At 34.5% G+C, this 57671-nt stretch carries 45 protein-coding genes (2 of these 45 only partly in view); 21 read left to right on the forward strand and 24 right to left on the reverse strand.

What is annotated here, in order from left to right:
• The 8 genes from rhaT to AC1Q7L_RS19185 form a co-directional block, all read right to left on the reverse strand.
• Window positions 1–1010, reverse strand: partial view of an L-rhamnose/proton symporter RhaT gene (gene rhaT, locus AC1Q7L_RS19150; protein ID WP_492307317.1) — the 5' portion only. 79 nt of this gene lie to the left of the window's left edge; the window shows 1010 of its 1089 coding nt (coding positions 1–1010); its start codon is at window positions 1008–1010; its stop codon lies off the left edge, out of view.
• A 333-nt stretch (window positions 1011–1343) separates the two neighbouring features.
• A complete protein-coding gene (locus tag AC1Q7L_RS19155) occupies window positions 1344–2504 on the reverse strand; it encodes a glycoside hydrolase family 88/105 protein (RefSeq protein WP_492307316.1) in 1161 nt (386 codons plus the stop codon).
• Between the two features lie 111 nt (window positions 2505–2615).
• On the reverse strand, window positions 2616–4490 hold the full coding sequence (locus tag AC1Q7L_RS19160) for a rhamnogalacturonan lyase (protein ID WP_492307315.1): 1875 nt from the start codon (window positions 4488–4490) through the stop codon (window positions 2616–2618).
• A gap of 257 nt (window positions 4491–4747) precedes the next feature.
• Complete coding sequence (locus AC1Q7L_RS19165) at window positions 4748–5554, reverse strand: DUF4350 domain-containing protein (protein ID WP_492307314.1); 807 nt, start codon at window positions 5552–5554, stop codon at window positions 4748–4750.
• Window positions 5555–5566: 12 nt separating this feature from the next.
• Window positions 5567–8344, reverse strand: coding sequence for a glycosyl hydrolase (locus AC1Q7L_RS19170; RefSeq protein WP_492307313.1), 2778 nt, complete (start codon window positions 8342–8344; stop codon window positions 5567–5569).
• Between the two features lie 183 nt (window positions 8345–8527).
• On the reverse strand, window positions 8528–9847 hold the full coding sequence (locus AC1Q7L_RS19175; RefSeq protein WP_492307312.1) for a rhamnogalacturonan acetylesterase: 1320 nt from the start codon (window positions 9845–9847) through the stop codon (window positions 8528–8530).
• 3 nt (window positions 9848–9850) lie between these two features.
• The gene (locus AC1Q7L_RS19180) at window positions 9851–12706 is read right to left on the reverse strand and encodes a glycoside hydrolase family 2 protein (RefSeq protein WP_492307311.1); all 2856 of its coding nucleotides are present in this window, start codon (window positions 12704–12706) and stop codon (window positions 9851–9853) included.
• Window positions 12706–14085: a rhamnogalacturonidase gene (locus tag AC1Q7L_RS19185; RefSeq protein WP_492307310.1), complete on the reverse strand. Its 1380-nt coding sequence runs from the start codon at window positions 14083–14085 to the stop codon at window positions 12706–12708. Before AC1Q7L_RS19185 ends, AC1Q7L_RS19180 begins: the two co-directional genes overlap by 1 nt.
• Before the next feature lie 560 nt (window positions 14086–14645).
• Between AC1Q7L_RS19185 and AC1Q7L_RS19190 the strand changes: the two genes are divergently transcribed.
• The 7 genes from AC1Q7L_RS19190 (at window position 14646) to AC1Q7L_RS19220 (ending at window position 20869) form a co-directional block, all read left to right on the forward strand.
• A complete protein-coding gene (locus AC1Q7L_RS19190) occupies window positions 14646–15590 on the forward strand; it encodes a 3',5'-cyclic-nucleotide phosphodiesterase (protein ID WP_492307309.1) in 945 nt (314 codons plus the stop codon).
• Window positions 15591–15800: 210 nt separating this feature from the next.
• A complete protein-coding gene (locus tag AC1Q7L_RS19195; protein WP_492307308.1) occupies window positions 15801–16889 on the forward strand; it encodes an NADH:flavin oxidoreductase in 1089 nt (362 codons plus the stop codon).
• A 406-nt stretch (window positions 16890–17295) separates the two neighbouring features.
• Entirely contained in the window at window positions 17296–17661 is a 366-nt protein-coding gene (locus AC1Q7L_RS19200; RefSeq protein ID WP_492307307.1) for a DsrE family protein, read from the forward strand.
• 89 nt (window positions 17662–17750) lie between these two features.
• Window positions 17751–18632, forward strand: coding sequence for a helix-turn-helix domain-containing protein (locus AC1Q7L_RS19205; protein ID WP_492307306.1), 882 nt, complete (start codon window positions 17751–17753; stop codon window positions 18630–18632).
• Between the two features lie 14 nt (window positions 18633–18646).
• Entirely contained in the window at window positions 18647–19114 is a 468-nt protein-coding gene (locus tag AC1Q7L_RS19210) for a nucleoside deaminase (RefSeq protein ID WP_492307305.1), read from the forward strand.
• A 68-nt stretch (window positions 19115–19182) separates the two neighbouring features.
• Complete coding sequence (locus AC1Q7L_RS19215) at window positions 19183–19815, forward strand: phospholipase D-like domain-containing protein (RefSeq protein WP_492307304.1); 633 nt, start codon at window positions 19183–19185, stop codon at window positions 19813–19815.
• 355 nt (window positions 19816–20170) lie between these two features.
• Window positions 20171–20869 carry a DUF1826 domain-containing protein gene (locus AC1Q7L_RS19220; protein ID WP_492307303.1) on the forward strand — a complete coding sequence of 233 codons (699 nt, stop codon included), beginning with the start codon at window positions 20171–20173 and terminating at the stop codon, window positions 20867–20869.
• Window positions 20870–21016: 147 nt separating this feature from the next.
• Here AC1Q7L_RS19220 and AC1Q7L_RS19225 read toward each other — a convergent pair whose 3' ends face one another.
• The 6 genes from AC1Q7L_RS19225 to AC1Q7L_RS19250 all read right to left on the reverse strand — a co-directional run bounded on the left by AC1Q7L_RS19225 (window position 21017) and on the right by AC1Q7L_RS19250 (window position 28047).
• Window positions 21017–21631 (reverse strand): chromophore lyase CpcT/CpeT, encoded by a 615-nt coding sequence (locus AC1Q7L_RS19225; protein ID WP_492307302.1) that lies wholly within the window; start codon window positions 21629–21631, stop codon window positions 21017–21019.
• 376 nt (window positions 21632–22007) lie between these two features.
• The gene (gene mnmE / locus AC1Q7L_RS19230) at window positions 22008–23393 is read right to left on the reverse strand and encodes a tRNA uridine-5-carboxymethylaminomethyl(34) synthesis GTPase MnmE (RefSeq protein WP_492307301.1); all 1386 of its coding nucleotides are present in this window, start codon (window positions 23391–23393) and stop codon (window positions 22008–22010) included.
• Window positions 23394–23740: 347 nt separating this feature from the next.
• Window positions 23741–24319, reverse strand: a complete 579-nt coding sequence (locus AC1Q7L_RS19235; protein WP_492307300.1) for an NAD(P)H-dependent oxidoreductase — start codon at window positions 24317–24319, stop codon at window positions 23741–23743.
• A complete protein-coding gene (locus tag AC1Q7L_RS19240) occupies window positions 24316–25341 on the reverse strand; it encodes a saccharopine dehydrogenase family protein (protein WP_492307299.1) in 1026 nt (341 codons plus the stop codon). The genes AC1Q7L_RS19235 and AC1Q7L_RS19240 overlap by 4 nt, the downstream gene beginning before the upstream one ends.
• A gap of 54 nt (window positions 25342–25395) precedes the next feature.
• Window positions 25396–25962 (reverse strand): Crp/Fnr family transcriptional regulator, encoded by a 567-nt coding sequence (locus AC1Q7L_RS19245; protein ID WP_492307298.1) that lies wholly within the window; start codon window positions 25960–25962, stop codon window positions 25396–25398.
• A gap of 315 nt (window positions 25963–26277) precedes the next feature.
• Window positions 26278–28047 (reverse strand): aminopeptidase P family protein, encoded by a 1770-nt coding sequence (locus AC1Q7L_RS19250; protein WP_492307297.1) that lies wholly within the window; start codon window positions 28045–28047, stop codon window positions 26278–26280.
• A gap of 510 nt (window positions 28048–28557) precedes the next feature.
• Between AC1Q7L_RS19250 and AC1Q7L_RS19255 the strand changes: the two genes are divergently transcribed.
• Genes AC1Q7L_RS19255 through AC1Q7L_RS19265 form a run of 3 tightly spaced genes read left to right on the forward strand, consistent with a single transcriptional unit; the run spans window position 28558 to window position 30306 of the window.
• The gene (locus AC1Q7L_RS19255; RefSeq protein WP_492307296.1) at window positions 28558–28995 is read left to right on the forward strand and encodes a DUF6526 family protein; all 438 of its coding nucleotides are present in this window, start codon (window positions 28558–28560) and stop codon (window positions 28993–28995) included.
• A 28-nt stretch (window positions 28996–29023) separates the two neighbouring features.
• Window positions 29024–29191, forward strand: coding sequence for a phosphatidate cytidylyltransferase (locus AC1Q7L_RS19260; RefSeq protein WP_082891177.1), 168 nt, complete (start codon window positions 29024–29026; stop codon window positions 29189–29191).
• A gap of 11 nt (window positions 29192–29202) precedes the next feature.
• Window positions 29203–30306: a DNA topoisomerase IB gene (locus AC1Q7L_RS19265; protein ID WP_492307295.1), complete on the forward strand. Its 1104-nt coding sequence runs from the start codon at window positions 29203–29205 to the stop codon at window positions 30304–30306.
• 208 nt (window positions 30307–30514) lie between these two features.
• On the opposite strand, the gene AC1Q7L_RS19270 is transcribed toward AC1Q7L_RS19265, so the two are convergent.
• Window positions 30515–31018 carry a hypothetical protein gene (locus AC1Q7L_RS19270; protein ID WP_492307294.1) on the reverse strand — a complete coding sequence of 168 codons (504 nt, stop codon included), beginning with the start codon at window positions 31016–31018 and terminating at the stop codon, window positions 30515–30517.
• 137 nt (window positions 31019–31155) lie between these two features.
• Here AC1Q7L_RS19270 and pruA point away from each other — a divergent pair, with 137 nt between their 5' ends.
• The 3 genes from pruA to AC1Q7L_RS19285 all read left to right on the forward strand — a co-directional run bounded on the left by pruA (window position 31156) and on the right by AC1Q7L_RS19285 (window position 33697).
• Window positions 31156–32781, forward strand: a complete 1626-nt coding sequence (gene pruA, locus AC1Q7L_RS19275) for an L-glutamate gamma-semialdehyde dehydrogenase (RefSeq protein ID WP_492307293.1) — start codon at window positions 31156–31158, stop codon at window positions 32779–32781.
• A gap of 249 nt (window positions 32782–33030) precedes the next feature.
• Window positions 33031–33249, forward strand: coding sequence for a cytochrome C551 (locus tag AC1Q7L_RS19280; protein ID WP_410692592.1), 219 nt, complete (start codon window positions 33031–33033; stop codon window positions 33247–33249).
• 244 nt (window positions 33250–33493) lie between these two features.
• The gene (locus tag AC1Q7L_RS19285; RefSeq protein ID WP_492307292.1) at window positions 33494–33697 is read left to right on the forward strand and encodes a hypothetical protein; all 204 of its coding nucleotides are present in this window, start codon (window positions 33494–33496) and stop codon (window positions 33695–33697) included.
• Window positions 33698–33799: 102 nt separating this feature from the next.
• Here AC1Q7L_RS19285 and AC1Q7L_RS19290 read toward each other — a convergent pair whose 3' ends face one another.
• Window positions 33800–34696, reverse strand: coding sequence for a phage tail-like protein (locus tag AC1Q7L_RS19290; protein WP_492307291.1), 897 nt, complete (start codon window positions 34694–34696; stop codon window positions 33800–33802).
• 270 nt (window positions 34697–34966) lie between these two features.
• On the reverse strand, window positions 34967–36547 hold the full coding sequence (locus tag AC1Q7L_RS19295) for a tetratricopeptide repeat protein (protein WP_492329395.1): 1581 nt from the start codon (window positions 36545–36547) through the stop codon (window positions 34967–34969).
• Window positions 36548–36859: 312 nt separating this feature from the next.
• On the opposite strand from AC1Q7L_RS19295, the gene AC1Q7L_RS19300 reads away from it, so the two are divergent.
• Window positions 36860–38020, forward strand: a complete 1161-nt coding sequence (locus AC1Q7L_RS19300) for a thioredoxin family protein (protein WP_492307289.1) — start codon at window positions 36860–36862, stop codon at window positions 38018–38020.
• Window positions 38021–38094: 74 nt separating this feature from the next.
• Here AC1Q7L_RS19300 and AC1Q7L_RS19305 read toward each other — a convergent pair whose 3' ends face one another.
• The 5 genes from AC1Q7L_RS19305 to AC1Q7L_RS19325 form a co-directional block, all read right to left on the reverse strand.
• The gene (locus AC1Q7L_RS19305) at window positions 38095–38811 is read right to left on the reverse strand and encodes a hypothetical protein (RefSeq protein ID WP_492307288.1); all 717 of its coding nucleotides are present in this window, start codon (window positions 38809–38811) and stop codon (window positions 38095–38097) included.
• A gap of 343 nt (window positions 38812–39154) precedes the next feature.
• Window positions 39155–43606, reverse strand: a complete 4452-nt coding sequence (locus AC1Q7L_RS19310; RefSeq protein WP_492307287.1) for a tail fiber domain-containing protein — start codon at window positions 43604–43606, stop codon at window positions 39155–39157.
• A 611-nt stretch (window positions 43607–44217) separates the two neighbouring features.
• Window positions 44218–45756, reverse strand: coding sequence for a phage tail-like protein (locus AC1Q7L_RS19315; protein ID WP_492307286.1), 1539 nt, complete (start codon window positions 45754–45756; stop codon window positions 44218–44220).
• 738 nt (window positions 45757–46494) lie between these two features.
• A complete protein-coding gene (locus tag AC1Q7L_RS19320; protein ID WP_492307285.1) occupies window positions 46495–48636 on the reverse strand; it encodes a phage tail-like protein in 2142 nt (713 codons plus the stop codon).
• A gap of 576 nt (window positions 48637–49212) precedes the next feature.
• Entirely contained in the window at window positions 49213–50235 is a 1023-nt protein-coding gene (locus AC1Q7L_RS19325) for a 3-oxoacyl-ACP synthase III family protein (RefSeq protein ID WP_410692582.1), read from the reverse strand.
• A gap of 73 nt (window positions 50236–50308) precedes the next feature.
• Between AC1Q7L_RS19325 and AC1Q7L_RS19330 the strand changes: the two genes are divergently transcribed.
• The 5 genes from AC1Q7L_RS19330 to AC1Q7L_RS19350 all read left to right on the forward strand — a co-directional run bounded on the left by AC1Q7L_RS19330 (window position 50309) and on the right by AC1Q7L_RS19350 (window position 55721).
• Window positions 50309–51208, forward strand: coding sequence for a magnesium transporter CorA family protein (locus tag AC1Q7L_RS19330; RefSeq protein WP_410692581.1), 900 nt, complete (start codon window positions 50309–50311; stop codon window positions 51206–51208).
• A gap of 415 nt (window positions 51209–51623) precedes the next feature.
• Window positions 51624–53210 carry a patatin-like phospholipase family protein gene (locus AC1Q7L_RS19335; RefSeq protein ID WP_492307284.1) on the forward strand — a complete coding sequence of 529 codons (1587 nt, stop codon included), beginning with the start codon at window positions 51624–51626 and terminating at the stop codon, window positions 53208–53210.
• Between the two features lie 43 nt (window positions 53211–53253).
• A complete protein-coding gene (locus AC1Q7L_RS19340; RefSeq protein WP_492307283.1) occupies window positions 53254–54723 on the forward strand; it encodes an FAD-binding protein in 1470 nt (489 codons plus the stop codon).
• Window positions 54724–54732: 9 nt separating this feature from the next.
• Window positions 54733–55233, forward strand: a complete 501-nt coding sequence (locus AC1Q7L_RS19345; RefSeq protein WP_492307282.1) for a DUF2199 domain-containing protein — start codon at window positions 54733–54735, stop codon at window positions 55231–55233.
• 2 nt (window positions 55234–55235) lie between these two features.
• Entirely contained in the window at window positions 55236–55721 is a 486-nt protein-coding gene (locus tag AC1Q7L_RS19350) for a hypothetical protein (protein ID WP_492307281.1), read from the forward strand.
• 76 nt (window positions 55722–55797) lie between these two features.
• On the opposite strand, the gene AC1Q7L_RS19355 is transcribed toward AC1Q7L_RS19350, so the two are convergent.
• Window positions 55798–56328: an NAD(P)H-dependent oxidoreductase gene (locus AC1Q7L_RS19355; protein WP_492307280.1), complete on the reverse strand. Its 531-nt coding sequence runs from the start codon at window positions 56326–56328 to the stop codon at window positions 55798–55800.
• A 91-nt stretch (window positions 56329–56419) separates the two neighbouring features.
• Here AC1Q7L_RS19355 and AC1Q7L_RS19360 point away from each other — a divergent pair, with 91 nt between their 5' ends.
• Window positions 56420–56788: a winged helix-turn-helix transcriptional regulator gene (locus tag AC1Q7L_RS19360; protein WP_492307279.1), complete on the forward strand. Its 369-nt coding sequence runs from the start codon at window positions 56420–56422 to the stop codon at window positions 56786–56788.
• A gap of 106 nt (window positions 56789–56894) precedes the next feature.
• Window positions 56895–57404, forward strand: a complete 510-nt coding sequence (locus AC1Q7L_RS19365) for a hypothetical protein (RefSeq protein WP_492307278.1) — start codon at window positions 56895–56897, stop codon at window positions 57402–57404.
• 173 nt (window positions 57405–57577) lie between these two features.
• Here the strand turns inward: AC1Q7L_RS19365 and AC1Q7L_RS19370 are convergent, their stop codons facing one another.
• Window positions 57578–57671 carry the end of a DNA-3-methyladenine glycosylase I gene (locus AC1Q7L_RS19370; RefSeq protein ID WP_492307277.1) on the reverse strand. Its footprint extends 458 nt past the window's final position, so the window shows 94 of its 552 coding nt (coding positions 459–552); its start codon lies beyond the right edge, outside the window; it ends in the stop codon at window positions 57578–57580.

Here is a 57671-nt window from a genome sequence, read left to right on the forward strand (position 1 = left end):
GTTTTTTTAGAAACTCCTTTCCATTCTTTAATGATAACACCCCATAAATTGGCGATTAAAATGATAAATGCCATGTGTAAAATCCACGAACTGGCACCATTTCCCATCTTGCTTTCTCCCATTCCATAGAAGAAAAACTGTAAAAACCACATTGTTCCGGCAAGTGCGCAAAAAATTAAGTTTCGTAAAACCGGTACATCTTTTTTCACGTAATCTGTATAAGATTTATTTTTAATAGCTAAATATAAACAGCCTATCAGATTGACCGCCATTCCGCCCCAAAGGACAACGACATACGTTACATTGTTTTGAAAAAGGAATTCTCCCTGTCCCGGATTTGCATTTTTCCACAATTCATTGGCTACGTCTGCCATTGGTTTTCCTGCTTCCAGACCAAAATTAAAACAAGCACTTAAAACTCCTGATATGATGGAAACTATTAATCCTAAACCGAATTTATATTCCGTTTTTACTTGAGTACCATGAGGATCTAATGAATCTGTTTTCAATTCTTTTTCTTTCATCATCCCAGCTTTTCCGCTGATGACGATTCCGATGACACAGACAAAAAGACCTAACAAAACCATCTGTCCCCATTTATTGGAAATCAGCAAACCGATGCTGTCTTTTCCTGTTTGCGGAGAAAATTCATAATATATTGATGGAACTAACGAACCAAATACCATGCAAAGCCCCAAAATAATGCTGCTTCCAAGTGCAACTCCTAAATATCGAACGCCTAGACCATAAGTAAAACCACCAATTCCCCACAAGGCACCGAACAAAAACGTCAGTCCCAAGATTGAAGAGCTCTCATTCTGTATAATTTCCCAAAAATTAGGAATGGTAAGAAATGCTGCTAAAGGCGGAACAATGATCCACGAAACGACCCCTCCTATCAACCAATATGTTTCCCAGTTCCATCCTTTTACTTTTTTGTACGGTAAATAAAAACTTCCCGAAGAAAAGCCTCCTAAGAAATGGAAAAAAATCCCTAATAATGCATTCATAATTTATCTTATGGTTAGAATTTGAAAATTAAATATATGAAATCGATTGCGCATCTTGTAGTGTCATGCAATTCATAGTATATTCTCTTTTCGATAATAAAATTAAGGTTTTTTCTTAATTCTATTAATATTAATTAAATATTGAAGCTTTAAGGTTGTATATAATTTTTTAAGTTTTTGGCTAATTAGTCGAGCTAAAGCCCGACCATATGGATATTTAAAGTAATTTTTCTCCCACAGATTTGCACAGATGTTTACGTTATACCTTATTTAAATTGTCAAATTATGCGCATTCATCTGTGCAAATCTGTGAAATCTGTGGGAAATAAAAAGTTATTTCAATTTATAAACTTCACTGGCTGCAAGCAATAAACAGCCCAATCCATAATCTTCAAAATCAGGTTCTTTGCTTACAGAAAGTGGCTGACCATCTTTTGGTTCCTTTCCTGTTCCCTGCACCCAACCTAAAAATCCATTAGGCTGAACAGAATCTTTTGCAATCGCATTCCAAGCTTTGATAGCAACAGGCAAATACGTTTTTTTATCAATCAAACCGTTGTTGATTCCATATGCCATTCCATATACGAAAAGAGCGGTTCCTGTCATTTCTTTTCCTCCGAAATTGGTGGGATCATGCAAACTCGCGTTCCAAAATCCATCTTCTCTCTGAATTGGAAGCAATGCTGATAACAAATCTTTGTAATCCTGCAAATATTCCTGATAATGAGGATCAGATTTTGGAGTATCTTCCAATGTACGAGCCAAAGCAGCAACTACCCAACCATTTCCACGGCTCCAATAGCAGTCCTCCCCGTTTGGTTCTTTATAAGGCGGTACAAAGCTTTTATCTCTCCACCAAAGTTTGTCTTTTGGATTGTACAGACCATTTCCTCCGTGCTTGTATTTTGTGAAGGCATACATTTCGTAATTTTTATCGAAATACTTTTTCTCACCTGTCATTCTACCTAGTTTTGTGAAAATAGGCATTCCCATTTGAAGCGCATCAATCCACCACCAGTCGTCTACTTTATTAGTAGCCATCATACTGTCTATGGAAGCTTTTACCAATTTAATTCTCTCCAGATTTTTCTTACCATCGATTTCATAAAGATCCAAATACGTTTGTCCACAAGCTTGATTATCAGCGTTACGCGTATAAGTGTCGCGCATCATGTCCCAATTATGCTTTTCAGACCATGACATTGCGTAGTCGTAATATTCTTTTTTAGGATCTACTTTATATAATGCAATTAATCCTTCATAATAAACTGCACGCGTCCACAGATTGCTTGGCCAAACTTTTTTTCCTACAATTTCTTTTCCGGTATCTGGCCATTTGTCCATGAAATATTGGTTGGCTCTTTCTGCAGTTTCCAGAACTTCTTTTTTATTGGGAAGATCAATATTATTTGTTGCTGATTTTTGAACTGAACATGAGGATAAAGCTCCAAAAATTACTGCAAAAACAGCAGTTCTCATGAGTATCTTTTTCATAATTATTATCTTTTTATTTAGTTTAATTTAAATCTTATTTTAGACTTTGGCTAAAGCCAAATGGTTATTTTAAATTTTAAAAACGGGCTAAAGCCCATTCCTATTGATAATTTAATGCTTTACAGTAATTATATTTGGTTTCGGAATTTCTTTAACAGATTCATCCAAATAATAATCCGTGTGCGGGGGCTGATTGTAGCCTACATTTTGCCAAACGATACTCAAACGATATTGCGGATTGTGCATCAAAGTGTACAAACGGTGCTTCGTAGGAATTGTCGAACTGAAAATTCGAAGTTCCTGATTATCTGAGGTTCTGTAAATTACTTCTTCCCTCCAGTCTCCAAATAAATCTGCAACTAAAGAAGGATTTTTCTTAGTTCCGTTGTTTGATTCACACTGAAAATCTTTAGCATCAAATATCAAGTTTGATTTCTCATTTTTCCAGTCCCATTTTGACACGGAAGTTCCGTCTAAAATTTCACTTAAAAAATCTCCATCCCAGTAAATTCCCATATTAACTGACGGATTTTTTTCACTGATTTTATTTCCTTTGGCATCGTAAAGACCTTTAACTCCCGCTCCGGCAGCCCAACATTCAGAACCTTGGTAACGAGGATCTATATTTAATGAAAGACCTCTTCCCGGACCTTGGAATTTGCCTTGCTTACTGTAAATTAAAGAAGGTAATTTCCATAAAACCTTTCCCGTTTTTCCATCTCTGAAATGTGAGCCTGCATTGTCGAATCTTTCCTGAATATCAAAAATTTCCAATCCCGGATTTGAAGGATCTAAGTCACCAACGTGCAAAGCATCGCCGTGACCATAGCCTGTGCTGTTTAAGACTTTTCCATTGTCATCGACGGTCATTGCGCCATAGACAATCTCATCTTTTCCGTCGTTATCAACATCAGCAATGCTTAGGTTGTGGTTTCCCTGTCCACGAAATTTTTTATTTTCTTCTGAACTTTCGGTATCAAATAACCATCTCAGACTGAGTTTTTTATCTTTATAATCCCAAACTGCAATCGCAGTTCTTGTGTAATACCCTCTCGACATTACAACACTCGGATGTTTACCGTCTAAATAAGCTACTGCTCCCAAAAATCGGTCTATACGATTTCCTTTTGCATCGCCCCAGGTTTCGGTCATTTGTTCATCAGTTGGATTCAAACTCCCTGCAAATCTTGGAACCTGATAATTGACGGTATTAATTTCTTCTCCTGTTTCGCCATTAAAAACTGTCAGATATTCAGGACCTGAAAGGATAAATCCGTTTTCATTGACGTAATTTTTTGTGGCATCTCCAATAACTTTTCCTTTACTGTCCTTTGATCCATCTGCGGTTTTCATTACGATTTCCGCTTTACCATCCTGATCTAGATCGTACACCAGAAATTGTGTATAATGAGCGCCTTCTCGTATGTTTTTCCCTAAATTGATTTCCCATAAGAACGTTCCATTCATTTTGTAAGCCTGAATAATAGGTTCATCCGTAATCCCTTTCTGGCTGTTATCACGGGATTGTCCGGTTTGATGAAGGATGATTTCATATTCCCCATCACCGTCAAGATCTGCAACAGAAATATCATTTGGGGTATATCCGGCCGGAGTTTTTAAAGGGATAGAAAAATACGGTTTTTGAGAAGCTACATACTTCGCAGAATCATCATCTACCGTTTTATCCTCAGTGTTGGATTTCACGAAATAAGTATAATTCTTTGCTTTGTCTGCTGTTTTGTCTAAAAAATTAGTCTCATTGAGCAGCGGCTTTTCATTCAATTTTTTGGTTGAATTATTTTCAGTTCGATAGAGATCAAACTGAGTATTTTGGGCTTCTGTTCCCAACAAACGCCAGCTTACAAAAACACCTGATTCTGCAGGTATGGCTACGATTCCTCTTTTCAGGTATTCCATTTGTCTTTGTGCAAAAATTGCTTGCGAAAGAAAAATAGCGGATGTAATAAAGATATACTTGATTTTCATAATTCTACATTATTTTTAGTAAAATTTTTATGTTTTGGCTTCCTTCGACAAACTCAGGATAAAAAAGCCATTTATGTTGATTTATCCTTGTCAAGGTTTTGAACCTTGACAAGGATTTTCCCGTTGAATCTCTCGCAGCCCGACTTGAACGGAAATCCTTTTTGTGAAACGCAGTGTAACAAAAAGATTGGGAGTGGAAGGCGGATTAAGCTGCCCAAATATTCATCAGACAAATTCAATCGATTGCACAGATTTGATTATTTTTTGGAAACTTGTTCCAATAACCATTTTACCCATTCTTCTGTTCCTTGATAATTGGTAAAATCTGTCGGTAATTTTTTGCCGTCGATGTACTCATTATAACACCAAGGATCACCCAATGCGAAAACCGTCCCTTTTCCAAATTTAGCGACAGCTCCAATGTTTTTATTTTCTGCCGTCAAAATAGCTTTTGCAGGCGATTTTACATCGATCGAACTCACTTCTTTCATATATAGTTTCTGCTGAGAGAACACTTCATTTCCTGACGGAACGTTTACTGCACCTTGCTCAAATTCTCTTTTTTGAACGCGGTTATAGCTGTCATCATTGAAATGAATTCCGAATTCTCCGGCCAGTTTGTTAAAATGTTCAAATTCAGAATTGCCGTGATCATTGCTTAGCAAAACTAAAATGCCACCATCTTTAACCCATTTTACCAGATTTTTGATACTTGCCGGATCAATTAAATTTGCCTTTCCTCCATAAGCTTCTTTGTCAATATCCGCATCTACAATGATGTAGACATTGGCCGTTTTCAAATCTTTTTTTGAGGGAGCCGTTTTCAGAGTGCTGATTTCCGCACCTTGCTTTGTGAAGATTTCGCCTAACAAAGAAAATCCACCGTTTGTTTTATCTTCCCATGTATAATGCACGGATTTTAATTCTCCGGTTTCCTTGTCTTGCTGTTTTTCGTTATTGAAAAAATTATCCAACACGACTTTTGGTTTGTTTTGAGAATAGTAAAAACCAGCCAGCAAAAAACAGGTTCCTAATGCAATTTTTTTTAAAATAGTCTGCTTCATTATGTTTAAAATTTATTTCGAGTAAGTTAGTGGAATTATTTGAATTTTACCATCCAAACCAGAAGGCTGAACTTTCCAGTTGGATGCATCAAACGGTTTATAATTAATGTTTACAAAATTAATCTCATTATAATTTCGCCACGTAATTTTATTCTGATCCATATATCGAATTCTATTCGTCATTAAATTACAAACTTCTATTTGAATGGTATTTTTACCTTTTTTCAGGTATTTTCCAATGTTAATTTCAAAAGGAATACTCCAGACAATTCCCGCATCCTGACCGTTGACAATCACTTTTGCACTTTCGTACAATTTATCAAATTTTAAAAGATAATCGTCTGCATTTTTTTTCTTTACATTTAAAGTCGTGGTGTAAATTCCTGTTCCTGAAAAACTTTGCGTTGCAGGATCGTCAGAAAAATTCGTCCAAGGTTCCAGTTTTTTTAAATTTCTTGATTTTGGAAGTTCGGGACCGCCTTCTTTGAAACTCAATTGCCAAGTCTGATCTAAAATTATCGGAGCGTCTGTCTTCTCTGCATATTTCCATTTTGAGATGGATGAATCAACAGTTTCAGAATTTTTCAGAATTAAAGATTCTCCGGATTTCAACTGAATTCGAACAGAATTATTTTGCATTTCGGCAACTCCAAAATCTCCGTTTTCAGGATTCATTATCGTCGTTTGCTTTCCTGTATAATTAATAGGAACAAATTGATTGATTTGCTTTGAAGTATGATTGACAATGTAATAATATTTTCCGCCGTCAAACTGTCTTCTCACAAATTTCAATCCCGTGTCCGTTAATTTTTCTCTTTGAATTTTCAAATATTCTAATCCTTTTTCAACATCTGAACTTAAAACAATTTTACCTTTTCCAAAGCTTGCAATTTTTATATTTCCACCTTGATTTTGAAACGGAATTTGATTCCATAAAGATTTTAATTGATTTCTTCTTTTCTCCACTTCAAAGTTTCCGGGAATATCTTTTGGTTCGTTTTGAAAAATAATTGAAGCGCCATTTTGGGCTAATTTCAAAATATCATTTAACGTAGTTTCCGGTAAATATGTCAATTCCGGAATGATTAAAACCTGATAAGAAGATCCTTCTTTTGCAGTCTGAATTTTCTGATTTTCCGATTTTGATTCGTTAATCATTTTGTCTGAAATCATATCAAGTGAATAACCCATTTTGTTTAGTTTATTCAAATTCTCATACATCGGAGTTGGCTGCAACCACTTTTCAACGTTATGAACTTTAAAAGCAATATCTTTTCCTTTTGAACTTGCCCATTGGTCATAAATAGGCCAGTACATCAGCAATTCGTTATCAGATTTTCCACTTTGCAAAACACTTTGAGTACGTTCAACATAAGAATTCAATCCACTTAAATGTGGCCATAAACTATTTTCGGGAACAAAATTCGTCGAAGCATAAAATAACCACCCCGGAAAAGAAACATCAGCCGGCGTGTAAGTTGTCCCATGATAAAAAACATGATTGATTCCCGATAAGAAAACCTGCTCAACTTCTGGTTTTGCCTGTGACCAAGAGGTTTTGAAATGCTCCGTAAGCCACGTAAAAGTCTCGTTTGAAGTTAATTTTTTGCCTGTAACATTGGCTGCAGAAGAAGCAAATTTCAACATATTAAAATCAGGCATATCTGATTTTTGAATATCTGCGCTGTCTCTTCTCAAGCCAGGAATTTCAAAAATAGAACTTCCAAAAGTTTCAGATTCAGGAATATCGACTGCGGCGTATAAATCCAGCAAATTTCCGGGTGAGCCGTGCGCCTGATTGGTATTTTTTGAGTTTTTGGAATGCGCCCAGTTGGTGAAATTATCTGCAAAATTGTGTAAAATCAATTCGCTCAACGTTTGTCTGTAATCAGATTTAATTCTTGTCGTTACCTCGTTTTCATCATTATTAATCAAATATTTGATGTACGGACTTAGATCATATCCTCTCCTTTTTTTAAATTCATTTTTAAAATCAGGCGTCCAATCGGCATTATAAACTTCGTAACTGTCATTAAAAAAAGAACGCACGCCGTAATTGGAGTTTCCAAAAGCTTTATCGAAAGTTTTAAGATAATTTACCGTTGAAACAGGCGAAAAATGATCTAATGTATATCCTTCACCACCCGGAGCTGCTCGTTTTACTTTTTGTAAAGTTTTACCTGTAAAAACCGCATAGATCGTCCATTTTCCGGAATCGGGTTTCCAATTGAGAGAGCCGTCATTTGTGATTTTATCGTTTAAGACAACCGCTTCATTTTTTTCATTGTAAGCGGTTACAATATCGAGTTTTATTGTTTTTAAATTTTTAAGCTTTTCATCATTTAAAACAATTTTTTCTGAAAATTTTTCGCCTGATGAAATTGTATAAGTCTGAACAATCATTTTTGTGGCAGCATCCTCTTCACTTACCTGCGGCCCTCCGATTGGCCAGCCCGTTCCGACCGCCATATCAACGCCCATATTCAGACTTTTTGCTTTGTTTGTGGTGAACTGAAGCATTTTCATCCATTCAGGAGAGAGATAATTAATATATTGATTTTCAAATCCTTTCGCTCCGTAAATAGGAACGATTTCAACTCCTCCAAAACCTGCTTTATTAAGTGTTGTCAGTTGTTTATCCAATCCTTTTTCATCCACAGCATTTCCCATCCACCACCAACGCGTCCATGGTTTTGCGGTTTCGGTAGTTTTGGGCCACGGATTTTGTGCGGAAAGATTTCCGAAGGCAAAACAGATGACACTGAGTTTTATGATATTTTTAATATTCATTTTTGATTCCTATTTTTCAAATCGGGTTTTACCAGATGATGTTCATATTTTAACCGGTTGTGGATGGTATTATTGGTATTATCCCGATTTTTTTCATGATGTTATTCACATTTTACACCGGGTTTCACCCGGAGCTATTCATATTGAACCACTTCGTGGTTCGCCTGTTTAACCATTTATTTTTCAATTTCCATCAGGTTTTAAAGATTCCATAAAGATACTTTCAGGCCAATGAAATTTTTCGGCTGCATCAGGTTTATTTGGATCAAAACCTTTGTAATTTTTGGAAACAAATTTACTCAAAGGCAATTTTTGGTCTACAATACTTTTTACCACACATTCTGCCAATTCATAAGCTCCATATGTATTAAAATGAGTGTCATCTGCCAAAGCATTCGGTTGATTCGGATAAGAATTTGCGGGATAATAGACAAATGCTTTTTTAGAATTTTCAGGTCCCATCGCTTCGAATAGCGTTTTGCTCATGGCATTTAAATCGATTAAAAATACATTTTCTTCTTTTGCAATTTCACGCATCGCGGAAGGAAAATCATCCAAAGTATTGACAATTTTATTGTTTTCATCAAAAACATGACGATTCATTGAAGTCACCAAAACCGGAATCGCTCCCAGTTGTTTCGCTTTATTAATCCATTCTTTTAACCTTTTTCTGTAGCCGGATTTCGTGCTGTTCCCATACTTTTGGTCATTATGTCCAAACTGGATGAACAGATAATCTCCGGGTTTTATCTTATTCCAAATTTTATCAATTCGGTGGCGGTCTTCAAAGGCTTTCAACGTTTCCCCGCTTTCGGCATAATTGGCAATCACGACTTCTTTCGGAACAAAAAAATACGGCAACATCTGTCCCCAAGAAGCCCAAGGCTCGTACTGCGCATCCACAACCGTCGAGTCTCCTGTAATATAAATCGTTTTTGCTGTTTTGTTGGGTTGAATGATTAATGCACAAACTTTTGGAGCTTTATTATTAAATTCAATGGTCAACAAATTATCCCAATGCAGATATTTTGTTTCTCTCGGTTTTAATTTTACGATCCCGATCTGAGTTCCGTTTTGATTACGAATGATGCTGTCTTTAACATGAACGGTAATTGATTTTTCAATGATTTCCTTTTCTTTTGTTTTCACATCATCCAGCATCAGACGGCGATTTTCTACACGAACCGTCGTTTCAGAATTGCCTTTGCTGTCGCCTAACGCTAATTTTATATCATAATTTCCTTCAGGAATTACCACCGAAAAATAGAAAGGTTTGTCGCTGGTGATATAGTCTCCCGTCAATGCATTTCCTCCATTGTCAACGGATTTTAAATTGGAGATATCCATAAATCCATAGCCAATTTTCTTGTCAAATTTTGAGGTTGAAGTGATTGGAATAAATCCGTTTTCCGTTCTGTTTCCGCCAAAATCAAACTTGAAAGTTGTCTGTTGCGCGAACAAAAACGAGCTTAAAAAAACCATTAAAAATCCTATCTTTTTCATAATTTAATCCGTTAAAATGTTTTCTTTCGGCATTGTAAACTGTTTATTTTCATCACCTAAATCCGGCAAACCGAAATAAAAATAAAGCGTTCTTTTAAAAGTTCCGTTGAGATGATTCTGTTCGCTTTCCTTTCCTAAAGATTCAGTTTTATCGTTAATGTTAAATGCCAAAACAGTTCCCAAAGGCGGAATTGCATCTAAAAATGAAATATTTCCGCTTGGTAATTTCGGATAACCTTCGGCACCGTAAATTCCATAAAAATCAAAGAGTCTTACAAACATCTTTTCTTCTTTTGTTCCGATCGTAATTTTCCCTTCTGCAGTATCAAGCTGCAACCAGGAAATATCGTCATAATATCCTTTAAATTCAGGATAAATCCAAGGTGAAGAACCTGTTCTTGTTGAATTTTTCAAATTTTGCCAAACATTAAACGTCTGTCCCTGAGTACGGTTTTTCCAGACGTGATAAGGACCTTTTCCCAGCCATTTTGCATTGATGACATAATTTTCGGGATAATCAAAACTTACGCCTACAAACGGATAATCGCCTGAAAGTGCATATCCGTAATTTAACTCTAAAATTCCGTTAGGATTCAGCTTCCAAATTATTTTATTTCCGTTTTTATAGGATACTTCAATGATTTGATTTTTCCCTTCCGCAAAAGATTTTATGGATAATAATTCTGTTTTTCCATTCACGAAAACCGGTCCGTTTCGGAAGGTCATTTTCTTGCCTTTTTTATCTAAAATAACTGATTTTAATAATCCGTCTTTTTTACCGATTGAAAATTCTTTTTCTTCTGATTTTAAAATAAATAATGAATCATTTTCCACAACAGAAACAGGAAATTCTTTCGTTAAAGTTTTCTGAAACTGTTTTGAAATTTCATCATTAGACGAAATTTTCCAAGTCCATGTGTAAATCTCTTTTCCGAAAGGGTCGGTCGCTGTTAATGATAAAGCTTCACTTTCTTTCCAGTTTTGAGGAAGATTTAAATTGATATTTCCTTTTTCTGTCGGTTTAATATTCGGAGATTCTGCTTTTCCTTTTTGCAGAACATCAAATCCTGATTCTGAGGAATATGGTGTTTTAAATTTGATCAATTTCCATTCAAACTGACATTCATTTAAATTCGTGAAATGATATCGATTTTCCACAGGAATATTTCCGTTAAAATCGTTTGAAATCGTTTTAATATCAATTTTTACCGGACTGTAAATTTCGCGGATCGCATAAAAACTTCCTTCTTTTTCACGATGCGGACCCACAACTCCATCCGGAGCATTGATCGCATTTACATCAATCTGATTATTGAAATCGGTTCTCACCAAGCCCTCATCTGCAAACGCCCAAATAAAACCTCCGGCGCCTTTTTTTGAGTTCCAGTGAAGTTCCCAATAATCGGCTAAAGAAGTTCCGCCGCCGCCATCATCCTGCGCGTGCAAAAATTCGGTCGGCATATAAATATTTTCTCCTTCGAGGATTTTTTGTGTGCTGTAATAATCTTCGTAATGATTACAATCAATCCCGTTGAAAGCATTTCCCGGCTTGTGATGCGCGTGAATGACGGGGCGATTTGACACATCATATTTTGCAAATTCTGTATCCAAATCAAAATTATGTCCGCCTTCGTTTCCGTTGCTCCAAAAAATGATCGAGGGATGATTGGCATCTCTCGTAACCATTTCTTTCACGAGTTTTTTCCCAACTTCTGTGCTGTATTTTTTTTGCCAACCCGCCAATTCATCCAAAACATACAATCCTAACGAATCGCAAATTTTTAAAAATGATTTATTGGGCGGATAATGCGAACAGCGAACGGCATTCATATTCATTTCTTTGATGAGCTGAACGTCCATTAAATCGATGTTTTTGCTGACTGCTCGACCCGTTTCCGGCCACCAAACGTGACGGTTAATGCCTTTCATTTTAATCTTGGTTCCGTTGATGTAAATTCCGTCACCTTTTCGGATTTCAATGGTTCGGAAACCAAATTTTTCTTCGGTTTCGTAGATGTTTTTTTTATTTTTATTTAAAGTGAATTTTGCTTTGTATACATTCGGAGTTTCTGCCGTCCAAAGTTTGGGATTTTTAAAGGAAAACTGGATTTGTTTTAAAGTATCTCCTTTTTCAATTTTAATTTGAGATTCTCCAATCAAAATATTTTTAGCATCAAATAATTCTACTTTTAAATTATTGACTGAATTAATTCCTTTTAAATGAATATTGGAACGAAAAGTTCCGTCTGCTTTTGCATCAATTGATGTTGAAGAAATGTTTTCTTTTGGAGTTGCCTCGAGATAAACAGGTCTGAAAATCCCTCCTAAAATCCAATAATCTGCAAGACGTTCAGCATTGTTGACAGATTTGTCAGCGGACATTTTGGAAACTTTGACTTCGAGAATATTTTCTTTTCCAAAATTTACTTTGTCTGAAACATCATATTTAAATTCATAAAAAGCGCCTTGATGAATTGCTCCGGCAAGTTTTCCATTAATTTTCACTTCGGTGTCGGTCATTGAGCCTTCAAAAACGATGTTGATGGATTTTCCTTTCCATGAATTTGGAACCAAAAACTTGTGTTTGTATAAACCTACTTCATCATTAAATTTAAAATTTTTACCGTACGTCACATAATCTCTTCCATAATTGTACGAGCCAAATCCCTGCTGTTCCCACTGAGAAGGAACCTGAATTTTATCCCAATTTCCGGATTTCCGACCTCCATTTATCCAAAAATCCCATTCTTTCGTATGCTCAGAATCTGTCCCGCTCAGGAATTGAATTTCCTTACTTTGAGCATGCAGCAATTGGAAGCACAAACATAACAGAAAGAATATTTTGGAAGAATAATTCATTATTTTTTGCCTTCGTCGGAATCGTCTTTTTTATCGTATGATTGACCTAAAGAAGCTACTTTGGTAACATTTACATTCGTTTTCTTTACATTTTCAATAGCATTTAAATTCTGTTCTTCAGGTTTTAATGCTTTGATTTTCAGATTTTCCAACGTAAAATCTTTCAACTCGTACAGGTCTGATTTTTCAATATCGAAAGCTGTTTCACAACTGATGTCTATATTTTTTAAGACAATATTATTTGCTAATCTCCTTTTCGGCGCTTCTTCTCCTTTCAAATCAAAAAACTGGCTCCAGCCTTTTACAAATAAGAAAGTTTTTACGTTTCCTTTGATATTGTCAAGCGTAATGTATTCGTAATGTTGCGGCGTGTCCGGACGCATTTTCAAATGCAGCAATCTCGAAGCATCATTCACTGTCGAATTTCTGAAAATGATATTGTAATTGTGAATCGATTCGCTTCCGCAAGTCAATGCAGAATGGCAGAATCCGAAAGTGTTGTTTTCAATGATAATGTTTCTGTTTTCACCATTATTTGGGTCTTTATCTGCTTTTGGACCTTTTCCGCCTTTCAATGCAATGGCGTCGTCGTTTACTGATAAATAACAATTTTTAACTAAGAAATTAGAACACGCATCAATATCAATTGCATCTGTACTTGGTGCTTTTACAGGCTCTTTTGGAGCTAAAATTGTTAAATTTAATAACTTTACGAATTGACTTTTATAATAATGTGTACTCCAGAAAGGTGAATTTTTTACGGTAATATCTTCAATCTGAACGTTTTTAGAATTTGAAATGTAGATGATACGAGGTCGCATTTCATCCATATTGGTGCATTTAGGATTCCATTCACGTCTTTTCCAGAATGATTTCCAGAAGCGTAAACCATTTCCGTTCAGTGTTCCTTTTCCTGAAATCGTAAAACCGTCCAATCCGTCTGCATTTATTAATGCCGGAAAATATTTTACGGTTTGTCCTTCCATTCTTGTTGTCACGACCGGAAAATCGTTGATGTCATCACTTCCTTTTAAAACTGCTCCTTTTTCTAAATGTAGATGTGTTCCTTGTTTAAAAAAAATAGAGCTTATCAAAAATGTGCCTTTTGGAACAATAATAACTCCTCCTCCATTTTTAGCTGCATTATCAATGATCGCCTGAACCTGTTTTGTCTGGAGAATGGTGCTGTCATTTTTAACTCCAAAATCTGTAAGAATATATTTTTTTCCTAACTTATTAATATCTGTCGGTTTGTTATCTCTAAACCATTGCGGAATGTCCGTTCCATCCGGAAATTTATCCTGACTCTTCACCGCTGATGAAAAGAAAAAAAGTATGAACAGAGATAATAGGAATTTTGATATATTTTGAAATTTCATAATTATTTTCAGTAAATCCTGAATTATTTTAATTAAACTAATTAACAAAAATAAAAATATACATTTTAGGAACCTACAGCATCCTGCTCTTTCATGTGGAGAAGTTTTTGGTTGTTGGTTGCTCGTTGTTGGTTATTAGTTAATCGCAAAGGCGCAAAGTTTTCATATAAATTATTCTTTTTAAGGCGCAAGAATTTTATCTGCGATAAAATTTAGTTACAAGTTATATCCATATAATTTTTCATGCCGGAGGCATCTAAGCGTACTGTTAGAAAAAAGAATAGAAAGATTTGCGCCTAGACGCTTCCAGTATGACAAACTTTGTAGAGACTTCAATGTTGAAATAAAAGACTACAACCCTAGCCCCGATTGGCGCGACATCCTTTTTGGTTGCAGCCGGAGCGAAGCGGAGGCCGTAACCAAAAAGATACAGCAGAAAGCGGGAAATTGCTCCTTAAAAAAATTAATTACAATTAAACATAGTCAAAAAAGCTTCAAATAAATAGTGTAAATTTGCCCTGAATTACCATGAAAGTTCAGTTTTTTAAGTTTTAATTATAATGAAAAAAATAAAATTTTCTTTATTTGCGATCTTGTTATCCATTGCTTCTCAGGCACAAAATTTTGACCTTATTCCATTAGGCATTTATGGCGGAGAACAGGAAGATAATTTATCGGCTTATTTGGTAGGAACGCCCAATGACAAGTCGTTTCTTTGTCTTGATGCAGGAACAGTAAATGCCGGAATTCGAAAAGCCATTGAATTGAAAAGTTTGACCGGAACATCCGAAGCTGTTTTAAAAGATCAGATTAAAGGATATTTTATTTCTCACGGTCATCTGGATCATTTATCTGGGTTAATTATCAATTCTCCGGCTGATTCTAAAAAGGATATTTATGCTATTGCTCCAGTAATTCAAATTCTTCAAAATCATTATTTTATAAATGATACGTGGATTAATTTTGCTGATCAGGGGCAAAAACCAATACTCGGAAAGTATCATTATAATGAACTGCAAGAAGGAGTGGAAATTCCAGCCTCAAATACTTCTTTTTTCCTGAAATCTTACGAACTAAGTCATGTAAATCCTTATAAAAGCAGTGCTGTTTTAGTAAGAAAAGAGGACCATTATTTGCTGTATTTTGGCGATACCGGCGCTGACAGAGTTGAGAAATCTGATAAATTGAATACTATTTGGAACGACATCGCTCCATTGATAAAAAAAAGACAATTAAACACGATACTAATTGAAGTTTCTTTTCCAAACAGTCAGTCTGAAAAGTCGCTTTTTGGACATTTAACGCCTAAATTATTGTTAGAAGAATTAAGAAAATTGAAAGAAAAAATCGGACAAAAAAATCTTGAAAACCTTAATATCGTAGTCACTCACAGAAAACCAACAGGTAATAATCCGGAGATTATAAAAGAGGAATTATTGAAAAATAATCCGTTGAAAGTCAATTATATTTTCCTTGAACAGGGCAAAAAAATTAGTTTACCTTAGACTATATAAGCTTTAGAAAGATCAAAAAGAAGGATTGCCAACATGGTAATCCTTTTTTGATTTCAGAAGTATAGTTTTAATATTTTCAATTTAATACTCAAAAACATCCATTAAATAGTAAAAATCCTCCATTTTTCGCGAACTCCCATGAACGCATCTTTGCAACAGACAAAAATTGATACAAATAAAAAACCATAAAATTTAAACAAAATGTCTGTTTCAGATTTATTCAAACCACTTACTTTGCTGCATGGTCCGGCAATGAGAAACCGTTTTATGTTGGCACCATTAACCAGCCAGCAAAGTGATTTTGACGGTACAGCATCTCAATATGATCAATCATGGATTGAACAGCTTTCGCAAAGTTGTTATGGACTGATCCAAACCAGTGCCGCTACTGTGGAAGCAGGAGGTATTGCATTTGAACGTCAGTTAGGCATTCACAGCGATGCCCATTTGCCGGGTCTGGCTCAAATGGCCACAGCAATTCATGAAGGAGGCGGATTGTCTGCTGTTCAGCTACACCATGCCGGACACCGAGCCAAACCATTATTAGGAGGAATACCCTCTCCTGCTTCGAGCAAAACGTTGCCCAATATTAAAGCCATCACAACTGAAGAAGTAGATCGAATTCGTGACAGCTTCATCGCCGCGGCAAAAAGAGCGCAATTAGCAGGATTTGATGGAGTTTCAGTTCATGGTGCTTTTGGGTGGATTCTTTCGGAATTTATGTCTCCGGATTTGAATGACCGTAAGGATAAGTACGGTGGTAGCTTAGAAAATCGGGCACGTTTCACGATTGAGGTTATAGAAGGAATTCGTAAAGCATGCGGTTCTGATTTTCAGATAGGTTGGCGACTGTCGATTGAACGTTACGGATTACGTTTGGAAGAGTTACGTGAAATTACTGCCGATATTTTTGATCGTGAACTCATTGACTATTTGGATCTGGCTCTTTGGGATTCGGCTCAGGTTGTTCGGGAAGGAAAGTTTCAAGGAAAAACTATGCTCAGCGTTTTTACCGAACTTCCTCGTAAAGGTGTGCGCTTGGGGACTGCCGGTAAAATTATGAGTGCACAGCGTGCGGGAGAGCTTTTGGATGAAGGCTGTGATTTTGTTTTAATTGCACGGGCAGGTATTCTTCAGCGTGACTTTCCTCTTCAGGTAAAGGCAAACCCGATGTATGACAGTCCAGAACTTCCTGTGACGGCTGATTTTCTTCGTCAGGGAGGATTAAGCGAACGTTTTATTGATACGATGCGAGGATGGCAGACGTTTGTAAAACCGGGTTCTTTGTAGAAATTTTAAAATTAAGACTTAAAATTTAGCGAGCTTTCATGAGAAAGTTCGCTTTATTTTTGCAACATGTTGTTCAAAATTAAAATTATTGATTTATTGACCATTTTTATGATCGTAAATCTCTTTTGAATTAAAACCGCCACCCTAGCCCAGATAGAAACGGTTACCCCGCAGTAAGAGTTGGAGCGTGGGAGGGTTTGAGCGATGGAGTGTGGCAGCACGAGGAGTATGAGTGGATAGCTGGAAATAGCTCCTTAAAACAACAATTCGACAAAGTCAGAAAAGCTTTAAATAAAACAATCATTTTTAAATTTTTCTCAAAAAAATCTCCATTATAAAGTAAAAATCGTCCATTCTTTAAAAACCGTTATTCCCACATCTTTGCAGAGTAAATAAATTTTTTATAATGAAAAAAACAGCAATTATTATTCTTTCTGATCCCAAGGCTGGCTCAGAGGAATCACTTGGACGAGTATTTAACGCTTTAGCATCAGCATATGAATTTAAGCATGCGGGTGAGGATGTAAAAATCATTTTTCAGGGAGCAGGTATAAGATGGCCAGAACAACTTGAAAAACCTGAACATCCGGTGAATGGACTTTACAAGGAAGTGAAAGATTATGTACACGGTCTTTCGAAAGGTTGCGTTGCGGTGTTTGGTACTGAAATTTCCGGTTATGATTTATTGAATGATAATGAGGTTCCGGGAACTCCAGGTCTGCCAAGTTTTCTTAATCTGAGAAATGAAGGTTATGATATTTTAATTTTCTAGCCAAACTTTGAAAACTGTCCTCTGATTTCTTCGGAGGACGGTTTTTTAATTCTAAGATTATAAAAAATATTAATTAAATTGTAAGCATTATGTTATCTCAATCTGTATATACACTCGTGAACCAGCAGAATGGAAATTTAGCTTTCAAATTATTTGAGTTTGATAACAATAGTTATTTTGATCATATTCAGCGTAATAATTATTTTACGCTTATACTAATAACTTCCGGTGAAGGAACTGCTAAGGTTGATCTGTGTGATTATTCATTTAAAGAGAATACATTGTTTGCATTCTATCCTTATCAGCCATTTATGTTGTGTTCGGAAAAGCCATTGAGAGGTATTTCGATACAGTTCCACCATGATTTCTTTTGCATCTACCGTCATCATCAGGAAATTGCAGCTAACGGTATCTTATTCAACAATATCTATCAACAGCCATTTGTTTATTTGGATGAAAGCTGTAAAAGTACCATCATGAGCCTTATTCAAGGAATTGCAAATGAACTGAAAGATGAAGCTTTCAGGAAAGACGAAGTGCTTGTTTCTTACCTTAAAATTTTGCTTGTAATGGCCACGAGATTAAAATTAGACCAGCAATCTTTTCAAAAAACAGGAAATAATGATGTAAAACAACAATTTATTATCCAGAATCTTAAAAATGCGATAGAAGATAATTTCAAAATAAAACATTCGGTTAGTGACTATGCCGATATGTTGCATCAAACTCCTGCTTCACTTGCAAGAATCACAAAAAATCATTTTAATAAGACACTTTCTGACCTGATTACCGAACGAATTATTATTGAAGCAAAAAGAGAATTATACCTCACCGATAAAACGATTAAAGAAATAGCCTACGAGCTCGGATATGATGACGAATACTATTTCAGCAGGGTTTTTAAAATTAAAACAGATATATCGCCCCAAGTTTATAGAAATACTATTGGCTTCAATAGAGGTGAATCTTAATTAAAAAATAAACAATGAACAGCAACGATAAATATATGTTTGAATGCATTGAACTCGCCAAACAAGCATTAGAAAAAGGAAATCCTCCGGTCGGATCTCTACTGGTTTTTGAAGATAAAATTATAGGCAGAGGAATTGAATCCGGAAAATCAACAGGCGATATCACTCAACACGCAGAAATTTTAGCGGTTAAAGATGCATTGGAAAAAGGACATAAAGATATTTTGGATAAATCTATCATGTTCTCTACTCACGAACCCTGTATTATGTGTTCTTATCTCATCAGGCATCACGAAATTTCAAAAATTGTCTTTGGAGTTTCTGTACCTTTTGTTGGCGGGCAATCTTCAGAATTTAATATTCTTGAAACTGAAACTGTTCCGAAATGGGGAAATCCTCCCATTATTGAATCTGGTATTTTGCAGCATGAATGTGAAATGCTAAATGAAAAATTTAATGCTTATCTTTCAAATCAAAAATAATTTACGCACTAACAGTAGTACATATTGATATTTTTTCAACTTTGACAAGTAATCATAAAATATGAGGCATGAATTACATAGAACCATTAGAAATTTCATCTAAAATCATGACTTTGATTGATGAAGCCGAAGAAGAATTAATTATTGTTTCTCCTTATGTAGACATTAATGATTGGGAGAAAATGAAAAAACGTCTAAAACTGGCCGTAAATAGAAATATAAAAATTTCATTTTATTGTAGAGCTAATGCACATCAAAATCTGGAACCGTTGCGAAAAATAGGCATCGAACCAATATTAATAGAAGATCTACACGCAAAAATTTACCTGAATGAAAATATGGCCATTGTAACGTCTCAAAACATGGTGCTCTATTCAGACACTAATTCGCTAGATATAGGGCACTACACCGAAGATTATGATCAGATAAAACCACTACGAAAATTCGTCGATAGGTTGCTAAGCAGTCAAAAAATACATTTTAAATATTCCGAAAAGTTTGATAAAAGTGCTGAAGATTATACCAACAAGATAGCATTTGAGAAAAAAGATGTCGAAATTTTATTAAAAGCATTAAGAGAAAGTTTTTATCATGCTACATACACCCCAACCTTAACATATATTTTTTCTAATAACCTTTTTGATTTTTGTGATACAATCATTGGTTCAGATTACGTGATTAAACTATGGAAAAAGAAGTGAGACTATGAAGGAATTAGCAATACATTAAAAAAGATCAAAACAAGAAAGCTTAAACATAATTTTGAGACATATCTAAAACCAACTCATGGAGACTATTATTACTTCGGATTTAGACCAATTGACGAAATAAATATTGATAATCTGGTGGAAGATTATTTGGAAATTACTAAATCTATTTCAGAAACGATTTGAGAGTCAATAATTTTACTCGAAAATTAGAACACAGATTGCTAATAAGAGAATTTGATGAAAACAATTTAACATTCATTGAAAAACCAATAGTTACATTATATTTTTTTCTAATCTATTCCTTATTTTTGTAAAGAATTAAGCTATTAAATATTTCTTTAAAAAAATGAATGATAAGTTTTCTGACAGCAATCAAATTGGATTAGTTTCTACTTTTTCTGAACTTATAAATACCGATTTTCAGGGAGAAATGAATTCAATTTGCTGGAATAGAAATTTGAATGGAGATTTTAAAGAAATTGTATCTCAACTTCATTTAAAAGAGAACATTACGGAAGTTTCCATTGAGGATCTTTTATCACTACAACTTTCAGAAAATGGAAATATCGCAAGAGAAATTATTTTAAATGATTTACAATTATTAACCGATTTTGGAGCATCACCTTCTCTTAATTTACTTAAAAATTATGAACGAGATGAGGAGCTTGATTTCATTTCAACAGATGTATATTCTTTTCATGTAGATCGTTCAACTATTGGTACTAATACTTTTTTATGTACTTATCACGGTGCTGCGAGCGATATTATATCCAATAATGAGGTTGAACAAAAAATTTTGATTTCAGAAATCCGCGAAAAACTTAAAGAATTACATAATGGTTCGGAAGCAGAATTTGAAACCTTCTTAAAGGAATATTATTTTGATTTGCATTATCAACCTAAACCTAATGCAGAACCAATAAATCTGGGATTAGGACATCTCTGGAAATTAGCCGTAGATCATCCCGAACAGAAAGTTTTACCTTGTGTTCATAGGGCTCCAGTTGAGAATGATGGGGAGTATCGTCTGCTTTTGATATGTTAAAGGATTATTTATTAAACTTTTACAAATTGTAATTGAACAACTTTTTATTATTTAGCCTTCTATTTCAAAGAGTAAAAATCTTTTTTTAATAACAAAAAGCGACAACTAAATAGTGTCGCTCAGTATAAGTTATCATTTGAATGCTAATTATTTTTCAAATATATATCCGGATTTTACTGCACCCCAAACCTGTTTTCCGTCTTTATCAAATCCCTGATCCCAAGAAAGAATTTGATCAGTTGAAACGAGAACTTTTGATGTAGCATAAGTAGCACCTCGAAGTTCACTTGCACAGGTTTTTATTCCGGTCTGACCAGAAAACTTGTTTTTTTCGATTCGCTTCAAAACAACTTCGCAACCATGTTTCGGATCAAGCTCATTTTCATAAAGTTTCTCAAATGCTAAGGGATCGTTCCATTTTCCTATCCAATCTTTTTCATTTCTTAACGTATATATTTCACTTACAAATTGATTTTCATTACGTTGTGTAATTTTATAAATTCTAACCCTATAAGGCTTGTCCTGCTTATTTGTAAGTGCCTGTTCTACATATAAATAGTTACCCCTATCTTTCCAAATTGGAATCATTTTCAATGAAATATTGAAATAAGTTGAATCTACCTTAGCTTGTTTTGCAGAAGAATAAGTACCCTGCATAGTTGATACCAATTCATTAAGATAGGCACTGTTTTTATTTTTTTTGATTTGGCCACTGCACGCAAAAGTTGCAAAAACTGCAAGAAAAAAAATGTTTTTTTTCATTTAATTGAATTAAAGGTTATTAATGTTTTTATTTAAAATAGGATTTGTTAATTGTATTTGTTTACTCACCCCGATTGTTTGGAATGCAAATATAAAAAACATTTATAAAAGTCCATAAATTTAGTAGACTTTTATTTTATTAATTAAAAACTTATTGATTTTCGATACTAGTTTGGATTGAAGTTTATAAAGTAATTCACTGGTAATCCTTATTACAAAATAAGAAATACTGCAAATTTCACTTATGTTATTGTGTAGTAAATTTGTCCCAAAGACTTTTTATAAATTGATATATTTAATAAACATGAAATAAAAATCCCCTTAAATATTATATTTAAAGGGATCTTTGTATTATTGGAGTTGCAATCTATATATTCTACTTTCCGATACAAAACTTAGAAAAAATATTCCCCAACACCTCATCATTCGTCACTTCACCGGAAATTTCACCAAGATATTCCAAAGCATTTCTCAACTCATAAGCCAGCAATTCCGTAGAAATCTGAAAAGTAATCGCTTCCTTTACTTTATTCACAGCATCCAAAGACTTTCCTAAAGCTTCAAAGTGACGCTGATTGGTAATCACCACGTTATTTTCTGCAGATTTTAACTGTTCAACATAAGAAGATAACTCGTTTTTAAGGTCTTGAATATTTTGATTTTCAACGGCTGAAATTTTAATAAAATCAAATTCCTGAGAGATTTTGCTTCTGAAAATAGTTTCGACTTTTTCGTAGGTTGTCGGAGAAACTTCATCAATTTTTGTAGCACAAATAATCAGTTTTAAATCGTCGCGTTGCAACGATTTAATCATTTCAATATCGTCAGAAAAATCTTCTGTTGCAGCATCGGCTAAGTAGACCAAAATATTTGCATTTTCAACTTTTTCTTTGGCTTTTTTGACACCAATTGCTTCAATTTCGTCTTCTGTATCACGTAATCCTGCTGTATCAATCAAGCGAAAAGCATGACCTTTAATATGAAGAATTTCTTCAATTGTATCTCTCGTTGTTCCGGCAATGCTGCTGACAATCGCTCTTTCTTCTTTCAATAAAGCATTCAGTAAAGTCGATTTTCCTGCATTGGGTTTTCCGATGATGGCAACGGCAGTTCCATTTTTGATGGCATTTCCGTATTGGAAACTTTCGATCAGAGAATTTAATTTTAATTCAATTTTATCAAGTAACTGATTCAAAGCTGATCGATCGGCAAATTCTACATCTTCTTCTGCAAAATCAAGCTCCAATTCAATTAAAGAAACAAAATTCAACAAATCGGTTCTTAAAAACGATATTTCATTTGTAATTCCACCTTTCAACTGATTAATTGCTACTTTTCTGGAAGCCTCATTTTCTGAAGCAATTACATCAGCAATCGCCTCAGCCTGAGAAAGATCTATTCTTCCATTAATGAAAGCACGAAGCGTAAATTCTCCTGCCTTTGCCATTCTTGCTCCATTTTTGGTCAAGGTTTCAAGAATACGTTTTCCAATGTGCGGAGAGCCGTGAAAAGCAATTTCTACAGAGTTTTCAGTCGTAAAACTTTTCGGTGCCAGGAAAATAGACAGCATCACCTCATCAATCGCTTCATCGCCATCCATAAAATAGCCGTAATGAATCGTATGAGACTTTTGTTTCGCCAAATTTTTCTTAGGAAAAGACTTCTGAACGACAGATAAAGCATCGTTCCCCGAAACTCTGATAATGCCTAAAGCACCTACTCCATTGGCCGTAGCCAGTGCACAAATGGTATCGTTATTCATGGTGCAAATTTACGATTTTTAATGGCACAGAACTATATCGTTTATCTATTGTGCTTATTTTTAGGAGCTATTTCCCGCTTTCCGTTACAATCTTTTTTTTCAAAAAAGGATTTTCTCTACAATCGGGGCTAGGGCATTCGTCGCCAACATTACTTTTTGTCATTGCGAGGAGCGAAGCGACGAAGCAATCTCTTAATAATCTTAACAACTTAAATAAATCTTAATATTTAATTTTTTAACCATTAGGGTTGTTTTAAGACTTTAAGACAGTTAAGTTTGAACATTATTTTTAAGTTGAGATTGCTTCGTCGCTTCGCTCCTCGCAATGACGGTTTTTTTAAATAAAATTACTTCTGTTTTACTCCCAATAATTTAATTTTCGCAAGCCACTTTTCACGTTGTTTATCATCCGAAGTTTTTATAATTCCTACATAAGTAACTTTCACAGGTTTTATTCCGCAAAATTTTAATACTGATTTTTTAAGCTGATTTACACTAGGTCTTCCAAAGAAAAACCGGTAATAAAAACTTGGCTGATCTAATGTTGTAATGATGTGAGCCGATTTTCCTTTCAACAATTTATCCCACCAAACAGAATTTTCTCTGTATCTGAATGCAAAACCTGGCAGAAAAAGCCGGTCAATAAAACCTTTTGTGATGGCAGGTAAACCACCCCACCAAACAGGATGAATCCAAACTAAATGATCAGCCCATTGAATCTTTTCCCAAGTGTTAATTAAATCAGGTTCTAATTCCATTCTTTTTTGATATCCAAATTGCAGATTCGGATTGAAGTCTAAATCTGCAATTACAATTTCCTGAACTTCAGCTCCCGACTGTAACACTCCGTTTTTATACGCTTTTGCAATTCCAAAATTGAAAGAATCTTTGTTGGGATGACCGTTAATGATTAGTATTTTTTTCATTCCGTTACTTGTATATTGATGGTTTCATAAGCATTTAATGATTCAAATAATGAAGAATCTCGATAAAGTTGATGACTGAAATAAATTTGAGTCTCATGATTATTTTTCAACAATTCTTCTACATGCAAAACAGCCGATAATGCGGTTAATTCAGCTTGTCCTTTTGTACTTTGTAAGCTTATTTTCTTATTCCCATTTTTAGTTTTTACTACAATTTCAAAAACTGACTGATCTCCATTTCCACTTGATCCGAAAATCATTTTTCTTTCCTTTAAAGATAAGATATTAAACAGTTTAATTTTCTGAAATGCACCCAACAACCAAGTAATAAATTTTGAATTATAAGTCATTTTTACCCTGACATTCGGTATTTTTTCAATTTGATTTAAAATATACAGATCAGGAACATCAAAATTATACGCCTGTCGCTTACCAATTCCAAAAGAAAATTCAAACGGTTCAGAATCCAGAAAATGTTTGATAGAAACAGGTTGGTTATTTTTATAATTCACAAAAGGTTTAGCTACATTTTCCGCCATAAAATGAGCCGAACTTTCCCCAGCCAGATCTTTCACAGAATAATACACGAAAAGTTCAACACTTTGAATATCTTCCATTTCTATAGAAAATGAATTGATCAATCCGCTTACAATTCCGCCCATCCAACCTGAACTGAAAACGATTCTGCTGTTGATTGGTTGCTTTTTAGCAAAATCATATGCTTTGGTAAGAGCCGGAGTCGGTTTGGTAATATCCAGATAATCTATTTGATTTTCAATCGCGAAACGAAGAACATGATCATCTTTATCGTTCACAGAAAGTATAATCACATCGATTTTTTTATCGAGAATTATTTGAAATGTTTGAGGTTTTGTAACATCGATGATTAAATCATTTTCCATTTTCCCTTGCTTTCTACCTCCGATGAAAATATTACTATTTGGATTTCTTGATGCAAATATGCGGGCAATGGTTTTTCCGACCATTCCATTTCCGCCGATAATTAAAATGTTTGACTTCATATATTTTTTTTCACAAAACTATAAAGCCAAAACTTCATTGTATAGGACAAATGTCTAAAAAGAAATCTCTTTTCGGATTCGACTTAAGTGACGCTGCGTAATTCCCAAATAAGAAGCCAAATATTGCAATGGAATTTCCTGAATATAATTAGGTTGATTTTCCAACAAAGTAACATACCGCTGTTTTGCATTGTCTCTTTGCAACTGAAAAAAACGTTTTTCCAATTCAAGATATTCCTGCTCGGCAATTATTTTTAAAAACTTCATCCAATTCGGATAATTCTGAACCAATTCATCAATTTTATCTTTCTTTAAAATCAACAGATCAGCATCAGAAATAGCCTGCATCGTTTCCACACTTGGAGAACCTGAAATAAATGATGAATAGGAGGCTAACAAATCGTTAGGAAATCTGAAACAATACGTACTATCCTTTCCTTCCTCAGAAATATAATAAGAACGAAAAATACCCGATCTGATCAATGCGATTTCTTTACATTTTTCACCTTCCTGTATGAAAATCTCGTTTTTATTCACTTTTCTGACTTCAAAAAGGTGTGCGAAATCTTCAATTTCATGTTCTGAAAATATATTAAAACTGCGAAAGAAATCCTGTATCATTTTAGACTGTGTGTAACTTTTTATCAAAAATAAGCAAAACTCAAAGGTTTAGTCATTAAAAAACAAAAATCACTTCATGAACTGAAGTGATTACCGCTTTTGAATTTACTAAGTATATATGAAGATATGAAAATGATGTCTTTTTGTTGATACAAAGATAGATCACCTCATATTTTAACCATTCAGGGGAATCCCTAGAAATTTATCCGTGAAAATACGGTTGTTTATATAAAAAGGCCTTGTAACAAGAGTCACAAGGCTTTTAAAATTTATCTAATATCTATTTTACTAGATTTTTTTTCTTTTTTAAATTAATTAAAGTGGACTTACCAATTCTAAGAACCATTCTTTAACCTCACCTTCCAAATATGAAGAAATTTTTTCTTCACATGTTTGGTGATATTGATTTAACCAAGCTATTTCATTTTCTGAAAGAATTTCTTTCACAATTGTATCTTTAAAGAATGGACAGAAAGTCAATGTTTCAAATTCATAGAAAGTTCCGTGAATTGTTGTTTCTGCTTCTTTTACAGCGATCAAGTTCTCATGACGGATTCCGTAATCTCCTTCTAAGTAATACCCCGGCTCGTTTGAACAAACCATTCCTACTAAAAGATCCTGAGGATTCAAGTCTTTTCTGATGTTTTGAGGACCTTCATGAACGTTCATGAAACTTCCCACACCGTGACCTGTTCCGTGGTTGAAATCTTTACCTTCCATCCATAACGGAAGTCTTGCGATTGCATCAAGATGAACACCTTTTGTTCCTTTCGGGAATTTCACCATCGATAAACGGATCAATCCTTGTAAAACCAAAGTGGAATTTCTTTTAAAATCATCAGAAACAGTTCCTAAAGAAAACGTTCTTGTAATATCCGTCGTTCCTTCAAGATACTGACCTCCTGAATCAACTAAAATACTTGAGTCGTTCGTAACCTCCTTGCTACCTTCACTTTTTGCGGAATAATGCATGATTGCACCATTATCTTTATATCCAACAATACTTCCGAAACTTTCTCCGACAAAATTTTCACCTTCTGCACGGAAACCTCTCAGTTTTTCGCCGATAGAAAACTCGGTCATTGCTTCTTTTCCGGCAGTGTGTCTTAGCCAATACAGGAATTTCACCATCGCAACACCGTCTCTAACCATTACTTTTCTGAAACCTTCTAACTCAGTTTCGTTTTTCTGAGCTTTCATTAAGTTTCCGGGAACAGCAGCTTTAATGAATTGATTATAAGATTTTAAAGCATCATAAATCGATTGATTACTGTTTGGAGAAACTAAAACCGTTTCGTTTTTAACTGTATTCAAATGATTGTAGAATTCTTCGTAAGGCATCATTTTTACGAAAGACTCATCCATTTGCTTTCTCGCTTCAACTTCTAATTTTTCAAGATCGGTGAATAAGATTGCATCGTTTTTAGTGATAATAATATAACCTAAAAATACGGGATTGCTTTCAACATCGCTACCTCTTAAATTTAAAGTCCAAGCTACATCATCCAGGCTTGAAATGATATGAACCGTCACTTCCTGATCTTCCATTTTCTGACGAATGGCAGAAATTTTATCTGTAACCGACTTTCCAGCCCATTTTACAGGATGCACGAATATTGGATTTTTTGAAGGTGTCCCTCTGTCCGTCCAAATGGTTTTTAGAAGAGGAAGATCAACGATCGTTATGTTTTTTGAATTTAATTTTTGAGAAAGCAATTCCCAGTTTGCGTGAGAAGTTGCTACAGCATTTACCGCTACTTTTCCGTTAGTTGGAATTTCTGAAATGATCCAGTCAATATAGTTGGGAGTTCCTTCCATTCCGTCTTTGAAAAGATCGATTCCTGAACCGTCTAATTCCAGAGCAGCCTGTGTGAAATATCTTCCATCCGTCCAAAGTCCGGCTTTATTTTGAGTAACAACCACAAAACCCGCAGAACCTAAAAATCCCGATAACCAAGACCTTTCCTGCCATTCTTCAGGCAGATATTCACTCATGTGCGGATCTGCAGAATATACTATAAATGCATCAACATTATTTTTCTGCATTTCTTCACGAAGCGCAGCTACTTTTTCCTTTGAAGTCATTTTTTTATTTTTAAAACACCGAAAGTTACAAAATTTTTGAGTTTTGGAGGATGATTCTATGAGTTTTTTAAACGCAAGGTTCGCAAGGTTTTTTTTCACTCATTGAAAATATTTTTCGATCGCAAAGGCATTTCACTCTGCGAAGGTTGAAAGTTTTTTGTCATCCTATATTTGCATTAGTAAAACATAGGATGACCGGTATTTGTAATTGTGACTACCACCCTAGCCCAGATAGAAACGGTTACCCCGCAACAAGCATTGGAAAAGGCATTGGCGTGAGGAGTATGAGTGGATAGCTGGATTTAGCTTCTAAAAAATAAAATAATTGGAGATTGCTTCACCTTCGGTTCGCAATGACAATTTTCAGGCATTATCTTACTCAAAAACAGCTTATAACATTATTAAGAATTTTCAATCATTTAAGATAATTAAACAACATTTAGGTACCACAAATATCAATTATTATTAAAAATTTAACTTTTTGGAAAGATTCTTGCTACATTTTACATTATGGAGAGTCAGAATTACAAAAATCACAGGAAATTTTATCCACCTCATCATTTCATTTATCTTCCATTATTAATTCTGTTGGAAGTTTTTGGAATCTATAAAATTTTTAATGATGAGCAGAACAAGTTGGCTTGGGAACTATTTTCGATTGTTATTTTTCTGATTTTTTATCTGGCTTTCATGGTTCGGCAACATTATGCCATTGGATTACAAAACCGTTTGGTAAGGCTTGAATTTAAACAAAGATATTTTGAGATCTTCAATCAGAGATCAGATGAAGTGGAGGAAAAATTAAGTTTTAGTCAGATCGCAGCTCTTAGATTTGCTTACGATGATGAATTTAAAGACCTTTTATATAAAGCTTTACACGAAAAAATTTCAGGAGACGAAATTAAAAAATCCATTAAAAACTGGCGACCAGACCAACACAGAATTTAGAATAATAAACATCAAAAAATAAATTATCATGAAAAAATTATCATTATACAGTATGACGATATTCAGTTTGTTATTATTAACAAGCTGTGAAGCAGTAGAAACAATCTTTAAAGCAGGAATGTGGTGGGGAATAATAGTAGTGGTAGGCGTAATAGCTATTATTTTGTGGCTATTTTCTAGGGGTAAGAACTCTTAACCAGATTTTATATGGACAATTCAGACTTAGACATCATTTCTCACCTCAAACCTTCTAAGATTGTTAAAATTATGAAAGATCCGGAGGCTTCTGCAAGGGCGGTAAATCTAATTTACACGTCCGACGCAGAATCTGCGGGTATTATTCGTAAAAAAAAGGGTAAAAAATACTCTTATTTTAAAGACGGAGAACGAATTAAGGATAAGGAAGAAATTAAACGAATCAATGGATTGGTCATTCCTCCGGCATGGGAAAATGTATGGATTTGCGCTTTAGATAACGGACATCTTCAGGCGACAGGTTTTGATGCTAAAAAAAGAAAACAATACCGCTACCACCCTCTTTGGAGCGCGTTGAGAAATCATACTAAATTTTACAGAATGTTGCAGTTCGGGTATGCCTTACCTGAAATTCGTCTTCATATTGAACAGGATTTAGCGTTAAGAAATTTCGAAAAAAGAAAAATTTTAGCCTTGATTGTAAGTTTGATGCAACGCACCAACATTCGAATTGGAAATAATGCTTACGAAAAACTGTATGGTTCTTTTGGTTTAACTACTTTAAAAGATAAACATGTAAAAATCAAAGGGCAAAAAATGACTTTTTCGTTTAAAGGGAAAAAGGGAATTATGCATAAAATTGATCTTAAAAGCAGAAGACTTTCGAGATTGGTTCAGAAATGTAAAGATATTCCGGGGAAAGAACTTTTTCAATTTTTGGATGAAGATGACAATCGCCATTCGATTGATTCCGGAATGGTGAATAATTATATTAAAGAAATCAGCGGTGAAGATTTTACGGCAAAAGATTTCAGAACGTGGTCTGGAACGGTGAATGCTTTAATTGCCTTTAAAGAAATCGGTTATGCAGAAAGCAATTCTGAGTATAAAAAGAAAGTAAAAGAAGCGTTAGAAATGGTTGCTTCTCATCTTGGAAATACAAGTACGGTTTGCAGAAAATATTACGTTCATCCTTTGGTTATTAATCTTTACGAGAATAATTCCATCAAAAAATATCTTGATGAATTAGAACAAATTGAAGAAAATGACGGTAAAGCAGATCTTACTCAGGAAGAAAAGCTTGTTTTGAAAATTCTTGAAACGGAGAAAATGTAATGTTAAAAGTGAATTGTTAATGGTCAATTTGCTTCGCCGTCAATTTTCATAGACCTTGTCAAGTTAAAAGCTGTATATCTTATAAAAAAACTGGAAATTTAGATTTCGGCTAAAGCCAAATTAGTTTATTCAAAAGAGAAAATGGGCTAAAGCCCATTCCTATTGATATTTAAAATTGTTTTTAATTATAATAAATCAGTTGAAAACCTTAATTCCCAGGAACAATTGGTGGAAAATTTTCACCTTCCGTCATCTCTATTATCTGTGCGTTTTCATCAAAAGAAACATCAATAGCTCCTGATAAAAATTCAGATAAATTTTCAGCACATTTTTGTGCAAGTGATGTAAGTTTAAAAGGATGATATCCCATGGGCATGGTTGTAGTTCCATCATCTTTCAAGATCTCATAAGTACCTTTTATTAAACTTTTACAGTTTTTCTGATTAATATTAATCTGGAATTTATTTTTATCAACGAAATGTAATACATCAGGTTTCGTATTGTCTTTATTTAAAAAAAGCTTGCCTTCTTTATAATTTTTCATATCAAAATACCACTTTGAGCCTTTTAAAGTGCCATTCAACAATCGATCTTCGGGAGTCTTATATTCTTCTATTTGTGGCTTTAAAGGAATTTCTTCCATAGTTTTTTTCTTACGCTGTGCAAAAGCAGTTTGTGAAAAGCATAAAAGAATGAGAATTATTTTTTTCATTTTATAATATTGTAAGGATAAATCAAATATATCATTATTATAAACAATAAAATTGAAATAGTTTCTATCGATTTTTTGTCCAAATTAAATGTTGTAAATTTGTATCATTAGCAAATTAAAAAATAATACAACGTAATATGTCAAAAGCAATTTCGCAAGTACCATTTGCAGTAAATGAACCGGTAAATTCTTACGCACCGGGAACTCCAGAAGTTAAAAGCCTTATCGCTCAATACAAAAAAATGTGGGCAGAGAAGATAGAAATCCCAATGGTTATCGATGGTAAAGAAGTAAAAACTGGTGATACAGTTCAGCTTCAGTCGCCTCAGGATCATGCTCATGATTTCGGTTTTTACCACAGAGGTACAATGCAACATGTAGATGATGCCATCAATTCTGCATTAGCTGCTAAAAAAGAATGGAATGAGCTAGGTTGGGAACACCGTGCTGCAATCTTTTTAAAAGCTGCTGATCTATTGGCAGGACCTTACAGAGATGTAATCAATGCGGCTACAATGATCGGACAGTCTAAGAATGTTCATCAGGCTGAAATTGATGCAGCTTGTGAGTTCATCGATTTCTTGAGATTCAACGTAGAATTTATGACAGAAATGTATTCTGAGCAGCCGGTTTCTGATGCAGGAATCTGGAATCGTGTAGAATACAGACCATTAGAAGGATTTGTTTTTGCAGTAACTCCGTTCAACTTTACAGCTATTTCAGGAAATTTGCCAACTTGTATGGCAATGCTTGGAAATGTAGTAGTTTGGAAGCCTTCTGATAAGCAAATCTATTCTGCAAAAGTAATCATGGACGTTCTTATCGAAGCTGGTCTTCCAAAAGGAGTTATCAACATGATCTTTACAGACGGAAAAGAAACTGCTGAGAAAGTTTTGGCAAACAGAGATTTTGCCGGACTTCACTTTACAGGATCTACAAAAGTTTTCCAAGGAATGTGGAAAATGATCGGAGATAATATTCATAACTACAGAACATACCCAAGAATTGTTGGAGAAACTGGTGGAAAAGATTTCGTTATCGCTCACCCTTCTGCTAATGTAGAGGCTGTGGCAACTGGTTTGGTAAGAGGTTCTTTCGAATATCAAGGTCAAAAATGTTCTGCTGCTTCTAGGGCTTATATTCCTAAATCTCTTTGGGCTGATGTGAAAAAAGTAATGGAAACTCAGATCGCTTCAATTAAAATCGGTTCTCCAGAAGATCCTTCAAACTTTGTAAATGCAGTTATCGATAAAAATTCTTTCGAAAAATGTAAAGGATATATCGACAGAGCGAATGCATCAAGCGAAGCAAACGTTGTGATTGGTGGAAAAGTTGACGATTCTAAAGGATGGTTTGTAAATCCAACAGTGATTGAAACTACAAATCCACAGTACGAAAGTATGGTTGAAGAAATCTTCGGACCTATCTTATCTGTTTTCGTTTACGAAGATGCAGACTGGTCAGAAACATTGAAAATTGTTGATTCTTCTTCTCCTTATTCATTAACAGGTTCTGTGTTCGCACAAGATCGTTATGCGGTAAACGAAGCTTTCAAAGCATTAGAAAATGCATCCGGAAACTTCTACATCAATGATAAGCCAACTGGTGCCGTTGTTGGTCAGCAGCCTTTCGGAGGTGGTAGAGCTTCAGGAACTAACGATAAAGCAGGTTCTAAAATGAACTTACTAAGATGGACGTCTGTAAGATCTATTAAAGAAACTTTTGTTTCTCCTAAAGATTACAAATATCCATACCTAGGATAATAAAAGATAATTGATCATTGATAAATGATTATAAAGCCTCGGAACTTTGGTTTCGGGGCTTTTTTATTTTTTTATTTATATTTGAGAAATGGCTTTAAAAATTAAATATTATTTTGAAAACTAATTATTGTTCTACATTACAATCAATTTTTAACAAATTTTAAACTATTTTATTGATATTTTAATAATTAATAAACCCATTTCGGAATAGTTATTGAATACTTATTCATACACCAAAGGATAAATATTATGAAAAAGTTTTTGTTATTAAGTTTAGGTTTAGGAATAATTGCAGTGAGCTGCGGAACTAAAGAATCATCAATGTCGTCAAGTAGCTCCGATTCAGCTGCAGTAGATGCTAATACAATGCAATCTTCAAAATCTACTACAGACTCGACAGTTACCACGACAAATCCTGATAGTATCAAGATTAAGATGGACAGTGTTACTGCTCCTGCAACCAAATAAAGTAAAACATTAAGTCTAACTTTAACACGGAAAATCCACAGATGAAAGCTCTGTGGATTTTTTTATGCCCGTTTTTGAATATCTTAATTTTTTTAATAGGATTTTATCCTATTCTTGGTTAAGTCGCCCCTTTGGGGCTCCCTGTTTGATTGGGGATTTATCTAGCATCTTTTATCTTTTATCTTTTATCTTTTATCTTTTAATCATTATATTTGATTACTACTAAACAATTAAAGAAATTATTATGAAAAAACTATGGATTGGAGCCGTTTTAGGTTTATTTTTTTTAGGAAGCTGTGCAGATAAAAAAGCAAACAGAGAAGAATTTAAAGACGAGCATGATAAAAGTGCGATGAGAAACGATATGGGAGATTCTGCTGTTGCTAATTCTGAACATGCACCTGCCGACACAATGAAAGTAAAAACAGACACTGTAAAAATTAAATAAATAAAACAAAACCGCAGAAATTCTGCGGTTTTGCACTTAAAAAAACTTGACTGAAAAAACCGGGCAATCATCCCGATTGTATTGTATACGAACTTTCTTATTCTATTCTCCGCCTAAATAAATAAACGTATTTACAACCAAATAAGCAGACCTGTTATCCAGAGAATCTCCGCTTCCACCTGTAGGAACAGTTGCAATCCCCGCCAACGAGTGTGTATGTGCTCCTCCGGTTGCTGTATTTCCCATGATACCAACTCCACCCCAAGAGGTAGGTGTACTGTTACCCTGATAGTTTCCAGAACCGTTATTTCCTACCGTAGTTCCTCCTAAAAGAAAACCACCTTGTCCTGCAGCGTGACTGTGCGCTCCACCACTCTCGGCGATACCGCTTACAACACCTACAAAATTAATGTTAGGTAGATTTGATCGCTTAAGCGTTAATAAATTTTCTCCACCTTCACTTCCTAGCATTTCGGTACCACTTCTACTTTTCAGCACTCTATCTGTAGCATCCGGTAAGCTTTCTGTAAAACCCAAACTTACCGCAGCCGACTGTGCTTCTGCCGGAAGTGTGGAAATATTTCTTCCATTCAATAAATACCATCCATTATGGTCAAATGATTTTACTGAATTTTTGATATCACCTGAACTTTTAGCATTCAGTGTTTTTTCATCTCCCTGCATCATTTTCTGCCAGATTTTTCCATCGAAAAAATAAAGTCCAGGAGAGGTTACATTCGTTGTTTTTGAAGTTACTGAATTTACCGGAGCGGTTGCATAAACAATAGTTCCGGCATGTAAATCTGAGTATTTTGCATCTCCTGCTCTCATTTGATCTCCCGTAAGTCTCGGGGGCAAAATACCCTCCGCTGTTGATCCGTCGCGCTTTTTTGCGGCTACATCCAAGCTCGCTATTGGTTCAGCCGTATTAATTCCTATCTGCGCAAAGGCAAGATTTGATAATACAGATGCCATAACGACTGTTAAAGTTGTCTTCATCCGTTTAATTTGTTACTAGTTTAATGGTTATTGATTGGCGCAAAATACTCCTCAATATTTTACACCAGCTAGTAGTTTTTGGTTTTAGTGTTTAGGTGTGGTGTTACAAGACGTCCTTTAAAATTTCTAGAAAAATTGTGACAAACTGCAGTATAAATATTCGTCCCGTAAAACTGAGGCAAATATATGAAAGTGACCATCTTACGTAAAACAAATGGCTGTCTGTTTTCGGGAAAATAGAAAGAACCCATTCATATTCAATTCATATGTTTAATTATTTTCCTGAAAATGAACACTCTTATCTAATTGATTTTCAGCGTCAAGTAATTTAATATAAGCAGAAGGAGAAAAATCGGTAACCGCCTTAAAGATCGAAGCAAATTTACTGTGAGAAGAAAAACCGCACTCTTCTGCCAGAATACTGATCTTATATTGCCTGTATTTTTCGTCATTAATGAGCTTATCAATGATATAATTAATTCTCAATCTATTGATATATGATTTAAAGTCAGCGCTTTTATGCTGGTTGATCACATAAGAAAGATATTTTGTATTCGTATTAAGCTCTCCCGAAAGGAAGGGAAGAGACATGTTTTTGTTGTTGTATAAATTTCCTTTTTCAAAATCATTGAGAAGTTCCAGAAGCTTGGTTTCTGTTTCCGCCGTCATCAAAGATTCAGTGCGTTTTTTACCGGTTTCATTTTCTTTATCATCAAGTTCTTCAACAGAAATATTGGAAAAATCGACATTCTGAGATTCTTCTTTATCCTTTTCAGTGAATTTTTGCTGACTTCTAATGATACTTCTAAGTTTTGAGCGCTGTTTTTTCTGTTTTGATCTAAAAAAGATGAACAATCCGCCCAAAGCAATACACAAAATGACGATCGCAATGTTTTTCGCAATACTGATCTGAACATTTCTCTTACTTGATATTTCCGTATTTAGTTTTTCATTAGCAAACGCATTGTTTTTAGCATTAATCTGCTCATAGATCTTCACATATTTTACAGCGTATAATGAAGCTTTCTCGGCATCTTCTATTCCTTCATAATAATCATTAATATTAGCATAAACTCCTTTTCTGAGGTCTAACTGATGATTGTTTTCGGCAATTTTTTCAGCTTTGGTGAGATAAACTTCAGCTTCTTTCCATTGTTTTTGTTTTAAACGGATTCCGCCCAATCCATTATAGATCCATCCTAAAAGACATGATGGTTCTTTAAGCAAAACTTCGGCTTTTTTATAATAATTTTCGGCAAGATTATATTTATTCTGTTTAAAATAAACATCTCCCAGCAAACGGTAGGAAGCTGCGGTAACAACCTCCTCTCCTATTATTCCGACTTTTTCAAAAAAGTTTAATGAGATTTCAAGATATTTTACGGCATTTGAATAATTTCCAAGTTCCATTTCATAATGAGCCAATTCCTGGTTAAGAACTCCCTGTGTTTCGTTGTATCTTTTCGGATCCTGTATTTTTTTCGCTATTTCAAAACCTTTTATGATATATTTTTTTGACCTTTCATGAAGACCAACCAATCTGTATTGAAGGGCAAGAAATTCAGTGATACGGGAAGCAAGATCCGGATTGTTTACTTTAGCAACCATTACATCAGCATTTTCTGCATAACAGATTGCCTTTTTAAAATCACCTTTCTTTTGGTATAAATTGGCGGAAAGCATCAGGCTTTGGACTTTATGCAAAGGATCTTTGGAAGACTGGTAAATTGAATCTGCGGTTTTCAGCGCGCCCGATATATTGTTTTGAGATGTTTTTGCTAACGTTTCATCATTGATACAATCAATATTACTTTGAGCATATATTGGAGCCGTTGTGATTAAGAAAAACACAAGACTTTTCAGAATTTTGAGCATAAATTAATAAATTATTATTTGGATTTTATAATAATTCATCATTATCATGGTGTGTATTTTTAGTTTTTACAAAAGTAGCGATATTTTATTTTTTATTAAAACATTCTTAATGTTTAATTTTTTTAATTATAATTCATATTTAAATTAATTTTAGTAATAAGATATGAATAACAAATTCCTATTTTCAAAAGAATTATTATTTCTGAAGAAAAGTAGTGTAACTATTTTTTATCTATATCGACTCATGTGTTTACATAATTATTACATTTGTAACAATAAAAAGTATACATGAAAAAATTAGCAATACTGTCTTCCCTATTTATTGGGGTTCTTGCATTTGCGCAGGGAATTAAATTTGAAGATTCCAACTTCGCTACTATTTTAGCAAAAGCTAAGAAAGAAAAAAAAATTGTATTTGTTGACGCCTATACAACCTGGTGTGGTCCTTGTAAACTAATGGCGAAGAATATTTTCCCACTTCAAACGGTTGGAGATTATTATAATTCCCACTTTATCAATGCGAAAATTGATATGGAGAAAGGTGAAGGTATTGATATTGCAAAAAAATATGGTGTAAAAGCATTTCCAACGTATTTATTTATTGATGGAAACGGAGAGGAAGTACACAGAACTTTAGGATATGTAGAAGAAAAAGATTTTCTACAGTTTGCAAAAGATGCAGAAGATCCGAGCAAAAGATTGGGCGCTTTAAAGCAAAAATTCGAAAAAGGAGAAAAAGATCCTGAATTTCTAAAAAATCTTGCCGGACTTACACTTTACATAGACGCTCAGTTTGCAGGAAAAGTTTTGGAACGTTATTTCAAATCGAAACCTAGCTTGGATCAGGATGATATTCAAATGTTATTTTCAGGAATCCAGAATACGGAAAGTCCTTTATATAAAACCTTTGTGGAGAAAAAAGCAGATATCATCAAGATAATTCCTGAGAAAAATTATGATTTCTTTGACAAGAACATTAAGGTTGGTACCATTCTAAAAAAATCATACAACGCTGATACAAAAACCTGGAATGACGCTTATTTCTTAACCGAAACTCAGAAATTTTTGAGCAGAGAAGAATCTGAAAAAATCTTAAAAAAATCAAAAGCAACCAAAGCTTTAAGAGAAAAAGATATCGCAACGTATGAGAAATTAACTTTAGATCTTTACAAAGATTCTTCTACAGCAAATTATGACGAATTAAACTCTGCAGCATGGAATTTCTTTGAAAATGTAAACACAAAATCTTCTCTGGAAAAAGCGCTTGTTTGGGCTCAGGAATCTGTAAAGAAAAACGAAAATTATGCGAACACAGATACAGTAGCTAATCTTTACAACAAAGTTGGAGATAAAAACAATGCTAAAATTTGGGCAGAAAAAGCGATCGAACTTGCGAAAAGTAAGGGAGAAGATTTTTCTGACACCGAGAAATTATTAAACAGTCTGTAAACAGACCGGTTATATATTATAAAAAGACGAGCTAAATTGCTCGTCTTTTTTTATAAAGATGATGTATCTAATAATTAGTTATTATATACCAAAACCTGCATTTTGGTAAGCAAAGCTTCATTATCCCCATTATATCCAGTATAATTACTTGGATCATGATTCACCCTTTGATCACCAGACCAAGCCGAATATTGAACTTTAAAAGTATAAGTTCCTGCAGAAAGTGTTACTGCCTTTAAAAATGTTACAGGAGCAGGAACATTACTTAAGCCAGTTCCTGACGCTGGAGTACCGGATTCACCAGATGAAGTATATGCCGAAGATATTTTCGTTCCATTTTGCAGCAAACTAAATACACCTTGTGTACCAACACCACCTTGTACAACTGACCTAATTGCGTATCCTAGAATATTAAACAAAAAGGTTTGCGATCTACCTGTTGGTACTGTTAAGGTTATTGTAACTCCTGGTACATCAGCTGTTGTACCTTGAGGAATATTCAATGCTGTAGTGCCTTGTACATAATTTGCGGAGGAAACTGTTCCGCTTACTGTATTAAGTGTTTGCCAGCTTGGTGCACTTCCGGATCCATTAGAAGATAGAATCTGCCCTGCAGTACCAGCGCTCCCAGCTGTAGAACCATTACCTCCTACGTTTATTTCATTGGTAACCTGTAAAGAACCATTCACATGTAGAGTTTTTTGTGGAGTTTCCGTTTTTATTCCAACTTGAGCGTTTGCAAGTATAGCCATTGTTGTTAGCAATAGAATTGTTAAAATGTGTTTTGTCATCACTTAGTTGTTTAAAAGAATTGTGTTTAAAAATTTTAGGCAAAAAGAAGAAAAATTAGAATAAGCTCCAAAAAATCGATATACCATTTATATACTACTTTCCCATAAACAACTGAATTACAATTAATTAATTTTAAACGATATATTTCACTAAAAAATGACATTTTAATTAAAATTATTAATTTTAATTATGATATACATACTATATATTCTAACTAATTTTCGAATATTAGATTTATTTTTTTAATGCTAAATTATTTGATCTAAAAAAACACATAAAAAAACAAAAAGACAAATCAAATAATGATCTGTCTTTTTGTTTAAAATGATATAAAATTTGTTATTATTTAGCTTTTAAGGCCGAAACATCAGCTTGAAGTTCTTTTATCTTCTTGTTTTGTTCTTCAATAAGTTTTTGCTGCTCTTTAATGGCGTTAATCAAAGTATAAGTAAGTTCAGAAGAATCATATTGACGTTGATCACTAAAATCATCTGATTTTATTTTGGTAACCGTTGTTGGTAAAATTTTCTCAATTTCCTGTGCAATTACACCTGTATATGTTTTTCCGTCTTCACTATAACCACCTTTTCCGTTATATTGAAAGGTAACTGTATTAATTTTTAAAATTTCAGGAAGTCCTTTTGTGTAAGGATGCACATTTTTTTTCATTCTGCTATCGGAAAAAGTTCCCCAGCTACCACCACCTACTTTGTCGGCTGTACCATTAACACTTAAAAGAGAAGTAGGAGCACTGGTTCCAATTCCCATAAATCCTGTAGTAGTCATTCTCACACGCTCTGTATATGAAGCTCCAGGACTAGCGCTATTACCAATAAAAAAATCTTCTGTAGAAGCGGAACGCACACTACCTATTCCCCAGTTTGCACCCCCAGCTGTAGGCCCTGTATTAGAAAAACCTATAAGAGCAAAATTTCCCGTTGCTGCAGGAGAAATATTTCTTACAGTCATAATCGGAAATGAATTATTGCTTGCAGGCCCGTCAATTAATGTAAATCTATTATTAACAGCTGCCGTAGTTACAACATGAAATTTATTTTCCGGAACGGTAATTCCAATACCCACATTTCCTGTACTTTGTGTCTGCAAAACAATATTACCAATATTTTTAGCATTAAGATTAAGATCTGCATTAGCATTTGTTCCTATAGACTGAATACCAGACCATCCAATTCCCACTCCCTGAGTAAGATTATTAGCTAAAACCGAAGCTATCCCTTGAAATTGATTGGCATTTGTAGCATCTACTATGGTTAGTTTACTTGTAGGAGCTACACTTCCTATCCCTACTCTATTATTCGATGCATCTACAGAGAATGTAGTTCCATCAACAGAAAATGCATTCGTTGCAGTGCCATTAAATGCTAATGTATTAGTACCTTGAGTAACCGCTCTGTTTCCTGTAAGAGAACCATCTGCATTATAAATATTAAGATTAGCAGGAACATTTTGCCAGCTTGGTGCAGCTCCTGCCCCACCAGATACAAGCATCTGCCCTGACGTACCCGCACTTCCTGCTGTAGTGGCATTTCCTCCAACATTTAATTCATTGGTTACTTGTAATGCCCCTGCAACATGCAATTGTTTTTGTGGAGTTGTAGTTCCAACCCCCATATTACCATTAGGCATCATAGTAGCAACAGTGTTTAAGACCTGACCAGAATCACCATAAGTACCAACATTATTAGCTCCAACATTAAATTGCATACCATTTTCTGCCCCTGAAGCGTTAACAGAAGAGATACCGTTTGTTACATTAAACCAAATATTGTCCCAGCTACCACTGCCGATAGAGTTTTTCATTCCTAAAGTTGTACCTACTATGTCTAATTTTGCTACCGGCGCAACGGTTCCTATCCCTAGTCTATCATTAGCAGCGTCTATAGACAAGGTTGTACCATCTACAGAAAAAGCATTCGTTGCTGTTCCGGTAAAGGCTAAAGTATTAGCTCCCTGAGTAACAATTCTATTTCCTGTAAGCGTACCATCTGCATTGTATATGTTGACATTAGCGGCAGGTGTTTGCCAAGTAGGTGCAGCTCCCGCGCCTCCAGAAGTCAATATTTGTCCAGTAGTACCGGCAGAACCTGCAGTAGCCGCATTACCTCCTACATTTAATTCATTAGTTACCTGTAAAGCTCCTGTAACATGTAATGCTTTTTGTGGTGTTGTAGTTCCTATACCTACATTTCCATTAGAATGAACACGCATTTTTTCAGTTACAACAGCACCTCCAAGTCCTGTCCAGAAAGAGATAACTCCACTTGTAGCAGCGTCAGGTCCCCACGATAAAAGCCTTGTTTGTGGTGCTATAAGAGTTGCATAATCAAGACCTCCAGCTGAAGTTTTATTTAAAGCCGTTTGTCCATTAAATGCTACTGCACCTCCTCTTACATCTAATTTCTCAACCGGAGCAGTAGTTCCAACTCCTAACCTATCATTAGCAGCGTCTACTGAAAGGGTATTTCCGTCTACTGAAAATGCATTTGTTGCTGTTCCGTTAAAAGCTAACGTATTAGCATTCTGAGTAACCACTCTATTTCCTGTAAGCGTACCATCTGCATTGTAAATATTAACAGATGCCGGAGTCACAGGTGTCTGCCAGCTGGGAGCTACCCCAGGACCGGCTGAAGTAAGTATTTGCCCAGTTGTACCGGCAGAACCTGCTGTAGTTGCATTACCTCCTACGTTTAATTCATTTGTCAATTGCATATCTCCATTAATATGAAGCTTTTTCTGAGGAGTTGTAGTTCCAATACCTACATTACCACTAGGTAAAATATTAAAGAATTTTTGAAAGTTTCCACCGTTACTATATGCAATCTGAAAATTATTATCGATTGCTGTTGCACTGTTTTGCTGAGATCCTATTCCCCAACTAGCACCACCACTGGCATTAGAAGAGCTGAAACCAAGATAAGAAGTATTATTAGCAGCTAACGGAGAAGTATTTCTTAATACAACCAAAGGCACGTCTGTGGTACCTGCAGGTGCATCAATTAAATTAAACCTCCCGGCACTTGACACAGCACTTAGTACATGTAATCTAGCTTCTGGAGCTGATGTTCCTATTCCTAATCTATCATTGGCTGCATCCACAGACAATGTAGTTCCATCTACAGAAAAAGCATTCGTTGCTGTTCCGTTGAATGCTAAAGTATTAGCTCCCTGAGTAACAATTCTGTTTCCTGTAAGCGTACCATCTGCATTGTATATGTTGACATTAGCGGCAGGTGTTTGCCAAGTAGGTGCAGCTCCCGCGCCTCCAGAAGTCAATATTTGTCCAGTAGTACCGGCAGAACCTACAGTAGCCGCATTACCTCCTACATTTAATTCATTAGTTACCTGTAAAGCTCCTGTAACATGTAATGCTTTTTGAGGTGTTGTAGTTCCTATACCTACATTTCCATTAGAGTGAACACGCATTTTTTCAGTTACAACAGCACCTCCTAGTCCTGTCCAGAAAGAGATAACTCCACTTGTAGCAGCGTCAGGTCCCCACGATAAAAGTCTTGTTTGTGGCGCTATGAGAGTTGCATAATCAAGACCTCCAGCTGAAGTTTTATTTAAAGCCGTTTGTCCATTAAATGCTACTGCACCTCCTCTTACATCTAATTTCTCAACCGGAGCAGTAGTTCCAACTCCTAACCTATCATTAGCAGCGTCTACTGAAAGGGTATTTCCGTCTACTGAAAATGCATTTGTTGCTGTTCCGTTAAAAGCTAACGTATTAGCATTCTGAGTAACCACTCTATTTCCTGTAAGCGTACCATCTGCATTGTAAATATTAACAGATGCCGGAGTCACAGGTGTCTGCCAGCTGGGAGCTACCCCAGGACCGGCTGAAGTAAGTATTTGCCCAGTTGTACCGGCAGAACCTGCTGTAGTTGCATTACCTCCTACGTTTAATTCATTTGTCAATTGCATATCTCCATTAATATGAAGCTTTTTCTGAGGTGTTACAGTCCCAATACCTACATTACCACTAGGTAAGATATTGAAAAACTTCTGAAAAGAGCCTCCATTACTATAAGCAATCTGAAAATTATTATCAATTGCCGTTGCACTGTTTTGCTGAGATCCTATTCCCCAACTCGCTCCTCCACTGGCATTAGAAGAACTGAAACCAAGATAGGAAGTGTTATTGGCAGCTACTGGAGATGTATTTCTTAATACAACCAAAGGTACTTCTCCAACACTGGCAGGTGCATCAAATAAATTATACCTTCCTGCACTTGATGTAGCACTTACTACATGTAATTTAGTTTCCGGAGCTGCGGTTCCTAATCCTACTCTATTATTAGCCGCATCTACAGATAAAGTGGTTCCGTCCACAGAAAATGCATTTATCGAAGTTCCATTAAATGCTAATGTATTAGCCGCCTGAGTTACTGTTCTATTTCCCGTAAGAGAACCATCTGCATTGTAAATATTAACAGAAGCTGATGCAGGGGTCGTTAATTTGACCCAAACACCACCACTGAAAAAATAATACCCTGTAGCATCAATATTTACCGCGGTACCCAATTGCGCTCCCGTTGCAATACTGTTTACAAAAATTAATGTGGAGGTAGGTACCGACGCCATACTTTGCGCTCTTTGCCGATCTACCCTTGGAACTAATAGTCCATCAACATTAGAGGTAGTTCCCGTTGCATTTTTGGCAGTGATATCCATTGTAGATGTAGGTGTAGTAGTATTAACTCCTACCTGTGCATGTGCAGTTGAAAGAATACCAGATAATGCAAATAAAAGAGGAAGAGTTTGTTTTTTCATCACAATTTATTTTATTAGGTTATAAATATTTTATCATTACATAAAAATAAAAAAAAACACCATATAAATAAAAATATTTTATGCATAAAGAAAAGCAATTAAATATAAAACAATATATACGTTAAAAAATTATGAAATAATTATTTTAAAAACATTTAACATTTTTAAAGAAAAAAAAGATTATTTTGAAATACTTTTTTAAATAATGAAAATTTAAAGGATGTAAAACATTATAAAAGTTATTTTTTTTAACATATTTTAACCAAAATTTAACATTTTAAACTATGAGTGAAATTCTTAAAACAATACTTTTCATTGTTAATATTTTTTTGGATATTAATTAATTTAAATACCTAATTAAACATTTAAGCAAAAAATTTTTATCTACTAAAAACTACTCTTAAAATCAAAAAAAACGCTGAATTAAACTTTTTAAGCTTTTTTAATTTAATTACACTAACAAAAAATTAAGTCGTTTCTATATCTTGATCTCTATATAATAAAGAAAATATAACTAAAAAAATAAACCGAATAAAAATATTCGGTTTATTTGTTAATTAATCTAAAAGATCAAGTTATAGAAATACTTTATTAATAAAGTGATTCATTTTTTAGTTTAATCTAGTAATAACAGCTACGTACTGCATTGTAACATTTCCATTATTGGTTACATTAATAGTTGATGAATTAGGCATTGTTACCGTATAATTTAAAGCATTACCATCTGCTCCATCTTGGCAATTAGCTTTCCCTGTCCAAGTAACAACAGTAGAAGTTCGAGTAGGCTCACTGATTGTCGGAACCTTGCTTGTACCATTACTTAAAAGCCCATTTAACCCTCTAATCGCAAAATTATTGTTTGCTGCATATGTACTTACAAAAAATTCCATAACCGTATTATAAGCACAACCATCACCAACCGTTACTACAAATCTATATATACCACCATCCGTCAAACCATTAATCAATGTAGCAGTAGCACCACTTCCAACAACAACTGCTGAAGTAGAAGTTACACCCATATAAGTATTAGAAGCAGCTTTTACCAAATTACCGTTGGCATCAGAAAAAACAGGTGTAACAAGTGTTGATCCCGGAGCCACATTCATAGTCCTTACTCTCGCCGTACCTGAAACATCTAGTGTACTTGTAGGAGCTGTAGTTCCAACACCTAAGTTTCCACTACCAGTTAGTACCATTCCCGGTGCTTCTGCTGCGGTAGAAGCAGCATGGAACTGAAGAAGCCCGCCACTTATCCCTAAGCCATAAAAATCTGTACCAGCCGCATCGTTATAAACCGCCAATTTTTTTCCGGCAACATCCGTTACACTACTTCCTACGGAAGCTCCTAAATCTAATTTACTGTTTGGTGTTGTAGTACCAATCCCCACACTCCCTGTATTTGGTCTTATTGTAAATAGTTTATTGTAACTAGCACCACCACTGTATAATATATGAAAGTTACTGTCAGTAGCACTCGTACTATTCTGAATAGAACCTATTCCCCAAGTTGCTCCACCTCCGTTATAAGAGTTAAATCCCATATATGCTGTATTATTAACAGCTACAGGAGATGTATTAAGTATACGCAGCTGAGTAGCTTCTGATGTGCCGATTGCCTGTGCAACATCTAATTTTACACCTGGAGAAGTAGTTCCAACCCCGACTTTATCATTAGCAGCATCTACCGATAAAGTAGATCCGTCAACAGAAAAAGCATTAGCTGCAGTTCCGTTAAATGCTAAAGTATTTGCTCCCTGAGTTACAACTCTATTTCCCGTAAGAGAACCGTCAGAATTATAGATATTAACACTTGAACCTGTTCCTGTTCCCAACTTTACCCAAGCAGTACCATTAAAAGAGTAATGACCTACAGCATCAATATTTACTGCGGTACCTGTTTGTGTTCCTGTAGCAATACTGTTTACAAAAATTAATGTAGAAGTAGGAACTCCTGTCATATTTTGTGCTCTTTCTCTATCTACTCTTGGAACTAAAAGTCCATCTACATCTTTTGACGTACCTGTGGCATTTTTTGCGGTAATATCTAATGTGGATGAAGGAGAAGCCACATTAATACCAACCTGCGCGTTTACGTTAATTGAATATGCTGAAGCAGCAAATACAATAGATAATACTATTTTTTTCATTTCTAAATTGTTGCGTGTTTTATTTATGCCACAAAGAGAATGAAAAAGATAACTTATCTCCAAAAAAGTAGTACACCATTGATATACCATTTTTCAAAATGTTAAAAATCAACATTTTACAATTTTAAATTACAGATAAATTATAGAAAGTAGTATATAAATGGTATATGAAAAACATGTCCTAATTATGTGAATAAAACTAATATTGTCATTAATTTCATGATTTTATTCGTCTTGATATTGAAATCATGAAAAAAAATCCATTAAATTATATCTCTTGATAGAGATATGAAAACTCAACTTGTCTTATAATTATTAAAATAAACCAAATAAGATATAATTTGAAATAATATTTTATTTACAACCTTATATAAAGGATATAAATCAACTAAAAACATTTATTTAATGAAAATAAAGACTCAAATAATTTTCATATTCTATTAGAAATTGAGATTTTGCATTTTTATAACATCACAAAATTCTTTTTATATTTATTTTATTTCAAAGAAAAGCAGCCTATTTAAAATAAAATTTATTTAATAATTATTTTACTATTATAAAAACAAAAAAAGTGGACATTTCTGTCCACTCATTTCTATTTCCTTCATTATAATTTAAGATTAAATAAAATAATTTAAAAATGATTTTATATTTATTTTAATAATCGATAGTTTAGGTTATTATATTTAGTGAAAATACAATACTTATACTTTAAATTATTCTTTTAAAAGAAACAATTTATTTAACACGTTTTAGAGTAAATAATGTAATTGGAACTGTTGGGCTACCAGGAAGAGTTTCAGTTCCTCTTATCGCAAGAGTTCCGAAAGATCCTGTAGTGTTTCTAAGCGCAACAAAACTGTATGTATTTCCTGCAACTAAATTTAGTATTCCAATATAATTTAGATTTTGCACATCTCCATTATTTAATCCCTGAATGGTTTCAAGTGCATATCCAACCCAATTATTAGATGAGTCTACAACTCCATATCGGAAATTCCCTACAGAAGTTCCACTTGTACTTTGCACAGAAAAATTCATTGTAACCATATATGATCCAGTGGTTTCTACTGTAAACTGATTGGTAGTTGCAGAACTTGTAAATCTATTTTTATTGTCAATAATTTCATCTGTTATTTGAGGAATTTTTGTAACAGTACCTACAGGCATAGTCCAGTCAGCTACCATTCTTGCAGTAAATTCCTGTGCTACAGCAAGCTGTCCTCCAACAGCAATTACCGATCCTACATCACTAGGTGCAACAAAAGAATTTTCACTTTGCCAAGAAGGTGCAGCACCAGCACCATTAGATTTAAGAATCTGCCCAGCTGTTCCTGCACTTCCTGCTGTTGTAGCATTTCCACCTACGTTTAGTTCATTAGTTATCTGTAAACCTCCATTAACGTGCAATTGTTTCTGTGGAGTAGAAGTACCAACTCCAATTAATCCAGCAGAAGTAATTCTCATACGTTCCAGATAATTACTACCTAAAGAGTTTCCAAAGTAGAAATCTTCATCTGTTGCTGTACGCACACTTCCTATTCCCCAGTTAGCCCCCCCAGAAGTAGTTCCGCTATTTGTAAAACCTAAAAGAGCAAAATTTCCTGTAGCCATCGGAGAGGTATTTCTTAATGCCATAATTACTGTACTTGCAGTACCATTAGGTGCATCAACTAATGAATATCTATTGGAAATAGGTGTTGTACTTGCTACATGAAATTTATTTTCAGGAGCTGCTGTTCCAATTCCAACTCTATCATTAGCTGCATCTACTGATAATGTCGTACCATCTACCGAAAAAGCATTTGTTGCTGTTCCGTGAAAAGCCAAAGTATTGGCATTCTGAGTAACTACTCTATTTCCTGTAAGTGTTCCATCTGCGTTGTAAATATTAACAGATGCCGGAGTCACAGGTGTCTGCCAGCTGGGAGCTACTCCAGGCCCGGCTGAAGTAAGTATTTGCCCCGTTGTACCGGCAGAACCGGCAGTAGTCGCATTACCTCCCACATTTAATTCATTTGTCAATTGCATATCTCCATTAATATGAAGCTTTTTCTGTGGAGTTATAGTTCCAATACCGGTATTACCACTAGGTAAAATATTAAAGAATTTTTGAAAGTTTCCACCGTTACTGTATGCAATCTGAAAATTATTATCGATTGCTGTTGCACTGTTTTGCTGAGATCCTATTCCCCAACTCGCACCACCACTCCCGTTAGAAGGACTAAAACCAAGATAAGAAGTATTATTAGCAGCCACAGGAGATGTATTTCTTAATACAACCAAAGGTACTTCTCCAACACTAGCAGGCGCATCAAATAAATTATACCTTCCTGCACTTGATGTAGCACTTACTACATGTAATTTATTTTCTGGCGTAGCTGTTCCAACTCCAAGTCTGTCATTAGCCGCATCTACAGACAATGTGCTTCCGTCTACTGAAAAAGCATTTGTTGCTGTTCCATTGAAAGCTAAGGTATTGGCTCCCTGTGTAACCACTCTATTTCCAGTAAGGCTACCATCTGTATTATAAATATTAACAGATGGAGTTGCTCCTGTGCTTAGTTTTATCCAAGCAGTACCATTATAGTAGTAATAACCAGTGGCATCTATATTTACCGCTGTACCGGCTTGTGTACCTGTAGCAATACTGTTAACAAAAATCAGTGTAGATGTGGGAACAGATGCCATATTCTGAGCTCTTTCTCTATCTACTCTCGGAACTAAAAGTCCATCTACATTTTTTGATGTACCTGTAGCATTTTTTGCTGTGATGTCTAATGTAGATGTGGGAGAAGCTACATTAATACCAACTTGCGCGTTTACATTAAGTGAATATGCCGAAGCAGCAAATACAATTGATAATACTATTTTTTTCATTTCTAAATTGTTGTGTGTTTTACTTACATGGCAAAGAGAAGAAAAAAAACACACCACTTCCAAGAAAGCAATACACCATCAATATACCATTTTTAAAATAACTAATAATCAAAACGTTACTGTATTTAAAAATGAAAAAATGATAGATAGTAGTATACAAATAGTATATAAAAAACATATCATAATAAAGTGAATAAAACTAGTATTAGAGTTATTTTGATAATTTTATTCGTGCCAATCTAAATTTTATTAAAAAATATTCACTAAATTATATCTCTTAATGGAGAGATGCAAGATCATTCTAGTCTAAACTTATTAAAATAAATAGAATGAAATTCAATTCGAAAAAATAACAACATAAAGAAAAACACTACCATATAAAATTTTTAAAACACATTTAATTAATGAAAATATTATCATACAAATATTCGTATTTTAATTAATCAGATCTTTATATTATTAAAAACTTCTTTGTTATTATTTATTTATATGTTCAAAAAATTAAATTAACATCGATTTTCAACATAAAAAAAGTGGACATTTCTGCCCACTTTAATTTATTATTTGATTGAAATTTTAATATTCAAATAAAATACTTCCCCAAGTGAATCCACTTCCGAAAGCTGAAAGAAGAACCAAATCTCCTCTTTTGATTTTACCTAACTCAATCGCTTCACTTAAAGCAATTGGAATAGATGCTGCCGTAGTATTTCCGTATTTCTGGATGTTATTGTGAATTTTTTCATCCGGCAATCCGAATTTCTGTTGTACAAACTGAGCAATTCTTAAATTCGCCTGATGCGGAATAAACATATCAAGATCTTCAATCGTTTTTCCTGCTTTATCTAAAGCTTCCTGCATCGTTTCAGGAAATCTTGTTACTGCATGCTTGAATACGAAATTACCGTTCATAATCGGATATACTTCTTTATTCGTCACATTTTCAGGCTCTTTTCTCATTCTGTCGCTCCATCCGTATTTAGAACCTGGGAACTGAGTACATAATTCGTCTGCATATTTTCCTTCAGAATGCATATTCATCGCTAAAATATCACCTGCATTGGCATCTTCACTTGCAGAAAGTACAACCGCACCAGCTCCATCTCCGAAAATTACAGAAACACCTCTTCCTTCATCAGAAAAATCTAATCCGAAAGAATGGATTTCAGCACCTACAACCAAGATATTTTTATACGTTCCAGATTTAATAAAAGCATTGGCAACACTCATCGCATACACAAATCCTGAACATTGGTTTCTAACATCCAAAGCACCAATTGTATCACAACCTAACATATCCTGAAGCAAAACTCCACATCCCGGAAAATAATAATCCGGAGAAAGTGTTGCAAAAATGATATAGTCAATGTCTTTTGCTGTTAATCCTGCTTTTTCAAGTGCTTTTTCAGAAGCTTTAAAACCTAAATAAGCCGTAGTTTCCTGAGAATCATTTCTGTTTTTACGGTGTCTTCTTTCTTTAATACCCGTTCTTTCCGTGATCCATTCATCATTTGTGGTCATTAATTTAGCTAGATCATCATTCGTTACAACATTATCCGGTACATAAAATCCGATCCCTTTTATTGTACTTTTAATCATATAGTTTTTTAATTTTGGTAAAGATAAAACTTATTTAACACATAGTTTTTCAAAATATTAGTATTTTTACTTTATGCCAATTGATACGATTTACAGAGACTCCCAGTGCGAATGGGTAGATGTAGAAGCTCCCACAGCGGAAGACATGAAATTTCTTCATGAAAGATATGAGATCAATAATCTCCTTTTGGAAGATACCTTAGACCCTAATCATTTACCAAAATATGAAGAGGACGGAAACGTGAAGTTTTTCCTGTTCCGTGAAAGCACCGAGCTGGAAAGAAAAAACCTCAACACGATCAGTGATATCAGCACCAAAATTGGTGTTTTTCTTTTGGGTAATACCATTATTACCGTCCACAGGATGAAAACCAAAAGCATCAATGAAACAAAAAAGCAGCTTTCTTGCTCAACAACTGAAACAACTACGCAGAATATTGCTTTAAAGATCGCTTTATTGATGATGAAAAGTTTCGATGATGAGTCTGTAAGCTTAATGGAAACAATGGATAATATTGAGAATGAGATCTTTCTTAAAAATACAAATCACACCAATCAGATTCGTAGATTATACAAGCTGAAAAGAAAATCGGGATTAAATTCCAGAGTATTAACGATTTCTACAGATGCGATTGATAAATTTAAGCTCTTAGGATTACAGGATTCTGAGGTTGTCGATTTAAAGGATAAACATAAAGATGTTGTGGCGGATTTTGATCATTTAAACATACAAATCACCAACTTAATCGGGATGTTTTTAGCCCTTTCCGACCAAAAAGCGAATCAGGTAATGAAAGTTTTGGCGATTTATTCGGTTTATTTTTTACCAATTACCTTTATTGCAGGGGTTTATGGGATGAATTTCGATAATATGCCGGAACTGCATACAAAACACGGGTATTTTTATACTTTAGGTTTAATGGCTTTAATTGTGATCTGCACCTTTATATATGCAAGAAGAAAACAGTGGTAAAATCACTTAAGGATTAGGGTGAAAATACGTATGTTTTTAAGATTGATTTTAATTAATTTTACTGTATAGAACTGATGATTATGCTGTTGCTTGAAGTTGGGTAAACGCTAAGGCGCAAAGCTGATTGAATATGTTGTTTTTAAGGCGCAAGGATTTTATCTTCGATAAAATTGATTGTGTTATAATTGAACGTAGACTTTGTCATTCCGGAGGAATCTATACATGGTAATTAAACTTAATAATTTAGATTACTCCGGAATGACAAAAAAGGTTTTAAATAATTCATGTAAAACGAAAATCTTTGATTTTCTTGCGCCTTAAAAACACGCACAAAGTAAAAAACTTTGCGCCTTTGCGTATACCAACATTAAGCAAAAAAAATTAAGCATCAAGCAAAAAAAAACTAAAAACCACCATGAAAACCGAAATTCTTAACAAAATTCTTGATGAAAATGTACTTTCTCAGGAATCGAAAGACAAGCTCTCAGCTTTGCATGAAAATATTTCGTCCAAGGAATTTTCTGATCTTCTGGATGCTCACGGAAATCAATATGTAGAATTTGTGCAGGAAGGCGGTGGCGTTTGGGGAAGCGCATTGGTAGGCTATCTGTATGGTTTGGAAATCTTCGGCATTCGTTTTCTAAAAATTGCGGGAACGAGTGCCGGAGCCATCAATACGATGTTGATTGCAGCGTGCAGGACTAAAGAAGAAGCCAAAAGTGAGGTGATAAGAGAAATCCTTTTCAATTGGAATTTTGCCGATTTTATGGATGGGAAAACGTATGTAAAAACCACCATTCATGCGATGCTGAATAACAAGAATTTTCTGAAAATAAATGCCATTATTGCGGCTGTGCTCATGATTATTCTGGTGATTATTCCGTTTGCGCTTTCTTCGGAAACTACCCTGAATGCAAAACTGCTTTTCCTTGTTCCGCTTATTCCGATTATCATTGCGTTTTTTTGTATTAAAAAGTTTTATAATGATTTCAGGAAACAAAACAGCGGACTCAATCCCGGAAAGGTTTTCCTAGATCAAATGACCGATGTGATGAACGGATTCGGGATAAAAACTGTTGCCGAACTTAATGATAAATTCGTCCAAAAGGAACGCCAGCTTAACCTTAACTATCGCTATGGAAATGAACAGGAATATTATGCCATCGCTCTGAACAGTATTGAAGAAATTAAGGTTAATAATTTAGAACATATCGACCAGACACGTTACAGAATATTCTACGAAAGTGCCGTTAACAATGATTATTATAAAAACAATCCATTCTATTTATTAAAATCAGAATACATTGTTATTACCACCGATATTAATGCTAAAATTAAGGTTGAACTTCCCACGATGGCCAATTTATACTGGTCTGAGGAGGAAATGAAACGCATCAGTCCAGCCGAGTTTGTACGCGCTTCGATGTCAGTTCCTTTCTTTTTTGAACCTTTCCAAAAGAGAATTGATAAAGATGATGATTCTGTGAAATATGCCTGGAAATTCTGGATGAACACCAAGCCTGAAGACATCTACCCTTCCGGGGTTTTTATTGATGGCGGAAGTATTTCTAATTTCCCGATCGATCTTTTTCATTCGAGTGATGTTTTTTATCCGAGGATGCCTTTGTTTGGGGTACAGCTCACCAGCGACTCCGATATTCTGTCCGAAAAAGGGAAAACCAGCGAACAAATCCTGAAAACACCTTTCTCATTTGCAGGAAATATCCTCAGTACTTTAAAAGGTTTTAATGATAAATCTTTCCTTACGAAACATACTTTTTACCATTCTTTCAGCATTCAAACCGTGAATTGCGGGGAAAGCAGCTGGCTGAATTTCTTCATGAAAAGAGAGGAAAAAGAAGACCTTTTCAACAGAGGTTTTGTGGCTGCGCTGGATTTCCTCAATCAATTCGACTGGGAAAAATACAAATGCGAAAGAATGATGCTTTCTATGAAGGAGAAAAAAATCTTGAAGGAGGAGGATACAAAGACGGTGGGGTAAGGAAATTTGAGTATTTTTAACTCTTAATTATTTTGTAAAATAAATGAAGAAAAGATATTTTTTTATTCTGGGAATTTTAATGATTTTAATTTTCATTTCAATTCCTATTATTCATGTTTTCAAAACTAAATGGGGAGAATCTGAAAATAAAATTACTATTCCAAACGGGTATACTAATGATGCTAGCCAGTTAAATTTAACTAAAATAGATACCTTAATAAAAGTTCCGGAAACTAAACCTGAAATAGAAAAACAGCTTCGCCAAATATTAAAATATGCAAAGGAAAAGAATTTAAAAATTTCAATTGCAGGTGCACAACACAGTATGGGAGGGCATTCTATTTATCCGAACGGAATTCTTCTCAATATGCTTCCTTACAAACAAATGGAGCTGGATACAAAAAATAATATTCTTACTATCGGTTCGGGTGCACTTTGGGAAAATGCTATCAAATATCTCGACAAGCACGGAAAATCAATTGCTGTGATGCAGGCTTTTAGTTCATTTTCAGTAGGTGGTTCTATGAGTGTAAATGGACATGGCTGGCAAAAAGATTCGCCTCCAATTTCTTCAAGTGTACTCTCATTTACTTTAATGAAAGAGAATGGAGAAGTGATTAATTGCAGTAGAAATGAAAATCCTGAACTTTTCAAATTAGTGATTGGAGGATATGGGCTTTTCGGAATCATTCTCGATGTCAAGTTAAAAGTAGTTGATAATCTTGCTTTACAATATAAATACATTCGTTTAAGTTCAGACAATTATGTTGATTATTATAAGAAATTCATTTCAGATAATCCGAATGTGAACTTAGTTTTTGGCAGATTAAAAATATCTAATAAACGTTTTCTGGAAGATGCAACGATTAATTATTTTGAAAAAACAGATGAAAAACCGTTATCACTTCCTGCACAAGATGCAAAAAATGAAGAAACAAAACGTCTAGTTTTTAGAAGTACTGTGAACAGCGAATATGGAAAAAGACTTCGTTGGGATTTGGAAACAGGAATGAACAGAGTTACAAAAAATGCTGTTTATTCGAGAAATGAATTATTGAACGACCATGTTTCCCTAATAGAAAATAAAGATCCAAATTCTACAGATCTGTTGCAGGAATATTTTATTCCAGCACGAAATTTTAACCAATTTATAGAAGATATAAAACCTATTTTAAAATTTTCTCAAATTGACTTACTCAACATCACCATTCGAGCTGTAAATAAAGATGAAGATAGCTATATGAACTATGCAAAGGAAGATGTCTTTGGCTTTGTTTTTTTGTTTAATCAAAAGAAAACAGATCAGCAAGAACATAAAATGAAAATTCTTACCAATAAATTAGTTGATGAAGCTCTTAAGAATGAAGGAACTTTTTATCTACCTTATCGACTTCACATAGACCGAGTAAAGATGAGAAAAGTTTATCCTCAAACTGATTCGTTTTTTCAACTCAAAAAGAAATATGATCCTAAAGAAATCTTTGAGAATAAGTTTTATCTCCATTATAAATAAAAAAATCTAATGACGAAATACATCTGCCAATGCTGCGGCAAAGAAAAAGAAGATTGGCCTGCAATAGCTTATTCTGCTCCATATCCATATTTCCAATTGTCTGAAGAAGAATTGGAGAATTCTGAATTAACTTCAGATTTATGTATCATAAAATATTCTGATGAAACGTGCTACTTTATCCGAGCAGTTCTTGTACAGGAAGTGAATGACAGTTGCCAAGATCTTGAATATGGAATTTGGGTTTCATTAAGTGAGAAAAGCTTTAATGAATATGTTGAAAATTATGACAATAAAGATTTCGAAGGAGGATATTTCGGATGGCTTTCCAACTATCTTCCTAATTATGAATTTGAAAAAAGTATTCCTACCGATGTATTTGTGAATAATAAAATAGGAAGACCTTTTATTCATCCTCATGAAAGTTTTGAACATTCTTTTGTTGAAGATTTTTATAATGGAATTTCAAAAGAGGAAGCAGAGAGAAGGATTAATAAAATTCTAAAAAACTAATAATGGCAAGTTGCTTTATTATATTTAAAGATGGAAGATGTTTCTCAAGAAGATGGACAGGATATGATTGTATCATTAAAATTGCCATCCATGAATTATATCTGATTGAAAATGGAAAAGAGCTTGCGGCATGGCTGGAATTACAGATTCCTCCTGACGATGAAGACGAGTATGAAAGAGCAGAAAGTGGATATGGTTTTTACAGTGAACGAACAGACGAATGGATTAACAGAGATCTGGACACACGAAGTCTTACAGAAGAAAACCAAAAATTGTTCTGGAAAGCTATCGAAAACGGACGTCCAAAAGTACATGATCCAGAATTACCAGATTATACTGATCTAAATCCAGAATATTTTGAAATTTTTTATGAAATGTACAGACTTTCTGAGGAAGGAGCTCCACCGCTGGAATACTCCCACTGGGGAAGAGTAACGGAATGTAATTTCAAAAATGGGCCAGGCTGGGAAACAGAAATAAATGAATAAATTAATGCAGGAGCAATCTCTAAAAACTTATTGTTAAAATGAGATTCCTTCTGCATCGGCATGACAAAATCAAGGTCTACAATCCATCAATAAACTCCAAATACAACGGCACACTTCTTTCAATCGTCTCTTCGGAAGCATCCTGTTCAATTCCATAAAAGACAAACGGTTCTTTGTAATCGGCTTTTATGTAATCGAAAGTCAGTTCAAAGGGAGTCGTTAATTCTTTCATCGTGTATTTATATTTTCCGGATGTGCTGTAGCCTTTTTCATCAATTCCGGCGGTGATCGCCAAAGAAATCTTCTTCCCTCCTACTTTATAACCGCTTTTGCTTCCGTACGCCCAACTGTATAACAAGACCTCATCAAACCATTTCTTTAAAAGTGGCGGACTGCTAAACCAATAAAACGGAAACTGAAAAACTATTTTATCATAAGATTCTATCAATTTCTGCTCTTTTAGAATATCAAGCTTTTCATCTGGATATTCTTGGTATAATTGGTGAACTGTGTATTTTTCGGGGTATTTATTTAATTCATCAATCCATCTTTTATTGATTACAGATTTTTCGATAGTTGGATGAATGACAATAACTAATGTTTTCATTATATTTAAATTTCTACTACAAAAATAATATATGTAACTTACATTATAAACAGTAGTATCCCATTGTACGGTACTATAAAAAATGTAAGTAATGACTAAAATAAAGGAAACATCAACCAATTTTGCCAACAAAAAAGCGCTTTCAGATGAGTGTCTTGAAATTTATGCTTCAAACGTCATTGGCGGACAATGGTCTTTGGCGATCTGCTGCTATCTAATCAATGGAAAACTAAGATTCGGTGAACTGAGAAAACGTCTTCAAAATATTACAGAACGCATGCTCACTCTTCAGCTTCGAAAACTGGAAGAAGATAAAATCATTACAAGAACTGTTTTCGCAGAAGTTCCTCCGCGCGTTGAATATGAACTGACTGAAATTGGTTATAAACTAAAACCCATCATCGAAGAACTCGAAAAATGGGGAAAAGAACATAAAGAAATCTTGAATACAGAAGAGTAATAATTAACTAAAATAAGCTAATACAAATCATTATTAAACATTGACTTATCATTAATAATTTTCGTAATTTTAAGTATTATTAAACACAAAATAAACTAATTACGATATGAAAAATTCAATTCTTTTATTCCTGTTTTTTGCAGTGATCTGCTTTGGAAATTCACTTAATGCTCAAAAAATAACAGATGGCCAGACCATAGATGTCAATGGTATGAGTGTTACTTTTAATATAACTAATAAAGAAAGTGTCGAAGCTGGCGGAAAACCATATGACCGCTACAAAGTTTCGGCTACGGTAAAAAATACGTCAGATAAATCTTATAATATCAGATTATCTTCTTATCCACAAATCGTTACCAATATTGGGCTTGTGGAATTAGACTGCATCAACGCAACCGGAGCCAAACTAACCTCAAAAAAGATCGAACTGAAAATGAAAGCGCAGATGATTAATGTGACTTATTCAGCTTATGATAAATCCGGAAAATTCACCAACGGGATTATTCCTGTGACGGGAAGTTATTATTTTGATGCCGGTGATACGATTAGTGATAATGCTATTTTTATTGTTCCACAGGGGCAGGCGCCTGATGTTTCTGTGAGAAGTTTGAAGTAATGCACTTTTTTTGTGTCATTCAGAGCGAAACGAAGTGTAGCGTGGAATCTTTTTAAATGTATAATAGATGCTTCGACTACGCTCAGCATGACATTTCTAATACTAACTGCTTTATTTTAACAGCAAATTTTTAGCGATGTCATGCTGAGCGTAGTCGAAGCATCTCAATTACTTTATACCTTATTCCACATTGGGTCATGTTTTAAAACATCCTTAAAAACAGGACAACCTTCATCATGACATCCCTTTAAAAATCCAATGCTCATC

This window comes from Chryseobacterium sp. GW823-FHT05E08 (genome assembly GCF_058795655.1).

Excerpts from the sequence above, each read along its gene's own strand:
- AC1Q7L_RS19155 (WP_492307316.1), bottom strand. The coding sequence starts at position 2,504 with ATGAAAAAGATACTCATGAGAACTGCTGTTTTTGCAGTAATTTTTGGA.
- AC1Q7L_RS19160 (WP_492307315.1), bottom strand. The coding sequence starts at position 4,490 with ATGAAAATCAAGTATATCTTTATTACATCCGCTATTTTTCTTTCGCAA.
- AC1Q7L_RS19165 (WP_492307314.1), bottom strand. The coding sequence starts at position 5,554 with ATGAAGCAGACTATTTTAAAAAAAATTGCATTAGGAACCTGTTTTTTG.
- AC1Q7L_RS19170 (WP_492307313.1), bottom strand. The coding sequence starts at position 8,344 with ATGAATATTAAAAATATCATAAAACTCAGTGTCATCTGTTTTGCCTTC.
- AC1Q7L_RS19175 (WP_492307312.1), bottom strand. The coding sequence starts at position 9,847 with ATGAAAAAGATAGGATTTTTAATGGTTTTTTTAAGCTCGTTTTTGTTC.
- AC1Q7L_RS19180 (WP_492307311.1), bottom strand. The coding sequence starts at position 12,706 with ATGAATTATTCTTCCAAAATATTCTTTCTGTTATGTTTGTGCTTCCAA.
- AC1Q7L_RS19185 (WP_492307310.1), bottom strand. The coding sequence starts at position 14,085 with ATGAAATTTCAAAATATATCAAAATTCCTATTATCTCTGTTCATACTT.
- AC1Q7L_RS19190 (WP_492307309.1), top strand. The coding sequence starts at position 14,646 with ATGAAAAAAATAAAATTTTCTTTATTTGCGATCTTGTTATCCATTGCT.
- AC1Q7L_RS19195 (WP_492307308.1), top strand. The coding sequence starts at position 15,801 with ATGTCTGTTTCAGATTTATTCAAACCACTTACTTTGCTGCATGGTCCG.
- AC1Q7L_RS19200 (WP_492307307.1), top strand. The coding sequence starts at position 17,296 with ATGAAAAAAACAGCAATTATTATTCTTTCTGATCCCAAGGCTGGCTCA.
- AC1Q7L_RS19205 (WP_492307306.1), top strand. The coding sequence starts at position 17,751 with ATGTTATCTCAATCTGTATATACACTCGTGAACCAGCAGAATGGAAAT.
- AC1Q7L_RS19210 (WP_492307305.1), top strand. The coding sequence starts at position 18,647 with ATGAACAGCAACGATAAATATATGTTTGAATGCATTGAACTCGCCAAA.
- AC1Q7L_RS19215 (WP_492307304.1), top strand. The coding sequence starts at position 19,183 with ATGAATTACATAGAACCATTAGAAATTTCATCTAAAATCATGACTTTG.
- AC1Q7L_RS19220 (WP_492307303.1), top strand. The coding sequence starts at position 20,171 with ATGAATGATAAGTTTTCTGACAGCAATCAAATTGGATTAGTTTCTACT.
- AC1Q7L_RS19225 (WP_492307302.1), bottom strand. The coding sequence starts at position 21,631 with ATGAAAAAAAACATTTTTTTTCTTGCAGTTTTTGCAACTTTTGCGTGC.
- mnmE (WP_492307301.1), bottom strand. The coding sequence starts at position 23,393 with ATGAATAACGATACCATTTGTGCACTGGCTACGGCCAATGGAGTAGGT.
- AC1Q7L_RS19235 (WP_492307300.1), bottom strand. The coding sequence starts at position 24,319 with ATGAAAAAAATACTAATCATTAACGGTCATCCCAACAAAGATTCTTTC.
- AC1Q7L_RS19240 (WP_492307299.1), bottom strand. The coding sequence starts at position 25,341 with ATGAAGTCAAACATTTTAATTATCGGCGGAAATGGAATGGTCGGAAAA.
- AC1Q7L_RS19245 (WP_492307298.1), bottom strand. The coding sequence starts at position 25,962 with ATGATACAGGATTTCTTTCGCAGTTTTAATATATTTTCAGAACATGAA.
- AC1Q7L_RS19250 (WP_492307297.1), bottom strand. The coding sequence starts at position 28,047 with ATGACTTCAAAGGAAAAAGTAGCTGCGCTTCGTGAAGAAATGCAGAAA.
- AC1Q7L_RS19255 (WP_492307296.1), top strand. The coding sequence starts at position 28,558 with ATGGAGAGTCAGAATTACAAAAATCACAGGAAATTTTATCCACCTCAT.
- AC1Q7L_RS19260 (WP_082891177.1), top strand. The coding sequence starts at position 29,024 with ATGAAAAAATTATCATTATACAGTATGACGATATTCAGTTTGTTATTA.
- AC1Q7L_RS19265 (WP_492307295.1), top strand. The coding sequence starts at position 29,203 with ATGGACAATTCAGACTTAGACATCATTTCTCACCTCAAACCTTCTAAG.
- AC1Q7L_RS19270 (WP_492307294.1), bottom strand. The coding sequence starts at position 31,018 with ATGAAAAAAATAATTCTCATTCTTTTATGCTTTTCACAAACTGCTTTT.
- pruA (WP_492307293.1), top strand. The coding sequence starts at position 31,156 with ATGTCAAAAGCAATTTCGCAAGTACCATTTGCAGTAAATGAACCGGTA.
- AC1Q7L_RS19280 (WP_410692592.1), top strand. The coding sequence starts at position 33,031 with ATGAAAAAGTTTTTGTTATTAAGTTTAGGTTTAGGAATAATTGCAGTG.
- AC1Q7L_RS19285 (WP_492307292.1), top strand. The coding sequence starts at position 33,494 with ATGAAAAAACTATGGATTGGAGCCGTTTTAGGTTTATTTTTTTTAGGA.
- AC1Q7L_RS19290 (WP_492307291.1), bottom strand. The coding sequence starts at position 34,696 with ATGAAGACAACTTTAACAGTCGTTATGGCATCTGTATTATCAAATCTT.
- AC1Q7L_RS19300 (WP_492307289.1), top strand. The coding sequence starts at position 36,860 with ATGAAAAAATTAGCAATACTGTCTTCCCTATTTATTGGGGTTCTTGCA.
- AC1Q7L_RS19305 (WP_492307288.1), bottom strand. The coding sequence starts at position 38,811 with ATGACAAAACACATTTTAACAATTCTATTGCTAACAACAATGGCTATA.
- AC1Q7L_RS19310 (WP_492307287.1), bottom strand. The coding sequence starts at position 43,606 with ATGAAAAAACAAACTCTTCCTCTTTTATTTGCATTATCTGGTATTCTT.
- AC1Q7L_RS19315 (WP_492307286.1), bottom strand. The coding sequence starts at position 45,756 with ATGAAAAAAATAGTATTATCTATTGTATTTGCTGCTTCAGCATATTCA.
- AC1Q7L_RS19320 (WP_492307285.1), bottom strand. The coding sequence starts at position 48,636 with ATGAAAAAAATAGTATTATCAATTGTATTTGCTGCTTCGGCATATTCA.
- AC1Q7L_RS19325 (WP_410692582.1), bottom strand. The coding sequence starts at position 50,235 with ATGATTAAAAGTACAATAAAAGGGATCGGATTTTATGTACCGGATAAT.
- AC1Q7L_RS19330 (WP_410692581.1), top strand. The coding sequence starts at position 50,309 with ATGCCAATTGATACGATTTACAGAGACTCCCAGTGCGAATGGGTAGAT.
- AC1Q7L_RS19335 (WP_492307284.1), top strand. The coding sequence starts at position 51,624 with ATGAAAACCGAAATTCTTAACAAAATTCTTGATGAAAATGTACTTTCT.
- AC1Q7L_RS19340 (WP_492307283.1), top strand. The coding sequence starts at position 53,254 with ATGAAGAAAAGATATTTTTTTATTCTGGGAATTTTAATGATTTTAATT.
- AC1Q7L_RS19345 (WP_492307282.1), top strand. The coding sequence starts at position 54,733 with ATGACGAAATACATCTGCCAATGCTGCGGCAAAGAAAAAGAAGATTGG.
- AC1Q7L_RS19350 (WP_492307281.1), top strand. The coding sequence starts at position 55,236 with ATGGCAAGTTGCTTTATTATATTTAAAGATGGAAGATGTTTCTCAAGA.
- AC1Q7L_RS19355 (WP_492307280.1), bottom strand. The coding sequence starts at position 56,328 with ATGAAAACATTAGTTATTGTCATTCATCCAACTATCGAAAAATCTGTA.
- AC1Q7L_RS19360 (WP_492307279.1), top strand. The coding sequence starts at position 56,420 with ATGACTAAAATAAAGGAAACATCAACCAATTTTGCCAACAAAAAAGCG.
- AC1Q7L_RS19365 (WP_492307278.1), top strand. The coding sequence starts at position 56,895 with ATGAAAAATTCAATTCTTTTATTCCTGTTTTTTGCAGTGATCTGCTTT.